Source organism: Novosphingobium rhizosphaerae (assembly GCF_050920675.1).
GTDB classification, from domain to species: Bacteria; Pseudomonadota; Alphaproteobacteria; order Sphingomonadales; family Sphingomonadaceae; genus Novosphingobium; species Novosphingobium rhizosphaerae.
In genome coordinates, this window is record NZ_CP137861.1 from 747,844 (window position 1) to 803,645 (window position 55,802).

Below are 55,802 nucleotides of genomic sequence, written 5' to 3' on the forward strand. Positions count from 1 at the left end.
CGCGACGAAGACGTGATCAAGGCTGCCGACGAAGCCGGCCTGGCCATGGTGTTCACGGGCATGCGCCACTTCCGCCACTGATTGCGGTTTTCGGACGCGAAAAGGGGGCGGTGCCAGCGCGGCACCGCCCCCTTTTTTGTGCCCCCCTCCCGCTTGCGGCAGGTGCAGACCTTACGGCTGCGGCTTGTTCAGCACCGAATCCGGGTTTTCCTGGATGCGGATCTTGCCCATCGGCGGCTTGGGCGGCAGCACGCGGTCGGCGATCTGGGTGATCGCCGGTGCAGGCTTGGCACCCGGCGCCGTCACGCGCCAGATCACGCCGCCGACATCGTCGCTGACCAGGAGCGCGCCATCCTTGGCAAAGGCCACCCAGGTGGGCCGGCCATGCGCCTTGCCATCCTTGTTGAGGAAGCCGGTGAGCACCGGCGCGGGCGGCGCGGGCAGCACGTTGCCGTGGTTGTCAAACCGCACGAAGACCACGTCATAGCCGGCCAGCGGACGACGATTCCACGAACCGTGGCGGGCGATGAAGGCACCACCGGCAAAGCGTTCGCCCAGGGTGTTGCCACCGCGCGCAAAGGCCAGGCCCAGCGGCGCAACGTGGGCGCCCAGGCCGTATTCGGGCTTGCGCACGTATTCCATCAGGTATTCGGGCATCGGCTCGTTCACGCGCCAGTCGATGTTCTTTTTCCAGTATGCCCAGGGCCAGCCATATTGCGCGCCCAGCGGCACATTGGTGAGATAGTCGGGCACCAGATCGGGGCCGAGCATGTCGCGCTCGTTGACCACGGCCCACAGTTCACCGGTGTAGGGGTTGAAATCCATGCCGTTGGGATTGCGCATCCCGCCGGCAAACTGGCGCACGCGGCGCAAGCTGAAATCATATTCGAAAATCGCGGCGCGATCGGCTTCGGCATCGATGCCGTTGTCGGCAATATTGGTGCCCGAGCCCACGGAAACATAGAGCCGCTGGCCATCGGGGCTGAGCGCCAGGTTGCGCGCCCAGTGCATGCCGGCCGGCGGCAGGTCCATCAGCTTTTGCGGCTTGCCCGGGAGGTTGGTCTGCCCCGGCTGGAACGGCCACGACACGACGCCATTGTGGTTGGCCACATAGAGCCGCCCTTCGCGCCAGACCATGCCGAACGGCGAATCGAGCGCGGGGTTTTCCATCACCACGCGCTGCGCCGCCTTGCCCGTGCCGTTGTCGCGCAGCAGCACGATCTTGTTGGGCGAAGGTTCGCCCGCGCCGGCCTGGCTGAACAGGATGCCCGCCACAAAGCCGGTGATCCCCCCGCCGCCATGATCGCCCGCAGGCGCGTTGGTTTCAGCGGTCAGCACGTCGCCATTGGGCAGGACGGCCAAGGTGCGCGGATGGTCAAGCCCATCGGCAAAGCGCGTAACGACCAGACCCTGCGCCGCCACCGGCGTTTCGCCCGCCTGCCATCCCACCGGCTTGGCAATGCCGATGCCGGGGATGATCTGCGGCGAAGGCTCCGCCATCTTGGGATGGGGGCCAGAGGTTTCGTCGGTGGTATATTGCGCGGCGGGGCCACGGATGGCCCATACCAGGAACGCAGCAATCGCGATCAGCAGCAAGCCCAGGGCGATCAGGAACTTCTTGAAGGTGCTCATGGGCTGCAAACTAGGGCGGCCAGCGCTTCGCTGCAATGACAGCTTGCGGGAAATCGGCTAGAGACCAAGGCCATGTACGATTTTCATTTTGATGCCGCCGACAAGCCCACGCTCTATGCCGATCTGGCCGCCGCCGCACGCGGGCTGATCCATGGCGAAAGCGATGGCGTGGCCAACATGGCCAATGTCGCCGCGCTGCTCGCCCTGGCGCTGCCCGATTGCAACTGGACCGGGTTCTATCGCCTGGTGGGCGATACGCTGGTGCTGGGGCCGTTCGCAGGCAAGCCCGCCTGCATCCGCATTCCGCTGGGCCAGGGCGTGTGCGGCGCCGCCGCCGCAACCGGCGAAACGCAGCTGGTGGCCGATGTGCACGCCTTCCCCGGCCACATCGCCTGCGACGCGGCCAGCGCCTCGGAACTGGTCGTGCCGATCAAGCGCGATGGCGCGGTGATCGGGGTGATCGATCTCGACAGCCCGACCATCGCCCGCTTCGACGAGGCGGACGCGCGCGGGATCGAGACGCTGGCAGCGATCCTGGCCGACGCCATCTGATCTCTCAGTGCCCGCCTTCGCGCAAAGTTTGGGCATAGAAGGCCAGCACGGCGGGTGCATCCACGCCCGTGGCCACCTTGATCGCGCCATGCCCGGCAAAGCCGGCATCGGTGCTGCCGGGCGGCTCCATCAGCGTCACACCCGCGCCTGGCCCGCCGCTTGGCTCCACCCGCACCACGCCTTCCACCGTGGTATAGGCAGCCGGGCGCAGGGCATAGAACACCGCGCTGGAATCGTGCACGGGCATGGTGCCCTTGGGGCTGAGATAGGTTTGCCGGGTGATCGCGCGGATCAGCGCGCCGTCCTGGCCCGATAGCGCGTCAAGGTAAGCGCGGTCCATCACGGTGCGGATCGTGACGTCAAGCGGCACCAGCGTGACCGGCCAACCCGCGTTGATCACTTCATCGGCCGCTTCGGGATCGCCGCCGATATTGGCCTCTGCCACCGTGAACGGATTGGCACCCTGCCGCGCGCCCTGGTAATTATAGCCAAAGGCGCCGCCCATGATCACCACGCGCTTGGCCAGGCGCGGCAGATCCGGCGCCATGGCCAGTGCCGCGGCCAGGTTGGTAAGGCGGCCCACCGCCAGGATCGTCACTTCGCCGGGGTGGGACCGCACCACATCGATGATCAGTTGCGGCGCGCTGCGTGGATCGAGCGCAGCATGGGGAGCGGGCATGGCATAGTTGCCCAGGCCATTGGCGCCGTGAATCCAGGCTGGCGGCGGTGGCGTGGGGCCGATCAGCGGCTTGGCAGCGCCCCGCGCGACCGGCGCGGAAAAGCCCAGATAGTCTTTCAGGAACAAGGCATTGCGCGTGGTATCGGCAATCTGGGCATTGCCGAAGACGGTGGTGACGCCCAGCAACTGCACATCCGGCCGCCGCGCCAGCAGGATCAGCGCCATGGCATCGTCGATGCCGAAATCGGCATCCATGATGATCTTTTCGGGGGACGCGGACGATGGCGTTTGTGCCGCCCCCGCATTCCCCGCCAGAGCCAGGCACAAGCCCAACAGAAGGGCAGCACCACGCCGCCCGATGGATGGCCGCAGCAGGCCCATGCAGGATGACCTTCCTGTTCGATGGCAGTTCACCATGCGAACCTGAAGGTTTCATCCTGTGCAATCAAACACAATGAAATCGACGCAGCGTTGCAAAATTCCGCATGACCGCAACGATCACCGCAGGATCAGATCGCCCCGCCGGTCAGCCGCTGGCAGATCAGGTCAAGCTGGTCGAGCGTCTTGTAGCGGATCACCACGCTGCCCGTGCGCGGATCGGTATCGGCGTTGATCGTCACTTTCAGGCCCAGGAATTCCTCAACATGGGCCTGGACCGCGGCGATATCGGCGCTGTCGGAAGGATCGCGTTCGGCGCGGGCGCGGCGGGGGCCTGCCTCGGGCTTTGTCGCGCGCTTGGCCATGCGTTCGGCATCGCGCACCGAAAGGCCCTTCGCCACGATTTCCTGCGCCAGCGGCAGCGGATCGGGCAGCACGGCTAGCGCACGCGCATGGCCCATCGACAGGTCGTCGCGCTGCACCATGTCGAGCACTTCTTCGGGCAGCGACAACAGGCGCATGAGGTTGGCCACATGGCTGCGCGACTTGTCGACGAAGCGGGCGATTTCCTGCTGGGTCAACCCGTCGTTGTCGGACAGGCGCTGATAGGCGCGGGCCTCTTCCACCGGGTTGAGGTCTTCGCGCTGGAGGTTTTCGATGAGAGCCAGCGCGGTCACTTCGCGCTCGTCCAACTGGCGCACGATCGCCGGAATTTCGTGCACGCGGGCACGCTGCGCAGCGCGCCAGCGGCGTTCGCCGGCCACCAGTTGATAGCGCCCCCCGGCAATCGGGCGGACGATCACCGGCTGGATCACCCCGCGCGCGGCAATGGATTGAGCCAGTTCGTCCAGCGCTTCCTCGTCGAAATGGCGGCGCGGCTGATCGGGGTGTGGCTCGATTTCAGCGACTGACAGCAGCGCCACGCCCGTGGTGGCACGAGCCGGTGCCGCAGCGGAAGCCCCTGCCCCGTTGCCGGCCGGTGCCGTCGGACGGACAAGCGACTCCTCGCGCCGGGTCTCGCCCAGCAAGGCGCCCAGCCCCCGGCCAAGTGCGGCGCGCTTCACCGGTGCCTTGACGCCCTCTTCGCCGCTCATGCCGCCTTCCTCCGTTCCGGCAGGCGCCCGATCAGCTCGCGCGCCAGTTTCATGTAAGCCTGCGACCCCGAGCAGGCGTGGTCATAGATCAGCGCCGGCAGCCCATGGCTGGGCGCCTCGGACAGGCGCACGTTGCGGGGGATCACCGATTCGAACACCAGATCGCGCAGGCACGACCGCACGTCGTCGGCCACCTGGTCGGTCAGGCGGTTGCGCCGGTCGTACATGGTGAGCACGATGCCCAGGATGCCCAGATCGGGATTGAAGCGTTCCTGCACGCGCTCCACAGTCTGCAAAAGCTGGCTAAGCCCTTCCAACGCGAAGAATTCGCACTGCAGCGGCACCAGCAGGCTATCGGCCGCAGCCATGGCGTTGAGCGTCAGCAAGCCAAGGCTGGGCGGGCAATCGATCAGGCAGATTTCGTGCTGGGTATCGCGGTAAAGCGCGGCGCGCAGGCGGCCGGTGCGATCGTCCACGCTGACCAGTTCCACTTCCGCGCCCGACAGATCCACCGTGGCAGGAATGATATCCAGCCCGGGAATGCGCGTGGGGACGGCGCACTCGGCCACCCCTGCCCCATCGATCAGCATGTCATAGGAAGACCGCTCCCGATCCGCGGCGTTGAGGCCGATGCCGGTGGAGGCGTTGCCTTGGGGATCGAGATCGACCAGCAGCACTTTCCAGCCCGTAGCAGCCAGGGCCGTGGCGATATTGATAGCAGTGGTGGTCTTGCCCACCCCGCCCTTCTGATTCGCAATGGCGATCGTGATCATCGACGGGAGCCTCGTTGGGAAGCACCACCCGCATGGGCAGGCTTCGGGGGATGGCCACCCAGCAAGCGGCCGGCGATCACACCGGCGGCGGGATCGGTCAGCGATTGTTCCACGTGAAACACATGGCGCCAGGTTTGGGCCAGTATAGCCAATTCTTGCGCGGCCTTCGCCCCTTTTGGCAGCAACCAAACCGTTTCCGGTGTGGAAAAACGCGCGGAAATCGTCAGCAACTTGTCAAGCGGCGCAAATGCCCGCGCGGAAAGCACCGCATGGGCTTGATCGGGCAAGTCTTCCACCCGCGCCAGCACGACCTGCACCCGATTCAGCCCCAAGGCTTGCACCGCGCGCGACAGCCACTCGGTGCGCAGTCGGCGCGAATCGACCAGCGTGACCGGACGTTCGGGCTGCAGCGCAGCGATCACCAGCCCGGGAAAACCCGCACCCGTACCCAGATCCAACCAAGAACCGGCGGGCAATGTTTCACGTGGAACAGCGAGCAGCTGCGCGCTGTCGACAATGTGGCGCTGCCACACCATCGGGATCGTGCCCCGTGCGATCAGGTTCTGGCGCTCGTTCTCTTCCACCAGCAGATCGACCAGCCGCGCCAGGCGCGCCATGGTGGCGTCATTGGCGTCCAGCGTCTGGCGCAGCCAATCCTGCGCCTCGGCCTCGCTCGTGATCGAGGCGGTCATGCCGCCACCATGCGACGGCGCGCGTGGACCAGCAGGCTGGCAAGCGCCGCCGGGGTAATCCCTGCCAGCCGCCCGGCTGCCGCGAGCGTCTCGGGCTGGGCCGCGCTCAGCCGCTCGACCATCTCGGCGGAAAGCCCCGGCACTTGGGCATAGGGGAAGCCCTCCCCCAGCGGCACGTTCTCGTTGGCGCGCAAGTCACGCAGCTCGGCCTCCTGTCGCGCCAGATAGGGGGCATAGGCGGCGTCTTCCTCCACCTCTTCCACCAGCAAGGCATCGGCGGGCATGGCGTCACCTAGCCATGGCGTCAGATCCGCCAGGCTGACTTCGGGGAAGCGCAGCCATTCCATCAGGCTGCGCCGCGCACCATCGGCGCGCACGGCCAGACCAGCCCGCGCCATTTCGCTGGGCGTGGTCTCCTGCGTCAGCGCCGCTTCCAGTTGCCCGCGCGCGTCAAGACGCCGCTCGAACCAGGCGCGGCGCTCCGGTCCAACACAGCCCGCCGCCAGCGCCAATGGCGTCAAACGGGTAGTGGCATTGTTGGCGCGCAGGCGCAGGCGATATTCGGCCCGTGCGGTGAGCATGCGATAGGGCTCGCTGACGCCATGCAGCGTCAGGTCATCGATCATCACCGCCATATAGCTGGACCCGCGATCGAGCGGTGCAGGCGCCGTGCCCAGCACCGCCGCCGCCGCATGCATCCCGGCCACCAGCCCTTGCGCGGCCGCTTCCTCGTAGCCGGTGGTGCCGTTGATCTGCCCTGCGCAATAGAGGCCGGGAATCGCGCGCACTTCCAGGCTGGGCCGCAAGGCGCGCGGATCGATGTGATCGTACTCCACGGCATAGCCGGGCACGACGATCTCCACCTGCTCCAGCCCCTCCATCGAGCGCATCATCGCCAGTTGCACATCGGCCGGCAGCGAAGTGGACAGCCCATTGGGATAGACGAGATGGTCGTCCAGCCCCTCCGGTTCCAGAAACACCTGGTGGCTGTCGCGGTCGGCGAAGCGGTGAATCTTGTCCTCGATCGACGGACAATAGCGCGGGCCACGTGCGCCGATCGCGCCGGTGAACAAAGGCGAGCGATCCAGCCCGCCGCGAATGATATCATGCGTGCCGGCATTGGTGCGGCTGATACCGCAAAAAATCTGCGGCAGCGGGCGCGTTGTGCTGAGCGGCGACATCGTCCAGGGATCGGCGTCACTGTGCTGTTCCTCCAGCCACGACCAATCGATCGTTCGGCCGTCGAGGCGGGGTGGCGTTCCGGTCTTGAGCCGCGCCATCGGCAAGGCGGCATCACGCAATTGTGCGGCCAGCCGATGTGCAGCGTCTTCGCCGATGCGCCCCCCCTCCATCCGTTCCTCGCCGCGAAACAGACGGGCGCCCAGGAACGTGCCTGTGCACAGCACGACGGCCGATCCATCCAAAATGGACCCATTTGATAACGTAACGCCCGTTACGTTACCGCCAACCAGGCGGAGCGCCGCGGCCTCTCCCGCCACGACGGTAAGGCCTTGCTGGTTGTTGACCACGGCCTGGACCGCGGCCTTGAATCGCTTGCGGTCCGCCTGCACGCGCGGCCCCTGCACGGCGCTGCCCTTCGATCGATTGAGCATGCGATAGTGAATCGCCCCGGCATCGGCCGCCCGCGCGATGACGCCATCGAAGGCGTCAACTTCGCGCACTAGGTGCCCTTTGCCCAGCCCGCCGATCGCCGGATTGCAGCTCATCGCCCCGATCTTGTCAGGATCGAAGCTCACCAACGCGGTACGCGCGCCCATCCGGGCAGCCACGCAAGCCGCCTCGACGCCGGCATGACCGCCGCCGACCACGATGATATCGAAGGAATGCATGCCCCTGCCCTAACGCTCTGCGTGGCTGGGGTCAAACTTGTGTTTCACGTGGAACAATGTCGGGCTCGGTCGTGAGCCCTTTCGACAGGCTCAGGCGAACGGATATAAAGGGTAGAATTTCCCCGAACCCCGTTCGGGCTGAGCTTGTCGAAGCCCCTGCGCCACCGCCTCACTTGCCGATGCAGAACCGACCGAACAGCGCATCGAGCATGTCCTCAGTCCCGGCCCGCCCGGTGAGCGCATCGAGCGCGCGGCGGGCCAGGCGCAGTTGCTCTGCCGCGAGGAGAGGATCGCGTTCCTCCCGCGCGGCGGTGAGCGCCGCATGAACTTGCACAAGAAGATCGTGCTGACGCGCGTTCAACGCTGCTTCCCCCGGCGCGGGCAGACTCGCACGCGCGTGGGCGACCAGATCGCGGCGCAGCGCGTCGACGCCTTCGCCGGTGTGGGCGGACAGGCGATGGCGGGGGCTGGCCTTGGCGGAGGCGGCAGGATCGTCGGCGCGGGCGGCCAGCTCCCACAGCGCCAGGCCCTGCGGCCCTTCCCCCTCGGGACCGAGCCACAGGATAAGGTCGGCCTTCGCCGCTTCCGCACGGGCACGCGCGATGCCGATCCGTTCGATCTCACCCGCGCCTTCCTCACGCAGGCCGGCGGTGTCGGCAAACGTAAACGGCACGCCATCGATGGCGACGCTACGGGTCAACACATCGCGCGTGGTGCCGGGCTCGGCCGCGGTGATTGCAGCTTCGGAATCGACCAGCGCGTTGAACAAGGTGGACTTGCCAGCATTGGGCGGCCCGGCCAGCACCACGCGAAAGCCTTCGCGCAGCGGTTCGGCGCGCGGCCGATCAAGCCAGGCTGCGATACGGGTAGCGAGGTCGGCGGTGCGATCGCCGAAGCCCGCCGGCAGTAGCGCGCCCCCTTCCCCCACGTCATCCTCGTCAGAAAAGTCGAGCAGCGCTTCAAGCTGGGCCGACAGCGTGAGCACGCCCTGGCGCCAATCCTCCACCCGACGCGACAGCGCGCCATCGGCCATGGCCAAAGCGCTGCGTCGCTGCAATTCGGTTTCGGCACTGAGCAGGTCGGCCAGGCCCTCGGCCTCGTTCAGGTCGATCCGCCCATTGAGAAACGCGCGCCGGGTGAACTCTCCCGCCTGCGCGCCACGCAACCCCGGCAGGCGGCTCAGCGCTGCAAGCACGGCGCCAACCACAGCCCGCCCGCCGTGGAGGTGAAGCTCGGCACTGTCTTCCCCGGTTGCCGTCTGCGGGCCAGGCAGCCAGAGCACCATGGTCGCATCGAGCAGGCTGCCGTCGATGGGATCGACCAGCCGGCGAAAGGTTGCCCGGCGTGGGCTGGGCAGCTTGCCCGAAAGTGCCGCGAGTGCAGCACCAGCCTGTGCCCCGCTGATCCGCACCACGGCGATGCCAGCCGGCGGTGCCCCGGAACTGAGGGCGAATATGGTAGAGTTCTCGCTCATGCCCCGCCGCTTATCACGCGGCAGAAGGCACGCCTACTTCTTGTCGCCGCTCATGCCCGCCTTGAAACCCGCCATTGCGGCGCCGGCGCCCTGCTCCATGAATTGCTGGAACAGCTTGAGGCCCATTTCGCCCATCGGCGCGAGTTGCTTGGCATAGCCCTGCAACTGGTCAACGCTGCTCACGCCCTGCATCGCCTTGGCCAACGCATCGACATAGACATCGTTCGCGCGCGACACATCGGGCAGGCCCAGAAAGCGCCGGGCTTCCTCCGGGCTGCATTCGATTTCGACATTCACTTTCATGGCTGGGCTCTCCGAACGTGTCACGCTTGTGCGGCAAAGGTGTCATAGTCGCAGCGGCGCGCCAAGCGGGAGATCCACCGAATTGGCAAGCGCATCGATCAACGCCGTTGCGACGGATCAATGCGCCAGCACGGGCGTTGTTTCACGTGGAACACGAAGGGCACGGCGATGACCGCACGATGGCCCTTCTTGCAGGGGAGACAGATCATGCAGCTTGGATTGGCCGCCTGGCACCGCGCGATGCTGGCCGGATGCCCGCAGGACTTGTTGGCCGAACTCGTGGCCGAAGATGCCGTGTTCCATTCTCCGGTGCTGCACACCCCGCAAGTGGGCCACCAGGCGGTGAGCCTGCACCTTTCGGCCGCCTGTGGCGCCTTGTGCCAGGGTGGGCTCGCCTATGTGCGCGAACTGGTCGATGGGCCCGAAGCGGCGCTGGAATTCGAAGCCACGCTGGACGGTGTGGCGGTGAACGGCGTGCACTTGCTGCGCTTCGACCTTGAAGGCCGGATCATCGATTTCAAGGTTCTGGTGCGGCCCTTTGCTGCGGCGGACCTGCTGTGGCGCAAGATGGCCGAGGCGCTGGAAGACGACTGAGGTTGTTATGCGGGCGTTGCGCTCTGGCCCTTCGACAAGCTCAGGGCGAACGGGGAGTTGGGTGAAATGGTCTCGAGGTTCTGTTTGGGCTGAATCTAGATCCCGTTCGGGCTGAGCTTGGCCGAAGCCCGCCGTCCCCAAATGCAAAAAGGCGGGAAGCCTTTGGGGCCTCCCGCCTTTTTGTGCGCAGCAAAGCTTTGGAAAGCTTACTGGTTCATGGTCGCAAAGAAGTCTTCGTTGGTCTTGGAATCCTTCATCTTGTCGAGCAGGAATTCCATCGCGTCGACCGTGCCCATCTGCATGAGGATGCGGCGCAGCACCCACATCTTGCCGAGTTGGTCGCGCGGCACGAGGAGTTCTTCCTTGCGCGTGCCGCTCTTGCCCACGTCGAGCGCGGGGAAGATGCGCTTGTCGGCCACCTTGCGGTCGAGCACGATTTCCGAGTTGCCGGTGCCCTTGAATTCTTCAAAGATCACTTCGTCCATGCGGCTGCCGGTGTCGATCAGCGCGGTGGCGATGATCGAGAGCGAGCCGCCTTCCTCGATGTTGCGCGCGGCGCCGAAGAAGCGCTTGGGGCGCTGCAGGGCGTTGGCGTCCACACCGCCGGTCAGCACCTTGCCCGAGGACGGGACCACGGTGTTGTAGGCGCGGCCGAGACGGGTGATCGAGTCGAGCAGGATGACCACATCGCGCTTGTGTTCGACCAGGCGCTTGGCCTTTTCGATGACCATTTCGGCCACTTGGACGTGGCGCGTGGCGGGTTCGTCGAAGGTGGAGGAGATGACCTCGCCCTTCACCGAACGCTGCATGTCGGTCACTTCTTCGGGGCGTTCGTCGACCAGCAGGACCAGCAGGAACACTTCCGGGTGATTGTCGGTGATCGCCTTGGCCATGTTCTGCAGCAGCACGGTCTTGCCGGTGCGCGGCGGCGCCACGATCAGCGCGCGCTGGCCCTTGCCCTGCGGGCTGACCAGGTCGATCACGCGGGCGGACTTGTCCTTGACCGTGGGATCGAGCGTGTCGAGCTTCAGGCGCTCGTTGGGATAGAGCGGGGTGAGGTTGTCGAAGTTGACGCGGTGGCGCACGGCGTCGGGATCGTCGAAATTGACTTTCATCAGGCGGGTGATGGCAAAGTAGCGCTCGCCGTCCTTGGGCGCGCGGATTTCGCCTTCCACCGTGTCGCCCGTGCGCAGGCCCCACTTGCGGACCTGGTTGGGCGAGACATAGATGTCGTCCGGCCCGGCCAGATAGTTCGCTTCGGGGCTACGCAGGAAGCCGAAGCCGTCGGGCAGCACTTCGATCGTGCCGATGCCGAGGATTTCTTCCCCATCTTCGGCCACTTCCTTGAGGATGGCGAACATGAGGTCCTGGCGGCGCATCGTGCTTGCGCCTTCCACGCCCAGCTCTTCGGCCATTTCGACCAGCTCGGCAGGGGTTTTCTTTTTGAGTTCTTTAAGATGCATTTCGTGTGTTCCGTCAGCGGAATTAGGCTGGAAAATGGCCGGCGGGCCGATGGGCTTGGGGAAAGCAGGCCGTCAATCGCGACGGGCGCGATTGCATGATTTGCCGGTCGACAGCGGCGTTATGCCGGGAATGGGGCCGCGTCAATTGAGGAATGGTGATCTGGGGCCGGGTTGCGGCCAGCGTCAGCGCATGGCGTCGGCCACCCTCAAACCCCCTCCTCTTCAGAGGAGGAGGCTTTCCTGTTTGCTTAGAAAGGCTTGATGATCACCAGGATCACGATGATCGCGCCCAGCACGCCGGGCACTTCGTTGAGCAGGCGCAATTGCTTGCCGGTCAACCGGCGTTCGCCCCGCGCCAGGGCACGGTGATAGCGCGCCAGCCAGATGTGATAGCCGGTGAGCGCCACCACCAGCAGCAGCTTGGCATGCAGCCACCCTTGTGTGAACCAGCCGCCGGTGATGGCCATGGCAAGGCCCAGAATCCACACCACCGCCACGCTGGGTGCCATGATGATCTTCATCAGCTTGCGCTCGCGGTCGGTCCACACCGCGTTGTCGGGCGAATTGACCGGGGTTTCCTGGTGATAGACGAACAGGCGCGGCAGCATGAACAGCCCCGCCATCCAGAAGATCACGAAAATGACGTGGCCGGCCTTGAGCCAGAGATAGAGCATCGAGAGCACCTGGAGCATGAGGGGTCTTTTACCGTCTGCGCAAAGGGACTGGAACGGCCTTTCGACAGGGAACGCAACACGCGCCGAAACGGCCCCATGGCATCTCGGCCTTTGCCGGCCTGATTGCAAGAACCTTGCCCGCTGGGGTATGCAGCACGGCATCGAAGGGGGAAACCAAGCGTGCAGGCCGGCCGGCAATTGCTGATGCGCCATCCGCGCCTGGGCCTGGTGGTCCTGGCGCTGGTGCTGGGCCTGCGCGTGCTGATCCCGCCCGGGATGATGCCGGTGCCCGATGGCGCACGCGGCATCGTGGTGGCGCTGTGCGATGGCAATGGCCCCGCGACGCTCCGCACGGTGTTGCTCAAGCCGGACGCCCGCGCGGCGAACGATCCGCGCAAGACCGACGGCAGCGCCAATCCCGGCCCTTGCGCGTTCGGCGTGCTGGCCGATGCCCTGATCGGTGGCGGGCAGCCTGTGGCCCTGCCCTTGCCGGTCGCAATTGCCACACCGCTGGCACCGCACCGCGCCGAAGCGCTCGCCCTCGCAGCCTTGGCCCATGCGCGGCCGCCGGCAAGGGCCCCGCCGGCCTTGCCGATCGCCTGATCCTTCGCATCCGCGTTTCAGCATGGCCGCCCCCGAGTGTGGGCGCGCCGCCCATCGGGATTTTCCGATCATGTCACGTCATTTTCTGGCAGCCACGGCGGCTGCCCCGCTTGCGCTTGCCGTTCTGCCTACTTCCGCCCTCGCCTGCGCCAGTTGCGGTTGCACGTTTACCTCTGACTGGCTCAACCAAGGCCTGGTGACCCAGCCCGGCCAGGCTGTGACGCTGCGCCTGGACTATGTGCCGCAAAGCCAGTTGCGCACCGGCACGACCAAGGTGGATACCCGCAACATCGACATTCCCAACGAGCGCGAGATCGAGCGCTGGACCGACAATGTCTATGTCACCGCCAGCTACGATCACCAGTTTGCCAACGATTGGGGCTTCAACGTCTCGGTGCCGTTCATCGTCAGGCCCCACGCCACGATTGCCGAGGACACCGATAGCGAAAGCCGGTCCCGCACACACGGGTTGGGCGATATCCGCCTGACGGCGCGGTGGCAGGGCCTGTCCACTGCCAAGGGCGTTACCGGGTTGCAGTTCGGCCTGGTCCTGCCCACCGGGGCCTTTCACCAGACCTTCCGCAGCGGGCCGGCCCAGGGCGAAGAGGTCGACCGCGGGCTTCAGCCTGGCACGGGCACGACCCAGGCGGTGATCGGTGCCTATCACTACCGCCGCCTGGGCCAGGATTTCGCCCTGATGCTCCAGGCCCAGGCGCAGATCGCACTCAATGCCCGGCAGGACTATCGCCCCGGTACGATCGGCGAAGGATCGGTGGCAGTGCAATGGCTTGGCCTGGGCCGCGTGGTGCCCCAGCTGCAGGTCAATGCCCGGATCAACGCGCAGGACAGTGGCTTGAATGCCGATGTGGACAACAGCGGCGGCGAACAGGTCTACCTGGCGCCGGGCCTGACCGCGCCCTTGGCCGCGCGGGTTTCTGCCTTCGCACACGTCCAGCTGCCGCTCTACCAGCGGGTGATCGGCTGGCAGTTGGCGCCACGGGTCAACCTGGCCGCCGGCCTCACCGCGCGGTTCTGACGGGGGGTGGATCGTTGGGATGGAGGGAAGCGCATGGCATTCCCTCCATCCCCGGTCTTATGGCGTGGGCTTGAGCCAGCGGGCCAGCCAGCCAAACACGCTCTGATGCCACTGCAGCGAGTTCTTGGCCTTGAGCACCCAGTGGTTCTCATCAGGGAAGACCAGCAGTTCGGAAGGGATGCCCCGGCGCTGCAAGGCGGTGAAGCTGGCCAGGCCCTGGGTATAGGGAATGCGGAAATCGTTCTCGCTGGTGATCACCAGCATCGGCGTCTTCCACTGCGCCACGTGGTTGACCGGGTTCCACTTTTCAAAGGCTTCGGGCGCCTCGAAATAGGCGTGGCCGCCATGCTCCCATTCGTCGAACCACAGTTCGTCGGTTTCATAGGCCATGGCGCGGGCATCAAACACGCCGTCGTGCTGGATGATGCACTTGAAGCCATCAGGCCACTGCCCTTCGATCCAGTTCATCATGTAGCCGCCATAGCTGCCGCCCGCTGCGCAGGCGTTGGCGGTATCGACCGCACTATCGCGGGCCGCCGCGGCCACCATCCCCAGCTTCAGGTCCTGCAGCGGCTTGCCGCCCCAATCCTGGTTGATGCTGTCGGTGAAGGCCTGACCATAACCGGTGGACCCGTGGAAATCGATGGTGATCGCGGCATAGCCTTGCGCGGCCCAAAGACGCGGGTTCCAGCGCGTGGACCAGCTATCGTTGAACGACCCTTGCGGCCCGCCGTGCACCAGCAGCACCGTGGGCAGCTTGCCCGTGGCGCCCGCCGGCTTGAGGATCTGGCCCCACACGGTATCGCCATTGGCCCCGGCGAACGAAAAGCGCTGGACGGCAACCGGCGCCATGGCGGCAAGCGCGCCGGCGTCAAGGTCGGTCAGGCGCGTTGCCGCCTGGCCAGGCTTGCCGAGGTAAAGCTCGGGCGCGGCATCGATCGAATCGCGTTTGAGCAGGAATGCCCCGCCCTTGAGTTCGGCGATCTGGGCAACGTGGCCTTCGCGGCCCTTCTGGAACGCCAGCCGCGTGGCCTTGCCGCTGGCCAGATCGACGCGGAAGGCCGGGGTATCGAGCACGTCCTGCGCCGTGACGATCAGCGCCTTGCTGTCGGCGGTGAACGCCAGCGAACTGGCGGAACGATCCCAGTCCTGCGTCAGCGGGCGGCTTTGCCCGGTCTTGAGGTCCATCAGTTGCACGACCAGGCGATCGGCTTCGTACCCGGCGCGCGCCATGGCCGCCCAGGCGAGCCAGCGCCCGTCGGGCGAGACGGCCGGCGTGGTATCGGTGCCGCGGTTGCCGGCCGTCAGGTTGCGCGGTGCGCTGCCATCGGCCGGTGCCCACCACAGGTCGAGATTGGTCGAGCGGGGCTCATCACGATCGGCCTGGCGCGCGGCATAGATCACGGCGGTGGAATCCGCGCTCCAGGTCAGTTCGCTGCCGTCGCCGAACGGCTTGCTGGGCGCGTCACCCACCAAGCCGCCCTTGGCAGGATCGCCATCGAGGGCGTGGCCGCTGGCCGGATCGACCTGCCCGGCCTTGAGCGTGAACGCGAAAATGCGGCTATGGATGCCCGGCGTTTCCCAGGCGTCCCAATGGCGCACGAAACCGGCGCCATCGCGATAGAGCCGCCCGGTGCCCGGCCCGGGCAGGCCGGTGTTGCCATCGCCGTGCGGCAGATCGGCGCAACCGCCAAACGTGGCGCAGGCGCGCGCCACATCACCCCACACCGCCAACCGCGTGCCATCGGGCGAAAGCTTGAAACCGGCCACTTCGGCGGCAAGGTCGGTCACCTTGACGGGGCCGCCGGCAGAGCCATCGGCGCCGGTCTGCACCGACCAGACCTGCGCGGTCTTGCCATCCTTGTCCGAAAGGAACCACAGCCGCCCATCGGGGGCAAAGGCCGGATCGCTTACGCTGCCCTGCCAGTCGAGCTTGACCGGCTTGGCCCCCTTCCTGTCCAGCGCCAGCAGCCACAGCGCGGTGCTGCGCTTGTAGCTTTGCGGGTCGGTGGTGGTGACGGTGTAGGCCGCCAGGCGCCCATCGGCGGAAACGGCAAAGCTGCCCAGGCGGGGGAGCGTGACGAGATCCTGCGCGGTCATGGCCGGCGCAGACGGCGCAGGGGCCGCTGCAAAAGCGAAAGGCGCCGTGCCAAGGGCCAGCGCCGCGAGCGAGAGCTTGAACGTGTTCATGGCAGGCATGGGTAGCCTGACCCTCGCCCAGCGCAAGGGGGAATGGCAGGCCGGAACGCATCGCCGCCGGTTGCCGCAAAAGGCGATGGGCAAGAACGCTTTGCCCAGGCCAAGACCGACGGCATCAGCCATGCTGGCCTGGGCCAGCCTACCCCCGCGCCAATGCCCCGGCCAGCGCCTGTTCGAACCGCGCGGCATCGAGCGGGCCAAATCGGGCCAGCACCGCGCCATCGCGGCCATAGATCCGCGTTTCGGGCAGCGCGGTGGGCAAGTCACGCGGGCGCCAGTGGATATCCACGGCACGGACCAGGGCAAAGTGCACGCCCATCCCGCCGGCCAGTATCCGGCTGCGGCTGGCCGCGGTATCGAGCGATATGCCAACCATGCGCAGGCCCTGGTGGCCGTGGCGCGCAAAGGCGGCATCGAGGATCGGCATGTCGGCACGGCACGGGGCGCACCACGTGGCCCAGAAATGCACGACGACGACATCGCGTGCTGCCGGGTTGATGGCAAACGGCGCGCCATCGAGTGTGGTCGTGGCGAGCGGCGGCAGACGGTCGGGCGCGGCTTGGGCCGCCGGGGCAGCCGCCAGGGCGAGCGCGGCCCAAGCCAGCGCAGCAGGCGCCAGCACGGCCCCCTTCACGGACGCTGCCACCCCCGCACGATGGCCAGCAACTGCTCCACATGGGCGATCGGGGTGAACTGGCCGATGCCATGGCCCAGATTGAACACGTGCGGCCGGTCGGCAAAGGCGTCGAGCACGCGCAGCGTCTGGCGCTCCAGTTCGGCCCCGCCGGCCAGCAGCAACAGCGGATCGAGATTGCCCTGCACCGGCAGGCCCGCAGGCAATTCGCGCGCGGCCCACAGCGGATCGATGGTTTCATCCACGCCCACCGCGTTAACGCCGGTTTCGCGGGCATAGGCCACCAGCTTTTCCCCCGCGCCCTTGGGAAACCCGATGACCGGCACATGGGGATAGCGCGCCTGAAGCGCGGCGGCGATGCGGGCGTTGGGCGCAATCACCCAGCGTTCGAATTCCGATGGCGCCAGGCTGCCAGCCCAGCTGTCGAACAGCTGCAGACCTTCCGCGCCCGCGTCCACCTGTCCGGCAAGGTATTCGATGGTCACGTCAACGATGGCGTCGATGATTGCCTGGAACGCGGTGGGATCGCGATAGGCAAGCGCGCGCGTCTCGTGATGATCGCGGCTGCCCTCGCCCGCCACCATGTAGGTCGCCACGGTCCACGGACTGCCCGCAAAGCCCAGCAGGGTGGTCTGTGGGCCCAGGGCGGCCTTTACCCTGCTCACGGTATCATAGATCGGGGCAAGGCGCTGTGGCACCCCCTGGAGGCTCTCCAGCGTGGCATCCACCAGCCGGGGCGACAGGCGCGGGCCTTCGCCGGCGGTGAACGTCAGGTCCTGGCCCATGGCATAGGGCACGATCAGGATGTCGGAAAACAGGATCGCCCCGTCGAAGCCGAACCGGCGGATCGGCTGCAGCGTGATTTCCGCAGCGGCCGGTGCGTCATAGACCAGTTCCAGAAACCCGCCCTTTTCGGCCCGCAGCGCGCGGTATTCCGGCAGATAGCGGCCGGCCTGGCGCATCAGCCAGATCGGCCGGCGGGAAAGGTTCTGGCCGGTGAGCGTTTCGAGAATGGGACCGGGCATCTGTACGTTTTTCCAATCCAATCAAAAAAATAGAATCTTATTAAATGGGATGATGAAGGTAGTTGGCCCTGTGGAAACCGGGGATAGTGAGGCTCTGCCCGATTTGTCCCACATCCTCCACAAAATTCGTGGGGTGCGAATCCGGATGACTCCCGGCGCAAGACAAACTTGTGCCCGTTACCCACAGGCTGTGGGAAAGGCTGTCCCCATGGGGATGAAATGGCCTGGGGATGACTCGCAACGGGGGTGAAATCGCGGGCGAAACTTGTCGTCCGTTTCATCCCGTGGTTTATCCTAGCGCTTTCCACAGGGTTACCCCGGCGGCGCCAGAACAGGGTCTGCCGGCTTCTCGACAAAGGCTATCCATGCAGCGCCTGCACCTTCACCTGCTGTCGGACTCCACAGGTGAAACCCTTGAAATGATTGCAAAAGCGGCTCTCGCTCAGTTCGAGGACGCCGATGTGGTGCGTCATTTCTGGCCGATGGTCCGCTCGCAACAGCATCTAGACCGTATCCTGGGTGAAATTTCCGCCAACCCGGGACTAGTGCTTTTTACGCTGGTCAACACCGAAACGCGTGACCGGCTGGAGCAGCGCTGTGCCACGCTGGGGCTGCCTTGCGTGGCCGCGCTCGATGCCGTGACCAATGCGCTGGAACAGCAATTGGGCCAGGAAGCGCGTGGGCGGCCGGGCCGCCAGCACATGATGGACGAAGCCTATTTCCAGCGGGTGGACGCGATCCAGTTCACCATCGCCCACGACGATGGCGTGGGCTGGGAAAACTGGGAAGAGGCCGACATCCTGCTGGCCGGCGTTTCGCGCAGTTCCAAGACGCCCACGTCGATCTATCTCGCCAACCGTGGCTACAAGGTGGCGAATATCCCGATCGTGGTGGAAAGCCCGCCGCCGCCCACGCTCTACACCGTGCGACGGCCGTTGATCGTGGGGCTGACCACCAGCCCCGAACGGCTGATCGCGGTGCGCCGCAACCGGCTGCTCTCGCTCAACCAGGCGCCAGAGACCGCCTATGTCGATAGCGAGCATGTGGCGCGCGAAGTGCAATATGCCCGGCGGATGTTTGCCGACAACGGCTGGCCGGTCATTGACGTTTCGCGTCGATCCATCGAGGAGACGGCCGCAGCGGTGATCACGCTCTACAACGAGCGCAAGGTTGCCGGTGACGCCAATCCAGGAATGAAGGCCCTATGATCGTGTGTGTTTCATGATAGTGCTGGCTTCGCAAAGCGCCTCGCGCAAGGCCATGCTAGATGCGGCCGGCGTGCCCTATGAAGCGCGCGCTTCGGATGTGGACGAAGGCGAGATCAAGCGCGAGCTGATCGGCGTTCCGGGCTGCCAGGTGGCGCAGATCCTGGCGGAGGCCAAGGCCATGCCGGTTTCGGCGGCGCTGCCCGGCCGGCTGGTGCTGGGCGGGGATTCGCTGGTGGAGGTGTGCGGCCGTTCATTCGACAAGCCGCAGAGCCGGGCCCAGGCGGCCGAGCACCTGCGGTTCTTTTCGGGGCAGACGATGCTGCTGCACAGCGCTGCGGTGCTGCTGCGCGACGGCACAGCCAGCTGGCGCCATTGCGAGACGGCAAAGCTCAAGGTTCGCCGGCTTTCCGACAGCTTTATCGACAGCTATCTCGACAGGGAATGGCCCGCCGTTTCCGGCTGTGTGGGGGTGTTCCGGATCGAGGCGCTTGGTGTGCAGCTGTTCGAAAGCATCGAGGGCAGCCACTTCACCGTGCTGGGCATGCCGCTGATCGCCCTGCTGGCCGCGCTGCGCGAGGCTGGGGAGCTGGCGTCGTGAGCAAGAGCGTGCCTTATGCCGAGGTGATCGGCGATCCTATCGCGCAGTCCAAGTCTCCCGTGATCCACCGCTATTGGCTGGAGCAACTGGGCCTGGCCGGTGATTACTGCCACGCGCACGTGACGGCCCCGGGCCTTGCCGATTACCTTGCCGAGCGCCGCGGCGATCCGGCCTGGCGCGGCTGCAATGTGACCATGCCGCACAAGCAGGCGGTCATCCCCTTGCTTGACCGGCTTGATCCGCTGGCTGCGCGCATCGGCGCGGTCAACACGATCGTGCCCGAAGCCGGCGCGCTGGTGGGTTACAACACCGACGCCCCCGGTTTCATGGAGCCGTTGCAGCCGTGGCTGGACGATGCTCACCTGCTGCGCATGGCGCGCGTGATGGGCACGGGTGGCGCAGCGCGGGCGATCGTGGCCGCGCTTTCGGACGCAGGCTTCATCGTGGTGCTGGCTGGGCGCGATCCGGCCAAGGCACAGGCCCTGCTCGATGAACTGGCGCGCGGCAACAACCACCATGCGGTGGATATCGCCCATTTCGCCGATCCCACCGATTTCGAATTCGATGATCGCCAGGGGCTGTTTGATCTGGTGGTCAACGCGTCGCTGCTCGGCATGGCCGGCCAGCCGGCGCTGGCCTATGACTTGTCGCACACCCCGCCCGGCGCGGTGTTCTATGACATCGTCACCAGCCCGCTGGAAACCGATCTGCTGGCCCGTGCGCGCAGCGCGGGCTTTGCCACGGTGGATGGCCTCGCCATGCTGGTGGGCCAGGCCGACCATGCGTTTCGCCGCTTCTTTGGCGCATTGCCACCGCGCGGCGCGGCCGATGCGGAACTGCGCCGCCGGTTGCTCACGCCCGTTCCGGCATGAGCCGTCCGCCCGTGCGTCCCTTCATCCTGGGCCTGACCGGTTCGATCGGCATGGGCAAGTCTGCCGTGGCGCAGATGCTGCGCGAAGAAGGCGTGCCGGTGTTCGACGCCGATGCGCAAGTGCACCGTCTGCAAGGGCCGGGCGGCGCGCTGCTGCCCGCGATCGAAGCGGCCTTTCCCGGCACCACCGGACCGGCTGGCGTGGATCGCGGCAAGCTGGGCGCGCTGGTCTTCGGTGATCCCGCAGCCCTCGCCCGGCTGGAGCGAATCGTCCACCCGGCGGTGGCTGCGGCACGCGAGTCGTTCCTGATCGAGCACGCCGGGCAGCCCCTGGTGGTGTTCGATATTCCCTTGCTGTTCGAAAAGGGCCATCAGGCGGGGCTGGATGCAGTGGCGGTGGTATCCGCCCCGGCCGATGTGCAGCGCGCCCGCGTGCTTGCACGGCCGGGCATGACCGCCGAAAAATTCGCGCAAATCCTGGCACTTCAGGTGCCTGACGCGGAAAAGCGCGCGCGTGCCGACCATGTCATCGACACGGGCCTGCCGATGGCCCAGACGCGCCGCTTGGTTAACGATCTGGTGCGGCTGCTTGGGGAAAAAAACCCCCGGGGTTGAACCCCGCGCCCCTTGCCAGCCCCCGCCGGCAGGTTCACATATCTTGCATGCGTGAGATCGTCTTCGATACCGAAACGACGGGACTCGATCCGCAGGGCGGTGACCGGCTGGTTGAACTCGGCTGTGTGGAAATGGTCAATCGGGTGCCCACCGGCGCCACGTACCACGCCTATTTCAATCCGGATCGTGATATGCCGGCCGAGGCCGAGGCCGTGCACGGCCTTTCGGCCGCGTTCCTGGCGGACAAGCCCCGTTTTGCCCAATGTGCCGCCGATTTCCTCGAATTCATCGGCGATGCGCCGCTGGTGGCGCACAACGCCGGGTTCGACTTCGGCTTCATCAACGCCGAACTGGCCGCCATCGGCCTGGACCCGGTCAGCCGCGATCGCATGGTCGATACCGTGGCGATCGCCCGGCGCAAGCATCCCGGTGCCAAGCTCAGCCTCGATGCCCTGTGCACGCGCTATGGCATCGATCGCAGCCACCGTACCAAGCACGGCGCGCTGCTCGATGCCGAGCTTCTGGCGCAACTCTATGTCGAATTGATGGGTGGCCGGCAGATCGGCCTGGAACTTGCGGCAGAGGCAAACGTCTCTTCCACAGGCACCGGGGCCGCTGCTGCCGTGGTGGCGGTGGCCCAGGCGGCCGTTGCAACAACCACCCGGATTTTCCGCGAGCCCAGGCCGCATGCGGCCAGCGAAGCGGAATTGGCCCGCCATGCGCAATTCATGGCGGGTATCAGCAACCCGCTCTGGTCGCGCTAAGGCCTGGCTTGCGCCAGCCCGCTTGGCCGGGCCGGCAACCAGGCCCTGCGACCGGATCGGGCCCAAGAAGGAGAGAAGACCCATGGACATTCGCGTTTCGGGACACCAGGTCGATACCGGTGCCGCCTTTGAAGCCCACGCGGCCGATCGGCTTTCCGGCATTGTCGACAAGTACTTCTCCCGCGCGCTTTCCTCGCAGGTCACACTGGGCAAGGCGCCGCACGGAGGATTCCGTTGCGACATCATTACCCATGTGGCGCAAGGGTTGATCCTCAAGGGCAGCGGCGTCGCGCAGGATGCGCACCAGGCGCTGGACCAGTCGGCTGAAAAGATCGACAAGCAGCTGCGCCGCTACAAGCGCCGGATCAAGAACCACTCCGAAGGCTCCGATTTTGCCCGCCGCAGCGAGGAAGCCGCCTATACCGTATTCGTGGTGGAAGAACCCACCGAGGAACACGATGACGCCGAAAGCGCCGATGCGCCCCTGGTGATCGCCGAAACCCGCGTGGACGTGCCCACGGCCACGGTGTCCGATGCGGTGATCATGCTCGATCTGCGCAATACCAATGCCTTGCTGTTCAAGAACGCGGGCACGGGCGTGCACAATATGGTCTATCGCCGCGGCGATGGTTCGATCGGTTGGGTCGAACCGGCCGGCACCTGATATTTTCGGGTTTGCCCGCAAGCTCTACCGGGGCTTGCGGGCCTTGCCGGCAATACCGGCGCATTTCACCCATGATACGATTCGGCGCTTGCATGGGGATCGAATAGAGCGCATGGCGCCGCCAACTTGACTGTGCCTTCACACAGGCTGTGGCGTTTTCCGTTTCATGACCGCACTTTTTTCCATTGATCCTCAAGCTGTCCGCGTGATCCGTGCCGAATCCAAGGCGCAGATTCTGGACACGCTGGCCGATTGCTTTGCCGCGGTGTACCACCTCGATCGCGCGCATGTGCAAGAGCGTATCGAGGAGCGCGAAAACCTGGGCAGCACCGGTTTCGGCCGCGGGGTGGCCATTCCCCATGCGCGGCTTGATGGGCTTGCCCGCCCGGTGGCGGCGTTCCTGCGATTGCAGGAACCGGTCGATTTTGATTCCGCCGACGGCATGCCCGTCGATTGCGTGTTCGGCCTGCTTTCCCCCGAACAGGCCGGTGCCGTGCATCTTCAGGCGCTGGCCGCAATCAGCCGCCTGATGCGCGACGATCGCATGCACCAGCGCCTGAACAGCGCGCCCGATGCCGATGCGCTCTATGCCGTGCTGGTCAACGTGATCGATCGCGACGCGGCCTGAGGCCGGCGGATGTGACGGAGCAGGCCCGCCTTCCCGCCAGGATCGAGGTTTCCGGCTGGATTCGCGCTGCCGAGGCAGCTGGCGGCTTTGCCATGGTGCTGCACAAGGGTGATCCCGACGCGGGCACCATCGCCTTGGTGACATTGGATAATACCACTCCGCAGGGCGGCCTAGCGACCCTGTGGGAGCGCCTGCCACAGCCCGATGGAAGCCGTCCGTGGACCGCCACCAAGGCGCAAGACCCCGAAAGTAAACAAGATTTTAACGACTATATAGGGCGCAGAACCGCGTCTGATCCCGATTTGTGGCTGCTTGAACTGACCATCGCAGACGCACAACAGTTCATCGGGAACTTTGCCGGCCAAGGTTGACTTGGCCCCCTGCGCGGATAGACCACGGCCATCGATTTGCGCAGGCGGCGCCGCTTGGCATGGGGTCTTATGGCGCTGGCACGCAGACGGGGGTTTTCCGTTGTGGCCCATGGGGCAGCGCAACCGGCGTAATCGCCGGAAAAGCGCTGCTGCGCGCCACAAGCGGTCGATCACCGCCCAATGCAGATGGCCGATGACAGATCCTTTCCGCGTTGCCCGCCAGGCCTTTTCCGGCCTGCTCGCTTTGGCAGCGCTGCTTGGCGCCCCCGCAGCCCAGGCCCAGGATTCTGACCATGCCCCTGCCGCCCACCGCGAACTTCAGGTCGTGGTGGCAGAAGGCCCCGCCAACGGGGCCATCACGCTTCCCACCACCGGTCCTGCCACCACCACGCTGCCACCCGCGCGTGGCATGCTGGCCCTGGCCCCGGCACCCTCTGCCGCCAACGCCGCAACGCTGGCTGACCTGGTCGAAGCCACGCCGATGCCGGCCCAGCTTTCTTCCGAGCTGGAATGCCTGGCCGGCGCCGTCTATTTCGAATCCAAGAGCGAAAGCCTGGCGGGCCAACTCGCCGTCGCCCGCGTGATCGTCGCGCGCAGCCAGTCGGGCCGCTATCCGGCTTCGTATTGCGGGGTGGTCTACCAGCCTTCGCAGTTTTCGTTCGTGCGCGGCCACGCCATGCCCATGATCAACCGCACCAGCCGCTTCTGGGCCAATGCCGTGCGCATCGCGGTGATTGCCGATCAGGGCGCCTGGAAAAGCCCGGTGGAAGGCGCGCTGTTCTTCCACGCCGCGCGCGTCTCGCCGGCCTGGGGCAAGACCCGCCTGGCAGCCATCGGCGGGCACATCTTCTACCGCTGATCGTTTCTTAAAGCGCCTTGCCGACGCGGCCGGCCACTTCGTTGACATATTGCCACGCCACGCGGCCGGAACGGCTGCCGCGCCGCTTGGACCATTCCAGCGCATCGGCCGGTTCGAACGGCAGGCCAAGGTCTGCGCAATAGCCGCTGATGATCGCCAGGTAGTCGTCCTGCGTGCAGGCGTGGAAACCCAGCGATAGGCCAAAGCGATCGGCAAGGGCCAGGCGATCGTCCACTGCGTCGCGCGGGTTGATCGGATCGTCCTGCTCGCTCATGTGGCGTTCCACAATCGCGCGCCGGTTCGATGTAACGGCCAGGCGCACGTTGGCCGGGCGTGCTTCCACCCCTCCTTCCAGCCACGAACGTAGCAGGCGCGCGCCTTCGGCGTCACCGGCGTCAAAGCCCAGGTCATCCAGGAACACCAGGAATCGGCGATCCACTTTGCGCAATTGCCCGAACAGCAGCGGCAGGCTGGCATCGGGCATGGCCTGGACCAGGGCGATCGCGCCGGGATGGACGGCATCGGCGGCGTTCACCGCCGCGCGCAACACGGCCGATTTGCCCATGCCGCGCGATCCCCACAGCAGCATGTCATGCGCCGCCGCGCCGCTCGCCAAGCGTGCCACATTGGCGACCACGGCGGCCTTTTGCGCATCGATCCCGCGCATCAGGTCCAGCGCGGGCGCTTCCAGCCTGGCCACGACCCGCCCGGTTTCGCCCAGCCACACATAGGCCGGGTGCGCCAGCCAATCCACCGGGGGCGGCGGCGGCGGGGCAAGGCGTTCCAATGCCTGGGCAATGCGGTCAAGCAGGGGAATGGTCTGGTCGGTCATCACGGGCAACTTTGCTGACAGGGATGCTTTGCAAATACGCGCTGCCGCGATAGCGACGGCAGGCATGACGTCCAACCCCTTTTCCGAACCCGTGTTGCCGCCCGACATGCTTGCCGCCGATGCCGCTGGCGTGGCCGCTGCGGTTGCGGTGCTTGCGCGTGGCGGCACCGTGGCGGTGCCCACCGAGACTGTCTATGGCCTGGCCGCGCGGGCAGACCGCGACGCCGCGGTGGCGGGCATCTATCGCGCCAAGGGACGTCCCGATTTCAACCCGTTGATCGTGCACGTGCCCGATGTGGCCGCTGCCGCGCGCCTGGCCGTGCTGGATGAACGGGCCCTGGCCCTGGCTGACGCGTTCTGGCCGGGCGCCCTCACCCTGGTGGTGCCGCGCCGCGCCGATTGCGGCCTGGCCGCCGCGGTCAGCGCGGGGCTGCCCACTGTGGCCTTGCGCTGCCCGGCCCATCCCGTGATGCAGGCGGTGCTGCGCCAGTCTGGCCTTGCCCTGGCCGCACCCTCTGCCAACCGCAGCGGCGCGATCAGCCCGACCACGGCGGCCCACGTCGCCGCCTCGCTGGGCCGCCGGGTGGACCTGGTGCTGGATGGGGGGGAAACGCGCCAGGGCATCGAATCCACGATCGTTGGCCTGCGGGCCGAAGGTGGCTGGGCCCTGCTGCGCCCTGGCCCGATCACCGGCGAACAGATCGCGGCCGTGCTGGGCGAAGCGGCCGAGCAAGGGGCGGCGCGCGGCATCGAGGCGCCGGGCCAATTGGCAAGCCACTATGCGCCGGGCAAGCCGGTACGTCTGCAAGCGCAGAGCGCGCAAGCCGATGAATTCCTGATCGGTTTCGGGTCCGTTATCGGTGACGTCACGCTTTCCGCTGAGGCAGACCTGGCCGAGGCCGCGGCGCGGCTCTATGCCTGCCTGCACGCGGGCGCGGCCGCACCGCAGCCGCGCATTGCCGTGGCACCCGTCCCCGATGTGGGCATTGGCGCAGCGATCAACGATCGGCTGCGCCGCGCGGCGGCATAGCGCCCGCCACCGGCTCAATGGCTGTTGAGATCGTCCACCACGGCCTGGGCGGCGGTGGCGCGCGAGCAGGCGCGGCGGTTGCCCTTGCGGCAGGCGGCCTGTTCGTTGGCAAGGCGTGCCTGGGCCTTGGCCAGGGCTTGCGCATGCTGCTGGGCCCGCATGGCCTGGGCAGCCGGATCGGGCCGGGTGGGATCGCGCGGGGGCTGGTTCTGCATGGCGCAGCCGGCCATCAAGATCGCCGGGATCGCCAGAAAAATCGCTTTGCGTGTCATATGCCCGCCCGTCATTCTCGTGCCTTTCTCTTGGCCGGCCCCAAGCGATCCGCATTGGTCCTGCCCGCCGCGAAACGAAAAAGGCCGCCGGTGGTTCCGGCGGCCCGTTTCACGTGAAACATCCGAAGGATAAATGCCGATCAGACGGTTTCGTAGTACTTGGGTGCGTGCTCGTTGAGGATCGCCAGGATCTTCTTGAGCGCGGCCGGCTCGTCGGTCTTTTCCATCGCGGCCAGTTCGCGCGCGAGGCGCGAAGACGCGGCTTCGAAGATCTGCCGTTCGGAATAGCTCTGCTCGGGCTGGTCGTCGGCGCGGAACAGGTCGCGCGTCACTTCCGCGATCGAGACGAGATCGCCCGAATTGATCTTGGCTTCATATTCCTGGGCGCGGCGCGACCACATGGTGCGCTTCACCTTGGGCTTGCCCTTGAGCGTGTCGAGCGCTTCGCGCAGCGTCTTGTCCGAAGACAGCTTGCGCATGCCGATCGCTTCGACCTTGTTGACCGGAACGCGAAGCGTCATGCGCTCCTTTTCAAAGCGGAGCACATAGAGCTCCAGCTTCATGCCCGCGATTTCTTCCTGCTGAAGCTCGACCACGCGGCCGACACCATGCTTCGGGTAAACGACGTAATCCCCAACATCGAAGGCAAGAGCCTTGGCTGCCATTTCTTATCCTTTCGACGCCGGCAGACGGGACGGCGGGGGCGGGATGCCCGGCTAGGGAAAAACCATGACGGCGAACCGATATGCCAGCGCCACCCCGCCCTGCCCGGTTTGATGATCCGGCTGCGGGGCTGGTCCCGTGGAGTGCGAACTGGCAAAGAACCGTATGAAGCCCGGCCGGGGCCCTGCGATCGACGAGGCGATCCGATAGCGCGATCCGTCAGCGTTTTCCGTTTGCCGCCTGTTTCTGCCTTCTCGTAACAAAAAGGGCGCCTGGCAAACAATTTGCCCGGCGCTTGATGGCCATATAGCAGCTTTGTGGCAAAATTACCAGACCCGAGCACGCAAAAGGCGCGCGCCGATCGGCCGCACCCGGCAAAACCTGCCGGGGCACCCCTGGTTTTTGGGCCGCCACGGGCCGGATCGGGCCCGTGTGCGGTGGAACGGGGCCCCGATTCCGGCGCCCCGGCGAATCAGTCGCCTTCGCCCGGTTCTGGCGAGAACTGGTTCTCGAACTTGTTGTCCACGCCCTTCCAGGCGTCGGCATCGGCCGGCGCGTCCTTCTTCGTGGTGATGTTCGGCCATTCGGCAGAATACTTGGCATTCAGCTCAAGCCACTGCTCAAGGCCGCTTTCGGTATCGGGCAGAATCGCTTCAGCCGGGCATTCGGGTTCGCACACCCCGCAGTCGATGCACTCGCTGGGGTTGATCACCAGCATGTTGTCGCCTTCATAGAAGCAGTCGACGGGGCACACTTCCACGCAGTCCATGTACTTGCAGCGGATGCAGGCATCGGTGACGACGTAAGTCATGCTGTTGGTATTTCCTCAAGGCTCGATTTGGGGCCGTGCTAGAGGCGTCTGGGGCGCCGCGTCAAGCACCCGATAGCATCCTTGTGCTTCCAGCGCCGGCCCGCGCCGCCCCGGCAGGCTCACGATCTCGATCACGCGCACGGCATTGCGCAGCGGCAGCACCAGCACGTCACCCACTTTAACCCCGGCGCTGCAGCGTTCCACCCGCCGTCCGTTCAAGCGGATATGGCCTTCCTCCACCCAGCCCTGGGCCAGGCTGCGGCTGCCGGCAAAGCGCAGGAACCAAAGCAACTTGTCGATCCGCATCCGTGCTCCCTTGGTGTGATCGGTTCCCTTTATCGCAACAGTGTGGCCAGCGCGGCAAAGGCGCCGGTGGCGGGCGCGGCCGCGGGCGTGCCCGCGCCGCCCTTGCCCCTTGGGGCTGTCTTGGTGCCGGCGCCGCGTGCGCTGGCTTGGGCTGGCGCGCGTGGCGGCCGCCATTCCCACAGCGGCGGTGCGGGCGGCCCGGCCTGGCCTTCGTCCAAGGCGCGGGGCACCTGGGCGCGAAAGCCGGCCTGGCGCAGCAGCGCGGCGTAGGCCGCCGTGGTCAGGCCCATCGAGCGGGCCAGCGCCGGGTCGAGCACGAAGCGGCGGCCGCTGGTGGCCTGGCGCGTGCCATGCGCGGCATGCACCAGGCGCTCTGCCAGATCGACGCGCAGTGCCTGCGGGCCCGCCCGGCGATAGCCCAGTGGCACGGTCTGGCCAGCCAAGACCGGGCCAGCCAAGACCGGGGCCAGGCCCGCCGGTGGCGGTACTGCCGCCAGGCCCCAGACCCGCGCGAGGGCGCACCAGGCCGCAAGCGGCGCAGTGCGCAACGCTGCCGGCACGAAGACATCGAGCGCGCCGACCTGGATCCCGAGCTTGCGCGCCATCGTCCGCTGCGCCGGGGTCAGGTCTTCCAGCCGGGCTGATTCGCGCGGGATCGTTCCCCCCGCTTCGACCAGGTGCAGCGCCAGCGCGCGCAGCGCCGCACCCGCGTCGGGATCGCGCGTGGCATCGGCGAGGCGGCGCAGCGGGCGCAGCGCCGCCGCCATGCTGTGCAAGAGCCAAGCATTGAGCGCGGCCTGCACTCGCTCACGCTCGGCCGGGGGCAGGCGGTCGAGCGCGGGATCGAGCATGAGGCGCGGTTCGAGCAAGCTGCGACCCTTGGCCAACCGCGCCACCGGCATATCGCGCCAGTGGACCTGGCCATCATGCAGCACGAGATCGCGCCCGGCGCGGGCGTCGTCGGCCAGTTCTGCGAGGCGCGCCGCGAGCAGGCCCGGCAGGTGGCGCTCTGCCGCCGCGAGCAGCAACTTGCGATCGGTCGCGCGCGCCAGAGGATCGACCACGAAGCGAAAGCCTTCAAGATGGCCGATCGGCTCGTCATCGACCAGCACGGCGCCGTTTTCGCCCAGCCGCACGGGCAGCAGCGAGGCATCGGCCCCGGCCTTGCGCATCAGCACGGTGGTGCGGCGGTTGACGAAGCGTTCGGTCAGCCGCCCGTGCAGCGCATCGGACAGGCGCGTTTCCACGGCGCGCGCGCGGGCGGCCATCTCGTCGCGCGCCAAGACCCAATCGGGCCGCTGCGCGATGTAGGACCAGCTGCGAATCGCCGAAATGCGCCCTTGCAGCGTGTCGATATCGCCCGATGGATTGTCGAGCTGGGCAATGGCCTGGGCCACGTAATCGGCGCCGAGATAGCCGCCGCGCAGATCCTGCCACAGCCGCGCCACGAAGCGGGCGTGGGTTTCGGCGCCTTGCTGGCGAAAATCGGGCAGCGAGCAGACGTGCCAGAACCGTTCCACGTTGCGCGATCCCCGCACCGTCCCAGCCACGTCCGGCTCCTCCGCCAGGCGGCGCAACACGGCCAAGTCGATCGCCTCGGGTGGCGTGGCCAGTTCGGGCCGGGGCGGCGGGCTTTCCAGATCGGCGATCAGCGTGGCGAGCGTATCGAAGCGCGGCTCCGCCTCGCGCCAGAACAGCCGGGTCAACGGGGGAAAGCGATGCTCTTCGATGGCATAGACTTCCTCGTCGGTGAATTCCGGGTCGCGCCCGCCCGTTCCGGCAAGCGTGCCGAACGTGCCGTCCTTGTGGTGCCGCCCGGCGCGCCCGGCGATCTGGGCCATTTCCGCCGTGGTCAGCCGGCGGTGGCGGTGCCCGTCGTATTTCGACAGGCCGGCAAAGGCGACATGCTCCACATCGAGGTTCAGGCCCATGCCCACGGCATCGGTGGCGACGAGGTAATCGACCTCGCCCGACTGGTACATCGCCACCTGGGCGTTGCGCGTCTGCGGGCTGAGCGCGCCCATCACCACCGCCGCGCCGCCGCGAAAGCGTCGCAGCATCTCGGCCATGACATAGACCTGCTCGGCCGAAAACGCGACGATCGCGCTGCGCGGAGGAATGCGGCTGAGCTTTTTCGCGCCGACATGGCTGAGCGTGGAAAAGCGCGGGCGGGTTACCACTTCGGCCTGCGGCACCAGCGCCTTGACCATGGGTTCGAGCGTCGCCGAACCCAGCAGCATCGTCTCTTCGCGGCCGCGCGCGTGCAGCAGGCGATCGGTGAAGATGTGGCCGCGCTCGGGATCGGCGGAAAGTTGCGCTTCGTCGAGCGCTACGAAGGCCAGGTCGGGCCGCGCGGGCATGGCCTCGGCCGTGCACAGCAGCCAGCGCGCGTCCTTGGGCTCGATTCGCTCCTCGCCGGTGATCAGGGCAACCTGGGCCGGCCCCTTGATCGCGCAGACGCGGTCATAGACCTCGCGCGCCAGCAGCCGCAGCGGAAAGCCGATCGCGCCGGATGAGTGAGCGCAGAGGCGCTCGATCGCCAAGTGCGTCTTGCCGGTGTTGGTGGGGCCAAGCACGGCCTTGACGCTGCCGCTGGAAGGGCGATTCGCCGACGAGGTCACTCGCGGAGAGGCGGGCACGCGGTTGGCCATATCGCCAAATGTGGCGGCGGCATCCCGCCCACGCAAGAAGGCGCGGAGGATTTATCCCCCGCGCCCTTGGTTCCTGTGTTGAAAACCGGACGGAACGCCCGGCATTCAAAGCCGGTCAGGCGTCGTAGTCTGCACCCAGCGAGGTGTTGCGCACCGGCGCTGCGGCCGTGATGCGCAGCGCTTCGGCCGACTGCGAAAGCGAGCCGATTTCATCGACTTCATCATCGTCATCGGGCAGCACGCGCTGCAGCGACTGGATGAGGTTTTCCTTGAGGATGGTGGGCCGCACGGTTTCTTCGGCGATCTCACGCAGGGCCACGACCGGGTTCTTGTCGCGGTCGCGATCGACGGTGAGTTCGGCACCGCCCGAAATCGCGCGGGCGCGCTCGGCGGCCAGCAGGACCAGATCGAAACGGTTGGGAACCTTGTCGACGCAATCTTCGACGGTAACGCGCGCCATGGGCACTCCGAAAAATAGGAATGAGCGGGAAGAGCGTGCAGCTAGGTAGCCGTGGCCGAAAAGTCAAGGAAATTGGCATCCAGCCGCCCGGTGCCCCGGCACGGCGCCCGTCCCGTGGCACGCGCTCGGCGCAAACCGCGAATCGTCATGTCCAAGTGGTGCAATCGCTGCGATGACAAAAGAGTTGTTTGATTTTTGTCGGAACTGCGCAAACAAAGGTAACGTAAAGGCAAGACTTGATAGATAGGTTCGACAATACCGGGATCGTGTGCACCCGGCCAAAAGGGGAACCGCACGCATTGGAGACCAGGGCCGTGGCCCAGCGCAACGATCTGCCCGATCCACCCGGGCATGACATCGCCGCCCCTTCCACCGGTGCCGAGATGCGCGCCGCGCCCCGCTTCACCCTGCTGATCCGTGCCGCCAAGCTGATCGTCGATGGCCGCGAATTCCTGTGTATCCTGCGCGATGCTTCGGCCACCGGCGTCAAGATCCGGCTGTTCACGCCGATTCCCGATCACCAGACCCTGGCGATCGAGCTTGGCAACGGCGATCGCCACGACGCGCGCCTGGTGTGGACCACGGGCGATCATGCCGGCCTGCAATTCCTTGAAGAAGTCGACGTCCAGCGCCTGATCGACGAACACGACGGCCCCTACCCGCGCCGCCAGGTGCGCCTGCGCCTGGTGCTCGATGCGGTGCTGCATTCGGGCGGGGAAAGCGTGCACGTGCAGTTTCACGATATTTCGCAGCAGGGCGCCTGCATCGAATGCGAAAAGTGGCTGATGGTGCACGAACTGGTGCGGCTGGATACCGGCGTGATGCAACCGATCTATGCCAAGGTGCGCTGGCGCAACCACCCGCGCTATGGCCTGGTGTTCGAACAGACTTTCAAGCTGGACGAACTGGCCCGCATTTCCGCTCCGCTGCAATTGAGCCAGGCTTTGGCCGAAGCGGCGCGGCGCAAGGGCCGGCCCGGTTGAGCGCGCGCGCGGGTCTGCCACCCCGCGCCAAATCCGGATGCACCCGGCAAGGACTGCTTAACGTTAACCGTCCTTTATCCATTTTCCGGCATCCCGCTTTCATCAGCGAAACCGCTTGGACGGGGCATGGGATGGTTAACGGTTTGAGCACGGCTGCCGGGGATGGCCGTCAATATGATGTTGATGTGGCGATCATCGGGGCTGGGCCTGCGGGCCTGACGGCGGGCTATCTCCTCACCAAGCAGGGCCTGTCGGTGGCGATCATCGAAAAGGACACGCGTTACGTCGGCGGGATCAGTCGCACGGTGGAACACGATGGCTATCGCTTCGACATTGGCGGGCATCGCTTCTTTTCCAAGTCGCAGGCCGTGGTGGACCTGTGGAACGAGATCCTGCCCGACGATTTCATCCAGCGCCCGCGGATGAGCCGCATCTATTACGAGGGCAAGTTCTATTCCTATCCGCTGCGGGCGTTCGAGGCACTGTTCAACCTGGGGGTGATTCGTTCCACGCTGTGCATGGCCAGCTATGTGAAGGCCAAGGCCTTCCCCAAGAAGACCGTGCGCAGTTTCGAGGACTGGACGACCAATCAGTTCGGGCAGAAACTCTATTCGATCTTCTTCAAGACCTATACTGAAAAGGTCTGGGGCATGCCCTGCAACGAGATGAGCGCCGACTGGGCCGCGCAGCGCATCAAGGGGCTTTCGCTCGGCGCCGCCGTGCTCGACGGGTTCAAGCGCAGCCTGGGCCTCAACAAGAAGCCCAACGACGGCATGGCGACCAAGACTCTGCTGGAAACCTTCCGCTATCCGCGCCTTGGGCCGGGCATGATGTGGGAAGCCGCGCGCGACAAGATTCTCGCCAAGGGCGGCCACATCCTGATGGGCCACGCGATGAAGCAGCTGGCGGCCGATGGCCAGGGCGGCTGGCGCCTGGCGGCGACGCGCGCCGATGGCGGCGAGACGACGATCCGCGCGCGCCACGCCATTTCCTCGGCCCCGATGCGCGAGCTGGCCGCGCGGATGCACCCGCTGCCGCAGACCACGATCGAGGCCAACGAGCTGAAGTACCGCGATTTCCTTACCGTGGCGCTCAAGATCCGCTCGGAAGACCTGTTTCCCGACAACTGGATCTACATCCACGACAGCAAGGTGAAAGTCGGCCGCATCCAGAACTTCCGCTCGTGGTCGCCCGAAATGGTGCCGGACGACAGCGTGGCCTGCGTGGGCCTGGAATACTTCTGCTTCGAAGGCGACGACCTGTGGGCATCGAGCGACGAGGACCTGATTGCCCTCGCCACGCGCGAGATGGACATCCTGGGCCTCGTGCGCCCGGACCAGGTGATCGGCGGCGTGGTGGTACGCCAGGAAAAGGCCTACCCGGTCTATGACGATACTTATGCCGCCAACGTCGCGGCCATGCGCGCCGAACTGGAAGCGGCCTATCCCAGCTTGCACCTGGTGGGCCGCAACGGCATGCACCGCTACAACAACCAGGACCACGCGATGATGACGGCGATGCTCACGGTGGAAAACATCGTGGCCGAACGCCGCGTCTATGACACCTGGTGCGTCAACGAAGACGCCGAATATCACGAAGCCGGTGCCGAAGGCGACGAAAGCGGGTTGCCCACGACACGCCCGGTCACGCCCGACCAGGCCGCCGCGCTGGCATCGGTGCGCGCGGTTCCGGCGCGGATTAATCCGGCTGCCGATCGGCGCGCGGCCTGAACGCTTGTGGGTTCCGCCCGGATACGTGAAGTATCCGGGCGGACTGCCCGTTCGACCAAAGGCGATGGTGATGATGGCAATGGTCATGCCCCTTTTCCAGCGCGTCAGCCAGTACACGCTGGTGCGCTATATCCTGGCCAGCGTCGGGGCGCTGGCGGTGGACATAGGCAGTTTCCTCGCGCTGTTGTCATTCGGCGTGCCGGCCGTGGCGGCTTCGGCGCTAGGCTATGCCCTGGGCATCGCGGCGCATTGGCTGCTGTCGAGCCGGGCGGTGTTCGCCGACAGCGTGGCGCAGACCGGGCCGGCCCGCGTGCGCCAGCAGGCGCTGTTCGTGGGATCGGCGCTGGTCGGCCTGGCCATCACGACCGTGGTGGTCGGCGCCATGGCGCACCTGGGCCTTGATCCGCGCCTGGCCAAGATCCTGGCCATCGTCCTCAGCTTTGCCGCAACCTGGGTCCTGCGCAAGCAGGTGGTGTTCCGCGCATGACCACGCTGGCCGCGTCGCCGAAGGTCGATCTGCGGGCGTCAATGCCGCTGGGGGCCGAAACCGCCCACCCGGCCCCGATCTGGCGTTCGATCCTGCTCTTCTGGGCGCTGATCGTGGCGCTGCAGATGCTGGTGCAGGTGCCCAATATCCTGGCCGTGCGCATGGGCGATCCCGATGACGTGCTGCGCCTGGTCCAGGTGCGCGATTTACTGGCCGGCCAGGGCTGGTTCGACATGCACCAATATCGCGTCATGGCGCCCGAAGGCGTGCTGATGCACTGGTCGCGCCTGGTCGATATCCCGCTTGCTGCCGTCATTGTGTTGTTCCGCCCGCTGATCGGCCAGGCGGGCGCGGAAATGGCCGCGCTGCTGATCGTGCCGGCGCTGACCGTGCTGTGCACCCTGGCGCTCACCATGCACACCGCCAACCGTCTGTTCGGGCGCCATGCCGCGCTGATGGCCGGGGTGGTGGTGGGCCTTTCGGGCACGATGCTGCACCAGATGCAGCCGCTGCGCATCGATCACCATGGCTGGCAGATCGTGGCCGCGCTGGGCGCCATGGCCGGGTTGCACGCGCGCGATCCGCGCCGGGGCGGCTGGGTCATCGGCCTTTCGCTGGCCGCAGGACTGACGATTTCCCTGGAAGGGCTGCCGCTGGCCGCGCTGTTCATCGGCGCCATGGCGCTGCGCGCGATCGTGTCTGCACCGCAATCAGCCGCCTGGCAGCGCCTGGGCCATGCCGCGCTGGCGTTGGCGGTCGGCACCGCCGCTCTGTTCCTGGCGTGCCGGGGGCTGGCCGATCTGGCGCAGCATTGCGATGCGGTTTCACCCATGCACCTGGCCGCGCTGGGCTGGGCCGCGCTGTGGTGCGCTGGCCTTGCCCGCTGGCAGCCGCGTTCGCCGCTGTTGGCGCTGGCCGTGCTGGCCGTGGCGGCCGGTGGCGCCGCCGCGATGATCGCGGGCGCGGCCCCGCAGTGCGTGACCGGCGCGTTTGGCGGCATGGACCCCTTCGTCAAGACACACTGGCTGGACAACGTGCGCGAAGGGCGCCCGGTGTGGGAAAACTCGCTGCAAAGCTTGTTTGCCCTGATCGGCGTGGTGCCGGTGGGGCTGTGGTCGTGCTGGTGCCTGCTCCGGCGCGCAGAAACGCGGGCCGAGCAACTGCGCTGGGCCGAACATGCCCTGATCCTGCTGGGGGCCACGGCAGTGGGCCTGCTCGTCAGCCGGGCGATGATCACCGCCGTGGCGCTGGCCATCGTGCCGGCGGCCTGGCAGGTTTCGCAATGGCGCCAGCGCGCCGTGGCGCAGGCCAGCAATTGGCGCCGCATGGGCTATAACCTGGTGATCCTGGTCACCGTGCTGCCGGTCGTGCTGGTGGCCGTGCCGACGGCGGCACTGGCCGCGATGGGCCATCGCAGCCAGGAACGCGCCAAGAGCCTGGGCACCTTGAGCGGGTGCGATTTCACCACCGGCCTGGCCCCGCTCAACGCCATGCCGGTCACCGATATCTTCGCGGCGGTCGATATCGGCCCCAATATCTTGCAGCGCACGCACCAGCGCGTGGTCGCCACCGGCCATCACCGCGCCGCCGTCGCCATCGGCGATGTCATGCACGCGTTCATGGCCCCGCCCGACCAGGCGCTGGCCTATGTGCACAAGCGCCACGCCACGCTGGTGGTGGCCTGCACGGTGGCGCCCGAACTGCGCATCTACCGCGACTATGCGCCCGATGGCCTGGCCGCGCGGCTCCTGGCCGGCAAGCCCCCGGCGTGGTTGCAGCCGGTGCCCGTGCCGCCGGGAAGCAAGCCCAGCAATATCGCCATCTGGCGGGTTGTGGGCTGAACTTACCCCTCGCGGGCGATTTCGCGCCAGCCGATGTCGCGGCGGCAGAAGCCATCGGCAAATTCGAGCGTATCGACCGCGGCATAGGCGGCATCGCGCGCGGCGCGCACGGTCTTGCCGCGCGCCGTCACGTTGAGCACGCGGCCGCCGCTGGAGATAAGCTGGCCATCGGCGCCCTGCGCGGTGCCGGCGTGGAACACCTTGGCGCCGCTCGCTTCGGCCGCCGCGATGCCGTCGATATGCCCGCCTTTTTTCGGCGTGCCGGGATAGCCCTGCGCGGCCATCACCACGGTCAGCGCGGGATCGCTGCTGAAGCGCGGCGGCTCCACGCTGGACAGGCGGTTTTCCGCGCAGGCCAGCAGCAGTTCCACCAGGTCGGTTTCCAGCCGCAGCATCAGCACCTGGCATTCCGGATCGCCGAAACGCGCATTATATTCGATCAGCTGCGGGCCCTTGGCGGTCAGCATCAGCCCGGCATAGAGCACGCCCGAATAAGGCGTGCCGGCATCCTGCATGGCTTTCACCGTCGGCACGATGATCTGCGCCATGGCCTGGGCTTCCAGCGCCGGGGTCAGCACGCGCGCCGGGCTATAGGCGCCCATACCGCCAGTGTTGGGGCCGGTGTCGCCATCGCCCACGCGCTTGTGATCCTGGGCGGAGGCAAGCGGCAGCACGGTGGCGCCGTCGGTCAGGGCAAAGAAGCTGGCTTCCTCGCCTTCGAGGAATTCTTCGACCACCACTTCGGCCCCGGCTTCGCCAAACTGCCCGTCGAACATGTCGTCCACCGCGGCGCGGGCTTCGTCCATGGTCATCGCCACGACCACGCCCTTGCCGGCAGCCAGGCCATCGGCCTTGATCACCACGGGCGCGCCGAACTGGTCGAGCGCGGCATGCGCATCGCCAGCGCTGGTGGCGCGGACATAGCCGGCGGTGGGAATGTTGGCCTTGGCGCAGAGATCCTTGGTAAAGCCCTTGGACCCTTCGAGCTGGGCTGCGGCCTTGCTTGGCCCGAACACCGGGATGCCTTCGCCGCGCAGCGAATCGGCCAGGCCATCGACCAGCGGCGCTTCCGGCCCGATCACCACCAGCCCGATGCGCTGCTCGGCGCAAAAGGCGATGACGGCGGCATGATCGGTGGCATCGAGCGCCACGAGTTGCGCGTCCTGCGCGATGCCGGGATTGCCGGGTGCCGCATAGAGCTTGCTGCACAGCGGGGATTGGGCCAGTTTCCAGGCCAGGGCATGTTCGCGCCCGCCCGAACCCAACAACAGGATATGCATGCCCTTCCCTTCCGCGCCTTCTGACGACGATGACTTTCGCAAGGACGGGCTCCTAGCGAGCGAACGCGCCGGCGACAACGCCCCGGCCCTGTCGATTTCCGAGATTTCTGCCCAACTCAAGCGCACGGTGGAAGACCGCTTCGGCTTCGTGCGCGTGCGCGGGGAGCTTTCGGGCGTGAAGCGCGCGGCTTCGGGCCACCTCTACATGTCGCTCAAGGATGAAGGTGCGCGGCTCGATGGCGTGATGTGGCGCGGCAATGCCCAGCGCCTGGGCTTTGTGCCCGAAGACGGCGTGGAAGTGATCGCCACGGGCAAACTGACGACCTATCCCGGCCGCTCGAACTACCAGATCGTGGTCGATCGCATGGAGATTGCCGGCGAAGGCGCGCTGCTCGCCCTGCTGGCCAAGACCAAGGCGCGGCTGGAGGCAGAGGGGCTGTTTTCGCCGCAGCGCAAGCGCGCGCTGCCGTTCCTGCCGCGCGTGATCGGGGTGGTCACCTCGCCCACCGGCGCGGTGATCCGCGACATTCTTCACCGCCTGTCCGATCGCTTTCCCAGCCATGTCGTGGTCTGGCCGGTGCTGGTCCAGGGCCAGGGCGCGGCGGCGCAGGTGGCCGCAGCGGTGCGCGGTTTTTCCGATCTGGCGCCGGGCGGCCCGGTGCCGCGCCCCGATGTGGTGATCGTGGCGCGCGGCGGTGGTTCGATCGAAGACTTGTGGAGCTTCAACGAGGAAGAGGTGGTGCGCGCTATCGCCGCCAGCACGATTCCCGTGATCAGCGCCGTGGGCCACGAGACCGACACCACCCTGGCCGATTTCGCGGCGGACCTGCGCGCGCCCACGCCCACGGCGGCGGCGGAGCTGGTCGTGCCGGTGCGCGCCGAATTGGCCGCGCAAGTCCATGAACTGCAGGCCCGGCGCGGCCGGGCGCTGGCCCGCCTGTTGGCCCATGCGCGCGAGCGGCTGGAGGTGCGCAGTCAGCGCCTGCCCAGCCCGCAAGCGCTGCTCAGCCCGCAAAGCCAGCGGCTGGACGACCTGTCGGATCGCCTGCGCCGCGCCCTCGTCCACCGCACCGAAATCGCTGCCGGCGTGCTCGCGCGCCACGGCGGCGCGCTGCGTCCGGCTTTGCTCACCCAGCGGCTGGACCGCGAGCGCGAACGATTGACGGCGCAGCGCCTGCGGCCCGAAGCGCTGTTGCAGCGGATCGAACATGCGCGCGGCCGGGTAGAGGCGCTCGACCGCCTGCGCCGCTCGCTCGATCCCGAGGCGCCGTTGCAGCGCGGCTATGTGCTGGTGACCGATCGCGATGGCCATGTGGTGAAAGACCGCGCCACCGCTGCCGCGCGCGCCGCGCTGACGCTGAAATTCGCCGATGGCATGCTCGATGTGACCACCGGCGATGCGCCGGCGCCGCTCACGGCTGCTGCGCGCTCTGCCAGCCGCCCGCGCAGCACGGCGGAAAGCGTCCAGCCCAAGCTGCTGTGATTTGCCAAGGCCGGTGGCAGCGCGTAAAACGGCGGCCATGTTGATGTCTCCCACTGGCCGCCTCGCCCGCCTGCACTATCTGCCCGGAACCTTTCGCCAGCTTTCGGCCGGTGACCACGTGATCTGCGCGGTCAGCGGCGTGCCGATCCAGCTCGACGCGCTGCGCTATTGGAGCGCCGAGTTGCAGGAAGCCTATGCCACCCCCGAAATAGCCACGCGGCGATTGCTGGGGCAGGCGGGCTGAGATGCCAGGGCTGACCCGCCGCGTGATCATGGCCGGCGGGTTGGGTGTGCTGGCCCTGCCGCGCGCGGGGCTGGCCCAACAAGCCGATGCCCAGGGGCCGCGCTGGCCAGCACGCCTGTCTCAAGGGGGCTGGCTGCGCGGGCAGGCCCCGGCCGGCGTGGTGGCGGTCGAACTGGATGGCACGCCTTTGCCGCTGGCCGAAGATCGCCAATTCTTCGTTGGATTTGACCGCGACGCTCCGGCCCAGGCCATGGTGACGCTGATCGACGCCGGCGGCCGGCGCACCACGGTCCCCTTTGCCATCACGCCGCGCGCCTGGCAGATCGAGCGCGTCGATGCGCCCTTGCGGCCGCCAGGCGTGCCCGATGCCGAATTCCTGGCCCTCCGCACGCAGGAACGCGCACAGATCGATGCCGCGCGGGCGCGGCGCACCTCCGCCCAGGGCTGGCGACAAGCCATGGTGCGTCCTGCACCTGGGCGCTTTTCCGGGCGCTTTGGATCGCAGCGGGTCTATCGCGGACAGCCTGGCGCCTATCACGGCGGGCTGGACATGGCCTCGCCAGCCGGAACGCCATTCGTGGCCCCGGCCGATGGTGTCGTCGTGCTGGCGGCGCAGGTGCCATTCAGCCTGGAAGGGCGGCTCCTGATGCTTGACCATGGCATGGGCCTGGGCAGCGCATTTCTGCATTGCAGCACGCACTTGGTGCGCGAAGGCGATCAGGTTGCGCAGGGCCAGCCGATCGGCACCGTCGGCATGACGGGGCGGGCCACCGGCCCTCACCTGCACTGGGCCCTGGCTTGGCAGGCAGGCAGCCTGCTGCGCCGGCTCGATCCGCTGCTATTCCTCGCCTGACGGGCTGCCAGCAGTTGCGACGGCGCTGATACAGGCGTGCCCAATCGTCTCACCTGAAATCGTCGATGGTTTCATTGGAAAATGACTGTTGCAGATGTGCACGTAATATTTCGACATTAAACTACTAAATTTCATGGGTTTGCAGATACTGTTGTCGCTTTGTCACACAGTGGTAGTCATTTATTTTGGCTCTGCACAATGCGCTTTCAAGGCGGCCCAAATCTCACAAGAAACCGGTCCATCGATCCCGGCACTCGTGGAACTTTGCTGTGGTTTGCCTGTCGCGGGCCATGGCATTGGAGTGTCGGGATTGTCGCTTTCGGCCGCTGCCCATGTGGCATCGGCCCCCAGAAGGGACATAGACCGTGAGCAAGACCACCCCGTCCATCTATTACGCTGGTGCAGCAGGCCTGGCCCTGGCGCTGGCTTCGCTGGCCAACCCGGCCATGGCGCAGGACGCCGCCGCGCCTGCCGCCGTTCCCGCCACTCCGGCTGCCGATACGCCTGCTGCCGACGCCGGCAGCGAGATCGTCGTGACCGGTTCGCGCATCGACCGTACCGACTTGGCCGCCTCCAGCCCGGTTTCGGTGATCAGCGCCGACACGCTCAAGACCGTCAACACCGTCACGGTCGAACAGATCCTGGCCGTGAACCCGCAGTTTGCCGCCGGCCTCAACGGCGCCAGCAACAACCCCGGCGATGGCTCGGCCACGCTCGACCTGCGCGGCCTCGGCTCCAAGCGCACGCTGGTGCTGGTCAACGGCAAGCGCCTGCCGGTCTATGACGCCACGGGTTCGGTCGACGTCAACCAGATCCCCACCGCGCTGATCAAGAACGTCCAGGTCCTCACCGGCGGCGCTTCGGCGGTCTATGGGTCCGACGCCATTTCGGGCGTGGTCAACTTCGTGCTGGACGACAAGTTCACCGGCCTCAAATTCGATGGCGGCGCCCAGGTCACCGGTTATGGCGATGGCGCGCAGTACGACGCCAGCCTGGTGGGCGGCTTCAACATCGGCGATCGCGGCCACCTGGTGCTGTCGGCCAACTATTCCAAGCGCGAAGGCGTGAAGTATTCCGCGCGCAGCTTCAGCAACAAGACGCTCTGCTCCGACGACCTGTCGGAAACCTGCGGCTCGTCGAACACCTCGCCGACCGCGTTCGACATCCCCGGTGCTTCGCGCCAGCAGGTGACGGCCTCGGGCGGCCTGACCAGCGATGTCGCTGGCTACAACTACAACCCGGTCAACTATGCGCAGACCCCGTTCGAGCGCTGGGGCGGCATGGCGCTGTGGAACTATGACGTGAGCGATCATGTCGAACTCTACGGCTGGGGTTCGTATCAGCACATCAAGACGGTGCAGACGCTGGCCCCCACGGCCACGGCGGGCTATTCGTTCAACATCTATTCCGACAACCCCTACCTGTCCGACGCGGAACGCACCGCGTTCTTCGACACGACCGCCAACCCCGATCTCCAGATCAATTCCGATGGCAGCTCCACCATCGGCATCCGCCGCCGCATCACCGAAACCGAAGGGCGCGTGGAACAGCACACCACCACCACCTGGCAGGCGCTGATGGGCCTGCGCGGCGATTTCTTCGACACCGGGTTCAAGTTCGACACCTCGGTGCAGTATGCCCAGGTGCACAAGCACACCCTGCTTGAAAACGATCTGTCCTACACCAAGCTGACCAACGCGATCGACGCCGTGTCCGACGGCAATGGCGGCGTGCAGTGCCGCAGCGCCTCGGCCCGGGCCGCCGGCTGCGTGCCGATCGACGTGTTCTCGGTCAATGGCATCACCAGCGATGCGCTGTCCTATGTGCTGGAAAACGCCACGCAGGATGACCGCACCACGCAGTTCGTGGCCGAAGGCAACCTGTCGGGCGACTTGAAGTTCCTGCAGAGCCCGTTCGCCGCTGCGCCGGCCGCGCTCGCCGTGGGGGCAACCTATCGCCGTGAAACCGCCGATACGCGGGTGAGCGACAACTATGCCTCGGGTGACCTGATCTATTACGGCCAGGGCTTCAACATCCCGAACAAGAGCTACAACGTCAAGGAAGCCTACGCCGAGTTCAAGATGCCGCTGGTGCAGGACAAGCCCGGCATCCAGGCACTCGATATCGAAGCCGGCTACCGCTATGCCGACTATTCGATCGCCGGTGGCGTTTCGGCCTACAAGTTCGGCGGCGACTATGCGCCGGTCGAAGGCCTGCGCTTCCGCGCCAACTTCCAGCGCTCGGTGCGCGCGCCCAACCTCTACGAACTCTACCTGCCGACCACGTCGGGCACCGGCAACCTGCAGACCGATCCCTGCGCGGGGGCCAACGTTGCCGCCTCGATCCAGACGCTGTGCATCGCGCAAGGCGCCACGCAAAGCGAACTGAACAAGGGCAGCATTCCCCAGCCCACCGCGGGCCAGGTCAACGCCTATTACGGCGGCAACGTCGATCTGAAGCCGGAAAAGTCCAACACGATCACGGTCGGCATGGTTGTCGAACCGCGCCGCGTGCCGGGCCTGTCGCTGACGCTGGACTATTACGACATCAAGATCGCCAACGCGATCACCTACACCTCGGCCACCACCGTGGTGAGCAAGTGCTTCGCTTCGGGCGACGTCAACAACGCCTATTGCCAGATGATCCACCGCAGCTCGATCGACGGTTCGCTCAGCGGCGATACCTCGGTGGGCGTGGAAACGCTGTATGACAACGTGGCGGTCATCCGCACGCGTGGCCTCGATTTCGGGCTGAACTTCCGCCGCGGTCGCCAGTCGGCGTTCCACTACGGGTTCAACTTCGCGGGCACCTACGTCATCAAGAACTACTCGGTGATCGACGGCGAAACCTATGAATGCGCGGGCAAGTTCGGCGCGCAGTGCGATACCCCCACGCCCAAGTGGAAGCACGTTGCCTCGCTCAACATTGGTTGGAAGAACCTGGATCTCACCACCCGCTGGCGCCTGATCGGTGCGGTGAAGGAAGACGAATACACCGACATCGAAAAGAGCCACATCCCGGCCTACAACTACTTCGACGAAACCGCGAATATCCGTGTCAACGACAAGTACACCTTCTCGCTCGGCATGCTGAACGTGTTCAACACCAAGCCGCCGATCGTGGGCGACACCAGCGGTGCCACCTCGGTGGCGGGCAGCACGTTCGCGACCGTCTATGACGTGATGGGCCGCACGTTCTTCGCGCGCGTGTCCGCCAACTTCTGACGGCAGCGGGCAAGCGGCCGGGCGCTGCGGCGCCGGGCTGCCGGGCAGCCGTTCGGCAATCAGGGGGCCGGGTCTTTTGACCCGGCCCTTTTTTCGTGCCTGCGGCGCGGGGGTTGTGCCGACCGGTTCGCGCGGCGCGGGTGCTGTCGTTCACGGCACGTCGCAAAGGGGCAAGATTCCGACACAGTTGAAACGAAATGTGGCTTTCAGGCCGCTTTGATTTGCATAAATTTCGCGCAGTTTCCCCTAGGTTGGTACCTATGTTGCTTCGTTGCAACATAGATGAAACGTTTTGAATCCTGCACTCAGAACCTGCTTTCAATTGCGACGAAAAATCTCGCACAAGGCAGCATCGATCCCGGCTTTCGTGGAACGCTGCATCGCCCTGCGCTTATGCCGGGCATGCTTTGGAAAGCCGGGATTGTCGCTCCTGGCAGCCCACCTGGTCGGCTGCCACCAGAAGGGACTGAACAGTGACCAAGCACAAGACCACCGCCTATCGCGCCGGTGCAGCAGGCTTCGCGCTTGCCATCGCCTCCTTGGCCGCACCGGCATTCGCGCAGGACGCCGCCGCTCCCGCCGATGCAGCTACCGCCGACGACTCCACCCCGATCATCGTGACCGGTACGCGCATCGAGCGCCCCGACCTTACCGCGTCGAGCCCCGTTTCGGTGATCAGCTCGGAATCGATCAAGTCGGTCAACACCGTTACGGTCGAACAGATACTGTCGGTCAACCCGCAGTTCGCGGGCGGCAGCACCGGCGCCAGCAACAACCCGGGTGACGGTTCGGCCACGCTCGACCTGCGCGGCCTGGGTTCGCAGCGCACGCTCGTCCTGCTCAATGGCAAGCGCCTGCCGCTCTATGACACGACCGGTTCGGTCGACGTCAACCAGATCCCGACCATCCTGCTCAAGGACGTCCAGGTCCTCACCGGCGGCGCTTCGGCGGTCTACGGTTCGGACGCCATCGCCGGCGTCGTCAACTTCGTGCTCGATGACAAGTTCACCGGCTTCAAGGTCGATGGCGGTTCGCAGATCACCGGCCATGGCGACGGCGCGTTCTACGACGGCAGCATCGCTGCTGGCTTCAACCTGGGCGATCGCGGCCACATCGTGATCGCGGGCAACTATTCGCAGCGCGACGGCGTCAAGTATGGCGCGCGCTCGTTCAGCAACAGCGTGCTTTGCTCGGACGACAACGTGTCGTTCTGCGGCTCGTCCAACACCACCCCGACCGCGTTCGACATTCCCGGCGCTGGTCGTCAGCAGATCACGGCTAACGGCACGCTCACGTCGAACGTCGTGGGCTACAACTACAACCCGGTGAACTATGCCCAGCTGCCCTTCCAGCGCTGGGGCGGCACCGCGCTGTTCAACTACAACATCACCGATGGCGTTGAACTCTATGGCTGGGGTTCGTATCAGCACACCAAGGTGATCACCACCCTGGCGCCCACCGCCACGGCTGGTTTCTCGTTCAACATCGATCCCACCAACCCGCTGCTGACTGCGGCAGAACGCGATGCGTTCTTCAACACGGCCGCAAACCCGGATCTGGTGATCAATTCGGACGGCACCTCCACCGTGGGTATCCGCCGCCGCATCACCGAAACCGGTGGCCGCATCGAGGAACACCGCAGCGACACCTGGCAGGTCCTGGCCGGCCTGCGCGGGGATCTGGGCAGCAGCCTGAAGTGGGATGCTTCGGTCCAGTACGCCGAAGTGCACAAGCACCAGATCCTGCGCAACGACCTTTCCTATACCGCGCTGACCGAAGCACTGGACGTCATCGCCGATGCCAACGGCAACGCCATCTGCCGCAGCGCCAGCGCGCGGGCCAATGGCTGCTTGCCGCTCAACGTGTTCACTGTCGGCACGCTGCCGCAGAACGCGCTGTCGTATGTCCTGCGCAACGCAACCCAGGACAACAAGACCAGCCAGTTCGTGGCCGAAGCCAGCATTTCGGGTGACCTCGGCTTCCTGACCAGCCCGCTGGCCAACAAGCCGGCCGCGTTCTCGATCGGTGCCGACTATCGTCGTGAAACGGCCGATACCGACGTTGACGATGCCTATGCTTCGGGCGACCTGATCTATTACGGTCAGGGTTTCGACATTCGCAACAAGAGCTACAACGTCAAGGAAGCCTACGTCGAATTCAAGATGCCGCTGGTGCAGGAAAAGCCCCTGTTCCAGGCTCTCGACGTCGAAGCCGGCTACCGTATCTCTGACTACTCGACCTCGGGTCGCGTGTCGTCGTACAAGTTCGGCGGTGACTGGGCTCCGGTGCAGGGTCTGAAGTTCCGCGCGAACTTCCAGCACTCCGTGCGCGCGCCGAACCTCTATGAACTGTACCTGCCGATCACGCCGGGCACCGGCAGCCTCGGCACCGATCCCTGCGCTGGCGCCAACGTTGACGCCACCACCGCAGCGATCTGCGTCGCGCAGGGCGCCAAGCAGAGCCAGATCGGCAGCATTCCGCAGCCCATCGCCGGCCAGGTCAACGCGTTCTTCGGCGGCAACCCCGATCTGAAGGCTGAAAAGTCGAACACCTTCACCGTTGGTGCCGTGGTCGAACCGGTCCGTGGCCTTTCGCTGACGGTCGACTACTACAACATCAAGATCAAGGACGCGATCTACACCGCGACGATCTCGCAGATCATCTCGCAGTGCTTCGATACCGATCGCAACGCTTCGTCGGCAGCCTGCTCGAGCATCAAGCGCAACCCGCTTGACGGTTCGCTCAGCGGCAACATCACCTATGGTGTTCCCTCGACCTACGCCAACATCGGTTCGATCGTGGCGCGTGGTATCGACGTTGGCTTTGCCTACGCGCACGGCCCGCGTGCTGGCTTCCACTACAGCTTCACCTTCAACGGCACCTACCAGATCAAGAACAACAACGAGATCAACGGTGTCCTGACGGAATGCGCTGGCAAGTTCGGGGCTGACTGCGACAATCCGACGCCCAAGTGGAAGCATGTTGCGACCCTCGGCTTCGGCTTCCAGAAGGTGGACTTCACCACCCGCTGGCGCCTGATCGGTGCGAGCACCGAAGACGCCTCGACCGACATCCTGACCAGCCGTATCCCGGTGGTGAACTACTTCGATGAAACGGTGAACATCCGCGCCACCGACAAGTTCACCTTCACGCTCGGCGTGCTCAACGTCTTCAACAAGACGCCGCCGATCGTCGGTGACACCAGCGGCGCCACCTCGGTGGCAGGCAGCACGTTCCCGGTTATCTACGATATCCTGGGCCGCAGCTTCTTTGCCCGCGTGACCGCGAACTTCTGATCCGGTCCACCGCAGAAAAATCGGGGGTCAGCCGCAAGGCTGGCCCCCTTTTTTGTGCCGGTGGTTCGTAACCCCGCCAATGCTGCAGAGCCGCACGAGCGGCATTCAGCCTCCACAGCGTGGCACCCCAAGAGGCGGCCACGTTACCGGGCCCAGCGGGCAGGACAGCCCGCCTCCCTGCAAGGCACAAAAAAGGCGCGGCCATTATAGGCCGCGCCCTTTTTGGTTTTTTGCTGCGCTGGATCTCAGCGGTAAAACACGTGCCCTTCGATGCGGCCCACTTTGGTGCGGCCCTTCATCGGGCTGCTGGCGGCATGAAAGAACAGGGCGCCGGGAACCGGATCCTCGGCTTGGCCGTTAAGGACTTGCGTGGCGATGGCCACGGCTTCGCGCCACTGGTCGGTGTCGCGCGGCGGGTTGTAGGCGTCGACGTTGAAGAATTGGCCGGGCTGGCGCACCACGGCGCACGGCTCTGTGGCGAAACGGGCATCGCGCGTACGCGCGCGGATGACCTGGGCCACGGCGGCGCGGCCGCGGCGGGGTTGGTTGCCGGCTTCGTGGACGATGACCTTGGCCATGCATTCGACCTGTCGCGGGTCGGCAGTGGGCTGCAAGGTGGCTTGGTTGTAAACCAAGGGCGAGTCGGTCTGGGCCGACTGGTCTGCACCGGGCAAGGCGGGCAGGACGACTGCGGGTTGCATCGCGGCGGTTTGAAGGTCGGCCGGGTTGGCCGCAACCGCAGGCGCGGAAAACTGCAGCGCAGCCAGGAACGCGGCTGCGGAAAGAACACAAGCTATTTTGCCAAAAGCACTTCTGGACATTCCAAGGCATCACACGGGCGCAAGGTCGCCAAGTCACACGCGCGATAAAAACCCAAATCGAAAAGCGCGTGCGGGCTTCCCCACGTCTCGCCACTGGCCAGGGCCCCGGGCCCGAATTGGCCCCTCCCCCCGACAAGTCGGCTGAACGAAGGCGCCCCCCGTGGCCGCTTGGGGGCGATGTGTCAATCATGTTGCGTTCATGTGGCGGGTGCCTGCGCCCGGTTGCAGCCTTCCGGCCACATCGGGTGTTTCCCCGATAAGGCCCGTCGCTGGTGCACCGCCGCGACGCCGCGCGATCGGACAAACTGCCCCGTTGCTCGCTCGGGTCCTTGGGCCTAGCTAGGGTGGCATGATCGCCAGCTATCCCCAAGCCCGCCTGCGCCGCACCCGTGCCACCGCCTGGAGCCGCGCCCTGCACCGCGAAGTGCTGATCACCCCGGCTGACCTGATCTGGCCGCTGTTCGTCACCGAAGGCAGCGGCGTGGAAGCGCCGATCGCCTCGTTACCGGGCGTGTCGCGCTGGTCGGTCGATGGCATCGTGGCGCGTGCCAGGGAAGCGGTGGACCTTGGTATTCCCTGCCTGGCGCTGTTTCCCAATACCCAGGCCGAGCGGCGCAGCGACGATGGCGCGGAAGCGCTCAACCCCGACAACCTGATGTGCCGCGCGATCCGTGCGATCCGCGATGCCTGTGGCGATACCATCGGCATTCTCACCGACGTGGCGCTCGATCCCTATACCAGCCATGGCCAGGACGGGCTGGTCAACGCCGCCGGCTATGTGGAGAACGATGCCACGGTGGAGGTGCTGGTGGGGCAGAGCCTCAACCAGGCCGCGGCCGGGGCCGATATCATCGCCCCGTCCGACATGATGGACGGGCGCATCGGCGCGATCCGCGATGCGCTGGAAAGCCACGGCTACGTCAACGTGCAGATCATGTCCTACGCGGCCAAGTATGCCTCCGCCTTCTATGGCCCGTTCCGCGATGCGGTGGGGTCGCGCGGGCTGCTCAAGGGCGACAAGAAGACCTACCAGATGGACCCTGGCAATGCCGAGGAAGCGCTGCGCGAAGTGGAGCTGGACCTGGCCGAGGGCGCCGACAGCGTGATGGTCAAGCCTGGGCTGCCCTACCTGGACATTGCGGTGCGGGTGAAGGAAGCCTTCGGCGTGCCGGTCTTCGCCTATCAGGTCAGCGGCGAATACGCGATGATCGAGGCAGCGGTGGCCGCCGGCGCGGGCGAGCGCGACGCGCTCGTGCTGGAAACCCTGCTGGCGTTCAAGCGCGCGGGCTGTTCGGGCGTGCTGACCTATCACGCCGCCCATGCGGCGCGCCTGCTGGGAGCCTGAACGCGCCATGACCTTTCGCCCCGACGTCACGATCCTGCCGCTGCATGGCAAGACGCCGCAGATCCACCCCACGGCGTTCATTGCGCCCGGTTGCCGCATCATCGGCGATGTCACCATCGATGAAGGCGCGTCGATCTGGTACAATTGCGTGATCCGGGCCGACGTCAACCGCGTGGTCATAGGCGCGCGCAGCAATGTGCAGGATGGCACGGTGATCCATTGCGACAGCCCGAAGCCGGGCCGGCCCGAAGGCTTTCCTACCCTGATCGGGGAGGATGTCCTGATCGGCCACCTGGCCATGGTTCACGGCTGCATCCTGCACGATCGGGCTTTCGTGGGGCTGGGCGCCATCGTCATGGACGGCGCGGTGATCGAAAGCGATGGCATGCTGGCCGCCGGCGCCATGCTCACGCCGGGCAAGCGCCTTCCTGCGCGCCAGTTGTGGAGCGGCCGCCCCGCCGCCTTCATGCGCGAATTGAACGATGCCGCCCTGGCCGACATGCAGCGCGGCGTGGCGCACTATGTCGAAAACGGCCAGGCCCATGCCGCTGCCGTGGCGCAGGCTTGCCATGGCGCGGCCGCGGATTGAACTGCCGCCGCCGGCCGCTTTGCGCGCGCTGGCCGATGCGGAAGGGCGCCTGGCGCTGCGCGTCACCCCCGGTGCGCGCGCCGAAAGCCTGGGCATCGAGGATGGGCGCGTGCTGGTCAAAGTGCGGGCCAAACCCGAGGATGGCAAGGCAACCGCCGCGGTGATCGATCTGGTGGCCCAGGCGCTGGGCGTGGCCGCGTCGCGCGTGGAACTGTTGCGCGGCGCAACTTCGCGCGAAAAGCTGGTCAGGCTTCCGCCGGAAGCCTGACTGCCACGGCTGCCATGATCATGGCCCAGGCTGCGCCGATCCACAGGCAGCCCAATGGCAGGCGATCCTGCAGGAACGCTCCCACCACGGCGCCGGCGAGCAATCCGGCCCACAGCAGCGCCCAGGGCCGCCATTCGGCGCGGGTTCCGGCGATCTCGCGCGCCAGGCCCTGGCCCAGCTTGACCAGGGCGCCGGTCATATAGGTCAATCCCACGGCCACTTCGCCATCGCGCAGGAACGTGTTGTTGAGCGCGCCCATGGCCAGCACCAGGCCAGCCAGCATCGCCCCGTGCAGGCCCACCGCACGCGCACCCGCTGCTCCCAGCAGGCAGAGCGCCACGAGTGCCAGCACTGCCAGCTTGCGCCGCGTGCCGGCCTTGAGCGCAGCCAGGGCACCCAGCGTGACGCCTGCGACGAAGCCACCGATCAACAGCGCCGGCATCGCCGCGCGCGGCACATCGGTCCCCAGCGCCACGCCCAGCCGCGTGGTGTTGCCCGACATGAACGAGACGAAATAGCCATCGGCCGACAGAAAGCCCACGGCATCGATGAAGCCGGCCATTGCGGCCAGGGCAATGGCAAAACGGCGGCGGGCACGATCCATGCGGTCCATGGGTTGCAGACTATGGCGTAGCGGCGAAAAGGGAAGGGCGGATCAGTCGCGCGCGCCAGCCGGCGCCTCGCCACGCGCACCATCGGCCCAGCGTTCCACGCCATCGACCACGGTGTTGAGGCCCCAGCGCCCGGCCGTGTCGTGCCAGGTGTCGGCGGCCATCACGATCGGCGCGGTCAGGTCGTTAGGCGGCAGTTGGTTGGCCCAGTTGGCCAGGGCGTGGGAATTGCACAGCACCAGCGCCAGGCTGCTGCTGGCGAGCACGCCCCAGGCCCAGCGCCAGCCAGTCTGCAGCGCGGGATCGGCCTCTTGGTCCAGATCGATGGGCGATTCGCCCCAGGGCAGTCCGTCATCCATGCGCCAACCCCTAGAACTGGAAATAGATGAAAGGCGCGATCCCGCCGCCGCGCAAGCCTTCGACGACCAGCAGCACCAAGGTGCCGACCAGGCCCACGGCCCAGCCGGGCAGCACGGCCAGCGCCTGGGCGGCGCGCTGCACCGCGTGGCGCGGGCCGAAATGGCAGGCCATGCCCAACGCCATCAGGGCCAAGACCCAGGGTGTGGCAAGCGGCGCGCCGCCGCCCGTGCCAGCCACCATGCCGCGCAGGAACGCGATCGCGCCGGAAAACTCGCTGCACCGGAAGAAAATCCAACCCAGCGCCACGATGTGAAAGGTGATCACCGTGCCAGCCCAAGCGGGCAGGATTGGCCAGCCGGCCGGGCGGGCGCGCTGCCACAACCGTTCGGCCACCAGCACCCCACCGTGCAGCGCGCCCCAGATCACGAAGTTCCAGCTCGCCCCGTGCCACAGCCCGCCCAGAACCATCGTGCCGAACAGGGCCAGGCAGGTGCGCCACAGCGCCTGGCGCGATCCACCGAATGCGCCGATATAGAGATAGTCGCGCAGCCAGCTCGACAGGCTGATGTGCCAGCGGCGCCAGAAATCCTGCAAGGATGCAGCGCGATAGGGCTGGTCGAAATTGCGCGGAAAGCGAAAGCCCAGTAGCCCGGCCAAGCCGATCGCCATATCCGTGTAGGCAGAAAAATCACAGTAGATCTGAACCGCATAGCCATAGGCAGCGAGCACCAGCTCCAGCGCCGAATGGCCCGCCGGATCGGCAAACACCGGATCGACCAGATGGACCGAAATGTCGTTGGCGATCACCGCCTTCTTTACCGTGCCCCACAGGATCAGGATGAGGCAGGCCGCCGCTTCCTGCCGCCCCAGGCGGGGCGGATGGCGCAATTGCGGCAGCAGGTGGCTGGGCCGCACGATCGGGCCGGCCACCAGGTGCGGGAAAAAGCTCATCAGCAGCGTCAGGTCGAGCAGGCGCGCCGGCCGCGTGCGGCCGTTGTACACGTCGATCACATAGCTCAGGCCCTGGAACGTGAAGAACGAGATGCCAACCGGCAGGATGATCGCCTGCGCCAGCGACACGCCGGCGAGATCGGCCAGGAATCCGGCATACTTGAACCAGCCCAGCACCGCCAGATTGCCCAGGATCGCCAACCACAGCGCCACGAGGCGCGGCGCCCGGCCCCACCCCTGCGCGTTGCCGCGCGCGATAATTCGCGCAAACAGCCAGTTCCACGCCGAGCTGGCAATCAGCAGGGCAACGAAGCGCGCGTCCCACAGGCCGTAGAACAGCCACGAGGCGAGCAGCAGCATGATCACGCGCCAATCCCGCGTGCGCGCCATCAGGCGGTTGAGGGCAAAGACCGCCAGGAAAAAGACATGGAAGGCCAGCGTGGGAAACAGCACGGGCGGCGGCTCAACGCACCGGCGGCAGGCGGGCGGGTGGCAGGGAGGCGGCCGCTGCAAACAGGTCTGCCGCCAGGCCCGCGCCGATCAGGCGCCCGCCTTCGCGGGTAAAATGCACATGGTCGCCGCGTTGCAGGCCCTGTGCCACCCAGGCCATGGTGGTGCAGGGGCCACCCATCGCCCCTTGCCAGTCCCAGAAGGCCAGGCCCAGCGTGGTGGCCAGCCGCCGCTCCAGCGCGCGCATCTGCGCCAGGTGGCCGGGCACGGACCAGCCACCGCCGCAGACCTGCGTTTCGGGCAGGGCGGGCAGGGCCACGGCCGGGCGATTGCTGGCCGCATCGGGCGGTCCCACCAGCAGGATCGGCACATTGGCCCCGGCCATTGCGCGCACCCGCGCCACGGCGGTGCGCACCACCGCTTCGGTCTCGGCCAGGCCCAGCGCGGGATCGAACCCTTCGTTGGTGCCAAACGCCAGGATCACCAGGTCGGGGCGCGCTGCGGCCAGTTCGGCCCCGGCCACGGCATCGTCTGCCCGCGCCAGATGCATGGCGCGCGCGCCCACCACGCCCAAGTTGGCCACGATCGCGCCGGGCGTGCCGGTGCGGGTTTCCCAGGCGGTGAGGCTGACCGTGCGGGTATCGAGCGTCGCGACCATGGCCTGCGTCACCGGGGTGGGCGATGTGCGCACAAAGCAGGCCGCACCCGGCGTGTGCGCGGAAAAGCTGATCGGTTCGGCCGGCACGCCATCGAACGTGACCGTCACCGCGCCGGCATCGGGGCCGGTCAACCCGCACAAGGTAAAGCGGGTAAACCGCGTGGCGGGCATGTCGGCAGACAGCGTCATCGTGGCGGCCGGCATCGTGGTGGTCTGGGTAAAGCCCGAAAAGCCCAGCAGTGCGCCATCGGCATGGCGCTGTGGCCCGAACAGGCTGTTGCCCTGCCATTCCGCACTTTGTCGCGCGGTCACGCCCCACGACAAATAGCCCTGATAGGGCTTGCCGGCGGGCATCATGCCGCGCCCGGCATTGCCCAGCCGCGCCTGCAACGCGGCGCGCAGGCCCTGGCTGACCATGTCGCCGGCCGTGTGGCTGTCACCGATCTGCACGATCGAAAGCACGCCCGCGCCCGTCGCGCTGGCTGGGGCATTGGGCGCCAGGCGCGCCAGGAACGGAGCAATGGCGGCGGCATTGCCCAGCTGCCCCGGTACGGCGGCGGTGATGACAGCTGCCGTGGGCGCGGCGGCCAGCGGCGGCGTCAGATCGACCGGCGCGTTCTGGGCCAGAACTGGCGGACACGACAGTGCAGACAGGGCCAGCCCGGCGCACAAGGACAGGCGGTGGCTCATCGGCGCGTTCCTCGAGGTGGGGTGGCAGCAGGCTTGCTGTCGGGGCCATTGCTGGGTGCCGTGCTCGGTTTGCTGTCCGGCTTGGCATCGGGCTTGGGATCGGATTTCGCTTCGGCCTTGGCCGCCGGCTTGGCGGGGGCTGTGGATGAATCCGTGGAAGACCCTGTGGGCCGGTGTGTGGGCAAGTGTGTGGGCAAGTCTGTGGGCTTGCCGCCATCATCGGGCTTGGGCGCATCGCTGGCGGGGCGCTTGTGGCGCGGCGGCGTTGCCGGATGGTCTGCTGGTGGCGCCAGGCTGGGCTGCGCCGAAGGGGTGGCCGCCTTGGGCGCGGGCGGGGCCAGCAGGGCCAGGATCGGCTGCACCACCGGCCGGCTGATCACTTCATAGCCATGGAACGTCATGTGCTTGCCATCGTTGGCGCGCGCCAGATAGCTGGTTCCGGTGGCCGGATCGGTCAGCCGCAGGGCAAAGCGGTGCTGGCGATCCTCGCTCACCGGCACGGCATTGGCAAAGGGCACGCCCAGCCGGCAGGTGACCTTGGCGAAAAAGCCGTTCATCGCCTGGATGTCGCGGTCGAATTCGGGGTCGCGCATGCGCGGCAGGCCCACCCAGCCCACCGCGACGCCGCGTTGTTGCAGCATGCGCACCAGCGCGGTCACGCGCCCGTCGATCGTCTCCTGCCAGGCCGCGCTCATGTAAGGCGCGGCATGGCCGCCCACGAACAGGCCCTGGGTGTCGTTGGCGCCGATGCTGATCAGCGCCACGTCGATCGGCTGGGCGGCCACCCGATCCTTGGCGTCCTGCAGCAGGTCGCGGGTGCGATAGCGGGTAAAGCCGGTGCCTTCGTGGCTGAACTGGTGAACCTTGACGTCAGGGAACTTGCGAAACGCCTGGTCGGTGGCGGCCCACAGCCCGTCACCGAACGAATCGCCGAACACGCCGATGTGCAGCGGCCGATGTGCGGCCAGCGCTGCGGCCACGCGCGGCCCCTTGGGAAACAGGCCGCCACAGCCGGGCGCCATGACCGGCGGAGTGGCCGCCGCTGGCGCGTCGTTGGACGTGGCCGGGATTTCCGCGACAGGCCCGGGGGCATCCCAGCCGGGCAGCGCTTGCCAGGGTTTTCCCCCGGTGCGGAATGACAGGCCCAGCACCGCGCCCACGGCAATGCCGATGAACAGGACCGCCCCGCGATCCAGCACCATGATCCACCTGCGCTTACCCAACGAAACCGTCCCGCCTTTCTTCCGCCGCTCCTATGGAGGGCGGGCAGGGGCGTCAACGCCTTCGCGCCAGTTCGACCGGTCGCCAACGACCGGTGCCGGGGGTCAGCGCGCCGGGCCTGGCCGCAGCGCCATGAAGGCGTTGAGGCGGGCGCGATAGGCCGCCAGTTGCGCCGGATCGACGCTGCGCGTGCGGGCGATCATGCTGATCGAGGAGGGATCGACCACCTGCCCACCGCGATAGAGTTCGTAGTGCAGGTGCGGCCCGGTCGAAAGCCCGGTGGAACCGACATAGCCGATCACTTGCCCGCGCACCACGTGGGTGCCCGGTGACACGGCAATGCGGCTCATGTGGCCATAGCCGGTGCCGATGCCCCCGCCGTGGTCCAGCCGCACATATTCGCCATGCCCGCCATGCCAGCCGGCAAAAGTGACGGTGCCATCGCTGACCGCGTGGATCGGTGCGCCCCAGGCCGCGCCGAAATCGATGCCAGCATGCAGGCGCACATAGCCCAGGATGGGATGGCGCCGCCAGCCAAAGCCCGATGTCACGTGCCCGTCCACGGGTGCGGCGAGCAGGCCCGAACCGTCGCCCTGGGTCGTGCCCTTCATCGCTTCGGGGCTCATGAATTCGCCCTGGTTGCCCCAGCGCAGCAATTGCGCGCGCGGCTGCCCGCCGCGCCGCACCCCGGCATAGAGCAAGTCGCCCATCTGCCCTTCGCCGTCGGCGGCGCGCTTGTAGGATACCACCAGGTCGAATTCGTCGGTGGGGGCAATGTCCTCGAACGGCAGCACGGTGTCGATCGTGCGCAGATAGTCCTGCACGGCCTGCGGGCTGGCGCCGGCGGCGCGGGCCGAACGATAGAGGCTGCTGCCGACTATGCCGGTCAGGCGCATCGGCGTGGTATCCACCGGGATCGCGCGCTGGCGCAGGGCAAGGCTGCCGCCCTGGCGCACGATGTCGATCGCCAGGTCGAACCGCGCGCGCACGCTCAGCCGGTCGAGCGGGCGGGGATCGAGCGGCCCGGCATGGGCGCCCAGCGTCATCTGGAAGCGCGTGCCCGGCGCCAGTTGTTCAGGCGGAACGGCGCGGGCGATCAGGCTGGCGGCCTGCGCCGCATCGCTCATCGCCAGGCCGGATCGTTGCAGCATGCGCGCCA

Annotated in this window: 56 protein-coding genes (2 of these 56 only partly in view); 28 read left to right on the top strand and 28 right to left on the bottom strand. The window is 66.7% G+C overall.

Annotated features, from left to right (window positions below; genetic code table 11):
* Positions 1-81, top strand: partial view of a bifunctional phosphoribosylaminoimidazolecarboxamide formyltransferase/IMP cyclohydrolase gene (gene purH, locus R9J51_RS03425; RefSeq protein WP_179505873.1) — the 3' end only. Its footprint begins 1,509 nt before the window's first position; the window shows 81 of its 1,590 coding nt (coding positions 1,510-1,590); its start codon lies beyond the left edge, outside the window; the stop codon is at positions 79-81.
* Positions 82-171: 90 nt separating this feature from the next.
* Here purH and R9J51_RS03430 read toward each other — a convergent pair whose 3' ends face one another.
* Positions 172-1,632: a PQQ-dependent sugar dehydrogenase gene (locus R9J51_RS03430; protein WP_168555716.1), complete on the bottom strand. Its 1,461-nt coding sequence runs from the start codon at positions 1,630-1,632 to the stop codon at positions 172-174.
* Positions 1,633-1,704: 72 nt separating this feature from the next.
* On the opposite strand from R9J51_RS03430, the gene R9J51_RS03435 reads away from it, so the two are divergent.
* Positions 1,705-2,184 carry a GAF domain-containing protein gene (locus R9J51_RS03435; RefSeq protein WP_168555717.1) on the top strand — a complete coding sequence of 160 codons (480 nt, stop codon included), beginning with the start codon at positions 1,705-1,707 and terminating at the stop codon, positions 2,182-2,184.
* Between the two features lie 4 nt (positions 2,185-2,188).
* On the opposite strand, the gene R9J51_RS03440 is transcribed toward R9J51_RS03435, so the two are convergent.
* The 7 genes from R9J51_RS03440 to R9J51_RS03470 all read right to left on the bottom strand — a co-directional run bounded on the left by R9J51_RS03440 (position 2,189) and on the right by R9J51_RS03470 (position 9,427).
* Positions 2,189-3,118, bottom strand: coding sequence for a nucleoside hydrolase (locus tag R9J51_RS03440; RefSeq protein ID WP_179505874.1), 930 nt, complete (start codon positions 3,116-3,118; stop codon positions 2,189-2,191).
* Positions 3,119-3,372: 254 nt separating this feature from the next.
* On the bottom strand, positions 3,373-4,335 hold the full coding sequence (locus tag R9J51_RS03445; protein ID WP_168555719.1) for a ParB/RepB/Spo0J family partition protein: 963 nt from the start codon (positions 4,333-4,335) through the stop codon (positions 3,373-3,375).
* Positions 4,332-5,108, bottom strand: a complete 777-nt coding sequence (locus R9J51_RS03450) for a ParA family protein (RefSeq protein ID WP_168555720.1) — start codon at positions 5,106-5,108, stop codon at positions 4,332-4,334. Before R9J51_RS03450 ends, R9J51_RS03445 begins: the two co-directional genes overlap by 4 nt.
* Positions 5,105-5,800, bottom strand: a complete 696-nt coding sequence (gene rsmG, locus R9J51_RS03455) for a 16S rRNA (guanine(527)-N(7))-methyltransferase RsmG (protein WP_179505875.1) — start codon at positions 5,798-5,800, stop codon at positions 5,105-5,107. The genes R9J51_RS03450 and rsmG overlap by 4 nt, the downstream gene beginning before the upstream one ends.
* Positions 5,797-7,650, bottom strand: a complete 1,854-nt coding sequence (mnmG, locus tag R9J51_RS03460) for a tRNA uridine-5-carboxymethylaminomethyl(34) synthesis enzyme MnmG (RefSeq protein WP_179505876.1) — start codon at positions 7,648-7,650, stop codon at positions 5,797-5,799. The genes rsmG and mnmG overlap by 4 nt, the downstream gene beginning before the upstream one ends.
* Before the next feature lie 169 nt (positions 7,651-7,819).
* A complete protein-coding gene (gene mnmE / locus R9J51_RS03465) occupies positions 7,820-9,124 on the bottom strand; it encodes a tRNA uridine-5-carboxymethylaminomethyl(34) synthesis GTPase MnmE (RefSeq protein WP_179505877.1) in 1,305 nt (434 codons plus the stop codon).
* Positions 9,125-9,157: 33 nt separating this feature from the next.
* Entirely contained in the window at positions 9,158-9,427 is a 270-nt protein-coding gene (locus tag R9J51_RS03470; protein ID WP_179505878.1) for a DUF6489 family protein, read from the bottom strand.
* 207 nt (positions 9,428-9,634) lie between these two features.
* Between R9J51_RS03470 and R9J51_RS03475 the strand changes: the two genes are divergently transcribed.
* Positions 9,635-10,021 carry a nuclear transport factor 2 family protein gene (locus R9J51_RS03475; protein ID WP_179505879.1) on the top strand — a complete coding sequence of 129 codons (387 nt, stop codon included), beginning with the start codon at positions 9,635-9,637 and terminating at the stop codon, positions 10,019-10,021.
* Between the two features lie 206 nt (positions 10,022-10,227).
* On the opposite strand, the gene rho is transcribed toward R9J51_RS03475, so the two are convergent.
* Positions 10,228-11,484, bottom strand: coding sequence for a transcription termination factor Rho (gene rho / locus R9J51_RS03480; protein ID WP_168555725.1), 1,257 nt, complete (start codon positions 11,482-11,484; stop codon positions 10,228-10,230).
* Positions 11,485-11,732: 248 nt separating this feature from the next.
* A complete protein-coding gene (locus R9J51_RS03485) occupies positions 11,733-12,176 on the bottom strand; it encodes a CopD family protein (protein ID WP_169475707.1) in 444 nt (147 codons plus the stop codon).
* A gap of 162 nt (positions 12,177-12,338) precedes the next feature.
* On the opposite strand from R9J51_RS03485, the gene R9J51_RS03490 reads away from it, so the two are divergent.
* Together R9J51_RS03490 and R9J51_RS03495 are read left to right on the top strand one after the other, a co-directional pair.
* A complete protein-coding gene (locus R9J51_RS03490; RefSeq protein WP_179505880.1) occupies positions 12,339-12,761 on the top strand; it encodes a hypothetical protein in 423 nt (140 codons plus the stop codon).
* Positions 12,762-12,831: 70 nt separating this feature from the next.
* On the top strand, positions 12,832-13,797 hold the full coding sequence (locus R9J51_RS03495; protein ID WP_179505881.1) for a hypothetical protein: 966 nt from the start codon (positions 12,832-12,834) through the stop codon (positions 13,795-13,797).
* Positions 13,798-13,854: 57 nt separating this feature from the next.
* Here R9J51_RS03495 and R9J51_RS03500 read toward each other — a convergent pair whose 3' ends face one another.
* From R9J51_RS03500 to hemE, 3 genes are all read right to left on the bottom strand, one after another.
* Positions 13,855-15,996, bottom strand: coding sequence for an LpqB family beta-propeller domain-containing protein (locus tag R9J51_RS03500; protein WP_432787809.1), 2,142 nt, complete (start codon positions 15,994-15,996; stop codon positions 13,855-13,857).
* 139 nt (positions 15,997-16,135) lie between these two features.
* Entirely contained in the window at positions 16,136-16,618 is a 483-nt protein-coding gene (locus tag R9J51_RS03505; RefSeq protein ID WP_432787810.1) for a TlpA family protein disulfide reductase, read from the bottom strand.
* Between the two features lie 8 nt (positions 16,619-16,626).
* The gene (gene hemE / locus R9J51_RS03510; RefSeq protein WP_179505884.1) at positions 16,627-17,655 is read right to left on the bottom strand and encodes a uroporphyrinogen decarboxylase; all 1,029 of its coding nucleotides are present in this window, start codon (positions 17,653-17,655) and stop codon (positions 16,627-16,629) included.
* A 365-nt stretch (positions 17,656-18,020) separates the two neighbouring features.
* Here hemE and R9J51_RS03515 point away from each other — a divergent pair, with 365 nt between their 5' ends.
* From R9J51_RS03515 to R9J51_RS03555, 9 genes are all read left to right on the top strand, one after another.
* Positions 18,021-18,863 (top strand): pyruvate, water dikinase regulatory protein, encoded by an 843-nt coding sequence (locus R9J51_RS03515; protein WP_168555731.1) that lies wholly within the window; start codon positions 18,021-18,023, stop codon positions 18,861-18,863.
* Positions 18,864-18,876: 13 nt separating this feature from the next.
* On the top strand, positions 18,877-19,461 hold the full coding sequence (locus R9J51_RS03520) for a Maf family protein (RefSeq protein WP_169475701.1): 585 nt from the start codon (positions 18,877-18,879) through the stop codon (positions 19,459-19,461).
* Positions 19,458-20,333 carry a shikimate dehydrogenase gene (locus tag R9J51_RS03525; protein WP_179505885.1) on the top strand — a complete coding sequence of 292 codons (876 nt, stop codon included), beginning with the start codon at positions 19,458-19,460 and terminating at the stop codon, positions 20,331-20,333. Before R9J51_RS03520 ends, R9J51_RS03525 begins: the two co-directional genes overlap by 4 nt.
* Positions 20,330-20,947: a dephospho-CoA kinase gene (coaE, locus tag R9J51_RS03530; RefSeq protein WP_179505886.1), complete on the top strand. Its 618-nt coding sequence runs from the start codon at positions 20,330-20,332 to the stop codon at positions 20,945-20,947. The genes R9J51_RS03525 and coaE overlap by 4 nt, the downstream gene beginning before the upstream one ends.
* Before the next feature lie 47 nt (positions 20,948-20,994).
* Entirely contained in the window at positions 20,995-21,711 is a 717-nt protein-coding gene (dnaQ, locus tag R9J51_RS03535; protein ID WP_168555735.1) for a DNA polymerase III subunit epsilon, read from the top strand.
* An 82-nt stretch (positions 21,712-21,793) separates the two neighbouring features.
* Positions 21,794-22,375 (top strand): ribosome hibernation-promoting factor, HPF/YfiA family, encoded by a 582-nt coding sequence (gene hpf / locus R9J51_RS03540; protein ID WP_169475698.1) that lies wholly within the window; start codon positions 21,794-21,796, stop codon positions 22,373-22,375.
* Between the two features lie 166 nt (positions 22,376-22,541).
* Complete coding sequence (locus R9J51_RS03545; RefSeq protein WP_168555737.1) at positions 22,542-23,003, top strand: PTS sugar transporter subunit IIA; 462 nt, start codon at positions 22,542-22,544, stop codon at positions 23,001-23,003.
* Between the two features lie 11 nt (positions 23,004-23,014).
* The gene (locus tag R9J51_RS03550) at positions 23,015-23,374 is read left to right on the top strand and encodes a DUF1491 family protein (RefSeq protein WP_168555738.1); all 360 of its coding nucleotides are present in this window, start codon (positions 23,015-23,017) and stop codon (positions 23,372-23,374) included.
* Positions 23,375-23,567: 193 nt separating this feature from the next.
* Positions 23,568-24,233, top strand: a complete 666-nt coding sequence (locus R9J51_RS03555) for a cell wall hydrolase (protein WP_179505887.1) — start codon at positions 23,568-23,570, stop codon at positions 24,231-24,233.
* A 7-nt stretch (positions 24,234-24,240) separates the two neighbouring features.
* Here the strand turns inward: R9J51_RS03555 and R9J51_RS03560 are convergent, their stop codons facing one another.
* Entirely contained in the window at positions 24,241-25,065 is an 825-nt protein-coding gene (locus tag R9J51_RS03560; protein ID WP_179505888.1) for an ATP-binding protein, read from the bottom strand.
* Between the two features lie 64 nt (positions 25,066-25,129).
* On the opposite strand from R9J51_RS03560, the gene R9J51_RS03565 reads away from it, so the two are divergent.
* Positions 25,130-26,095, top strand: a complete 966-nt coding sequence (locus tag R9J51_RS03565; RefSeq protein ID WP_169475694.1) for an L-threonylcarbamoyladenylate synthase — start codon at positions 25,130-25,132, stop codon at positions 26,093-26,095.
* Between the two features lie 14 nt (positions 26,096-26,109).
* On the opposite strand, the gene R9J51_RS03570 is transcribed toward R9J51_RS03565, so the two are convergent.
* From R9J51_RS03570 to rpoZ, 6 genes are all read right to left on the bottom strand, one after another.
* A complete protein-coding gene (locus R9J51_RS03570) occupies positions 26,110-26,367 on the bottom strand; it encodes a hypothetical protein (protein ID WP_168555742.1) in 258 nt (85 codons plus the stop codon).
* Positions 26,368-26,507: 140 nt separating this feature from the next.
* Positions 26,508-27,032, bottom strand: coding sequence for a CarD family transcriptional regulator (locus tag R9J51_RS03575; RefSeq protein ID WP_022675317.1), 525 nt, complete (start codon positions 27,030-27,032; stop codon positions 26,508-26,510).
* 470 nt (positions 27,033-27,502) lie between these two features.
* On the bottom strand, positions 27,503-27,841 hold the full coding sequence (gene fdxA, locus R9J51_RS03580) for a ferredoxin FdxA (RefSeq protein ID WP_168555743.1): 339 nt from the start codon (positions 27,839-27,841) through the stop codon (positions 27,503-27,505).
* Positions 27,842-27,856: 15 nt separating this feature from the next.
* The gene (locus R9J51_RS03585; RefSeq protein ID WP_168555744.1) at positions 27,857-28,147 is read right to left on the bottom strand and encodes an RNA-binding S4 domain-containing protein; all 291 of its coding nucleotides are present in this window, start codon (positions 28,145-28,147) and stop codon (positions 27,857-27,859) included.
* Positions 28,148-28,176: 29 nt separating this feature from the next.
* The gene (locus R9J51_RS03590; RefSeq protein ID WP_179505889.1) at positions 28,177-30,798 is read right to left on the bottom strand and encodes a helicase-related protein; all 2,622 of its coding nucleotides are present in this window, start codon (positions 30,796-30,798) and stop codon (positions 28,177-28,179) included.
* 115 nt (positions 30,799-30,913) lie between these two features.
* Positions 30,914-31,258 (bottom strand): DNA-directed RNA polymerase subunit omega, encoded by a 345-nt coding sequence (rpoZ, locus tag R9J51_RS03595; RefSeq protein WP_168555746.1) that lies wholly within the window; start codon positions 31,256-31,258, stop codon positions 30,914-30,916.
* Between the two features lie 314 nt (positions 31,259-31,572).
* On the opposite strand from rpoZ, the gene R9J51_RS03600 reads away from it, so the two are divergent.
* The 4 genes from R9J51_RS03600 (at position 31,573) to R9J51_RS03615 (ending at position 36,299) form a co-directional block, all read left to right on the top strand.
* Positions 31,573-32,241 (top strand): PilZ domain-containing protein, encoded by a 669-nt coding sequence (locus R9J51_RS03600; protein WP_248290481.1) that lies wholly within the window; start codon positions 31,573-31,575, stop codon positions 32,239-32,241.
* A gap of 131 nt (positions 32,242-32,372) precedes the next feature.
* Positions 32,373-33,971, top strand: a complete 1,599-nt coding sequence (locus tag R9J51_RS03605; RefSeq protein WP_179505890.1) for an NAD(P)/FAD-dependent oxidoreductase — start codon at positions 32,373-32,375, stop codon at positions 33,969-33,971.
* Between the two features lie 85 nt (positions 33,972-34,056).
* Positions 34,057-34,458 (top strand): GtrA family protein, encoded by a 402-nt coding sequence (locus R9J51_RS03610; RefSeq protein ID WP_432787813.1) that lies wholly within the window; start codon positions 34,057-34,059, stop codon positions 34,456-34,458.
* On the top strand, positions 34,455-36,299 hold the full coding sequence (locus R9J51_RS03615; RefSeq protein WP_179505892.1) for a hypothetical protein: 1,845 nt from the start codon (positions 34,455-34,457) through the stop codon (positions 36,297-36,299). Before R9J51_RS03610 ends, R9J51_RS03615 begins: the two co-directional genes overlap by 4 nt.
* Positions 36,300-36,301: 2 nt before the next feature.
* On the opposite strand, the gene purD is transcribed toward R9J51_RS03615, so the two are convergent.
* Positions 36,302-37,579 (bottom strand): phosphoribosylamine--glycine ligase, encoded by a 1,278-nt coding sequence (gene purD, locus R9J51_RS03620; RefSeq protein ID WP_179505893.1) that lies wholly within the window; start codon positions 37,577-37,579, stop codon positions 36,302-36,304.
* Between purD and xseA the strand changes: the two genes are divergently transcribed.
* From xseA to R9J51_RS03650, 6 genes are all read left to right on the top strand, one after another.
* Entirely contained in the window at positions 37,578-39,062 is a 1,485-nt protein-coding gene (xseA, locus tag R9J51_RS03625; RefSeq protein WP_179505894.1) for an exodeoxyribonuclease VII large subunit, read from the top strand. The genes purD and xseA overlap by 2 nt on opposite strands.
* A gap of 37 nt (positions 39,063-39,099) precedes the next feature.
* On the top strand, positions 39,100-39,306 hold the full coding sequence (locus R9J51_RS03630) for a DUF2093 domain-containing protein (RefSeq protein WP_179505895.1): 207 nt from the start codon (positions 39,100-39,102) through the stop codon (positions 39,304-39,306).
* A gap of 1 nt (position 39,307) precedes the next feature.
* Positions 39,308-40,159: a M23 family metallopeptidase gene (locus R9J51_RS03635; RefSeq protein ID WP_432787814.1), complete on the top strand. Its 852-nt coding sequence runs from the start codon at positions 39,308-39,310 to the stop codon at positions 40,157-40,159.
* Positions 40,160-40,524: 365 nt separating this feature from the next.
* On the top strand, positions 40,525-43,383 hold the full coding sequence (locus R9J51_RS03640) for a TonB-dependent receptor domain-containing protein (protein ID WP_432787815.1): 2,859 nt from the start codon (positions 40,525-40,527) through the stop codon (positions 43,381-43,383).
* A 282-nt stretch (positions 43,384-43,665) separates the two neighbouring features.
* Entirely contained in the window at positions 43,666-43,860 is a 195-nt protein-coding gene (locus R9J51_RS03645) for a hypothetical protein (RefSeq protein WP_168555753.1), read from the top strand.
* Entirely contained in the window at positions 43,857-46,679 is a 2,823-nt protein-coding gene (locus R9J51_RS03650; protein ID WP_169475685.1) for a TonB-dependent receptor domain-containing protein, read from the top strand. The genes R9J51_RS03645 and R9J51_RS03650 overlap by 4 nt, the downstream gene beginning before the upstream one ends.
* A 245-nt stretch (positions 46,680-46,924) precedes the next feature.
* Here the strand turns inward: R9J51_RS03650 and R9J51_RS03655 are convergent, their stop codons facing one another.
* Positions 46,925-47,380, bottom strand: a complete 456-nt coding sequence (locus R9J51_RS03655; protein WP_179505896.1) for a cell wall hydrolase — start codon at positions 47,378-47,380, stop codon at positions 46,925-46,927.
* Between the two features lie 469 nt (positions 47,381-47,849).
* On the opposite strand from R9J51_RS03655, the gene hemB reads away from it, so the two are divergent.
* Genes hemB through R9J51_RS03670 form a run of 3 tightly spaced genes read left to right on the top strand, consistent with a single transcriptional unit; the run spans position 47,850 to position 49,702 of the window.
* Positions 47,850-48,845, top strand: coding sequence for a porphobilinogen synthase (hemB, locus tag R9J51_RS03660; protein WP_179505897.1), 996 nt, complete (start codon positions 47,850-47,852; stop codon positions 48,843-48,845).
* A 7-nt stretch (positions 48,846-48,852) separates the two neighbouring features.
* Positions 48,853-49,434, top strand: coding sequence for a gamma carbonic anhydrase family protein (locus R9J51_RS03665; RefSeq protein WP_179505898.1), 582 nt, complete (start codon positions 48,853-48,855; stop codon positions 49,432-49,434).
* The gene (locus R9J51_RS03670) at positions 49,415-49,702 is read left to right on the top strand and encodes a DUF167 domain-containing protein (RefSeq protein ID WP_169475681.1); all 288 of its coding nucleotides are present in this window, start codon (positions 49,415-49,417) and stop codon (positions 49,700-49,702) included. Before R9J51_RS03665 ends, R9J51_RS03670 begins: the two co-directional genes overlap by 20 nt.
* On the opposite strand, the gene R9J51_RS03675 is transcribed toward R9J51_RS03670, so the two are convergent.
* From R9J51_RS03675 to R9J51_RS03700, 6 genes are all read right to left on the bottom strand, one after another.
* Positions 49,680-50,306, bottom strand: coding sequence for a YoaK family protein (locus tag R9J51_RS03675; RefSeq protein WP_432787816.1), 627 nt, complete (start codon positions 50,304-50,306; stop codon positions 49,680-49,682). The genes R9J51_RS03670 and R9J51_RS03675 overlap by 23 nt on opposite strands.
* 51 nt (positions 50,307-50,357) lie before the next feature.
* On the bottom strand, positions 50,358-50,672 hold the full coding sequence (locus tag R9J51_RS03680) for a hypothetical protein (RefSeq protein WP_169475679.1): 315 nt from the start codon (positions 50,670-50,672) through the stop codon (positions 50,358-50,360).
* Between the two features lie 10 nt (positions 50,673-50,682).
* Entirely contained in the window at positions 50,683-52,077 is a 1,395-nt protein-coding gene (locus R9J51_RS03685; RefSeq protein WP_179505899.1) for an MBOAT family protein, read from the bottom strand.
* A gap of 10 nt (positions 52,078-52,087) precedes the next feature.
* Positions 52,088-53,422: a GDSL-type esterase/lipase family protein gene (locus R9J51_RS03690; protein WP_179505900.1), complete on the bottom strand. Its 1,335-nt coding sequence runs from the start codon at positions 53,420-53,422 to the stop codon at positions 52,088-52,090.
* Positions 53,419-54,645, bottom strand: coding sequence for a GDSL-type esterase/lipase family protein (locus tag R9J51_RS03695; protein ID WP_179505901.1), 1,227 nt, complete (start codon positions 54,643-54,645; stop codon positions 53,419-53,421). The genes R9J51_RS03690 and R9J51_RS03695 overlap by 4 nt, the downstream gene beginning before the upstream one ends.
* A gap of 102 nt (positions 54,646-54,747) precedes the next feature.
* Positions 54,748-55,802, bottom strand: the 3' portion of a protein-coding gene (locus R9J51_RS03700; RefSeq protein ID WP_432787817.1) for a M23 family metallopeptidase. The gene runs 529 nt beyond the window's last position; the window shows 1,055 of its 1,584 coding nt (coding positions 530-1,584); the start codon falls outside the window, past its right edge — the gene reads right to left on this strand; its stop codon occupies positions 54,748-54,750.

Bases quoted from the DNA above. Each gene is read 5' to 3' on its own strand.
- R9J51_RS03445 (WP_168555719.1), bottom strand. From the start codon at position 4,335: ATGAGCGGCGAAGAGGGCGTCAAGGCACCGGTGAAGCGCGCCGCACTT.
- R9J51_RS03590 (WP_179505889.1), bottom strand. From the start codon at position 30,798: ATGGCCAACCGCGTGCCCGCCTCTCCGCGAGTGACCTCGTCGGCGAAT.
- rpoZ (WP_168555746.1), bottom strand. From the start codon at position 31,258: ATGGCGCGCGTTACCGTCGAAGATTGCGTCGACAAGGTTCCCAACCGT.
- R9J51_RS03630 (WP_179505895.1), top strand. From the start codon at position 39,100: ATGTTGATGTCTCCCACTGGCCGCCTCGCCCGCCTGCACTATCTGCCC.
- R9J51_RS03635 (WP_432787814.1), top strand. From the start codon at position 39,308: ATGCCAGGGCTGACCCGCCGCGTGATCATGGCCGGCGGGTTGGGTGTG.
- R9J51_RS03430 (WP_168555716.1), bottom strand. From the start codon at position 1,632: ATGAGCACCTTCAAGAAGTTCCTGATCGCCCTGGGCTTGCTGCTGATC.
- coaE (WP_179505886.1), top strand. From the start codon at position 20,330: ATGAGCCGTCCGCCCGTGCGTCCCTTCATCCTGGGCCTGACCGGTTCG.
- R9J51_RS03655 (WP_179505896.1), bottom strand. From the start codon at position 47,380: ATGCAACCCGCAGTCGTCCTGCCCGCCTTGCCCGGTGCAGACCAGTCG.
- R9J51_RS03680 (WP_169475679.1), bottom strand. From the start codon at position 50,672: ATGGATGACGGACTGCCCTGGGGCGAATCGCCCATCGATCTGGACCAA.
- purD (WP_179505893.1), bottom strand. From the start codon at position 37,579: ATGCATATCCTGTTGTTGGGTTCGGGCGGGCGCGAACATGCCCTGGCC.
- R9J51_RS03605 (WP_179505890.1), top strand. From the start codon at position 32,373: ATGGTTAACGGTTTGAGCACGGCTGCCGGGGATGGCCGTCAATATGAT.
- R9J51_RS03645 (WP_168555753.1), top strand. From the start codon at position 43,666: ATGAAACGTTTTGAATCCTGCACTCAGAACCTGCTTTCAATTGCGACG.
- R9J51_RS03555 (WP_179505887.1), top strand. From the start codon at position 23,568: ATGACAGATCCTTTCCGCGTTGCCCGCCAGGCCTTTTCCGGCCTGCTC.
- R9J51_RS03545 (WP_168555737.1), top strand. From the start codon at position 22,542: ATGACCGCACTTTTTTCCATTGATCCTCAAGCTGTCCGCGTGATCCGT.
- R9J51_RS03585 (WP_168555744.1), bottom strand. From the start codon at position 28,147: ATGCGGATCGACAAGTTGCTTTGGTTCCTGCGCTTTGCCGGCAGCCGC.
- R9J51_RS03610 (WP_432787813.1), top strand. From the start codon at position 34,057: ATGCCCCTTTTCCAGCGCGTCAGCCAGTACACGCTGGTGCGCTATATC.
- mnmE (WP_179505877.1), bottom strand. From the start codon at position 9,124: ATGAGCGAGAACTCTACCATATTCGCCCTCAGTTCCGGGGCACCGCCG.
- R9J51_RS03570 (WP_168555742.1), bottom strand. From the start codon at position 26,367: ATGACACGCAAAGCGATTTTTCTGGCGATCCCGGCGATCTTGATGGCC.
- R9J51_RS03665 (WP_179505898.1), top strand. From the start codon at position 48,853: ATGACCTTTCGCCCCGACGTCACGATCCTGCCGCTGCATGGCAAGACG.
- hemB (WP_179505897.1), top strand. From the start codon at position 47,850: ATGATCGCCAGCTATCCCCAAGCCCGCCTGCGCCGCACCCGTGCCACC.
- R9J51_RS03470 (WP_179505878.1), bottom strand. From the start codon at position 9,427: ATGAAAGTGAATGTCGAAATCGAATGCAGCCCGGAGGAAGCCCGGCGC.
- R9J51_RS03485 (WP_169475707.1), bottom strand. From the start codon at position 12,176: ATGCTCCAGGTGCTCTCGATGCTCTATCTCTGGCTCAAGGCCGGCCAC.
- fdxA (WP_168555743.1), bottom strand. From the start codon at position 27,841: ATGACTTACGTCGTCACCGATGCCTGCATCCGCTGCAAGTACATGGAC.
- R9J51_RS03515 (WP_168555731.1), top strand. From the start codon at position 18,021: ATGCAGCGCCTGCACCTTCACCTGCTGTCGGACTCCACAGGTGAAACC.
- dnaQ (WP_168555735.1), top strand. From the start codon at position 20,995: ATGCGTGAGATCGTCTTCGATACCGAAACGACGGGACTCGATCCGCAG.
- rsmG (WP_179505875.1), bottom strand. From the start codon at position 5,800: ATGACCGCCTCGATCACGAGCGAGGCCGAGGCGCAGGATTGGCTGCGC.
- R9J51_RS03690 (WP_179505900.1), bottom strand. From the start codon at position 53,422: ATGAGCCACCGCCTGTCCTTGTGCGCCGGGCTGGCCCTGTCTGCACTG.
- R9J51_RS03475 (WP_179505879.1), top strand. From the start codon at position 9,635: ATGCAGCTTGGATTGGCCGCCTGGCACCGCGCGATGCTGGCCGGATGC.
- R9J51_RS03675 (WP_432787816.1), bottom strand. From the start codon at position 50,306: ATGGATCGTGCCCGCCGCCGTTTTGCCATTGCCCTGGCCGCAATGGCC.
- R9J51_RS03440 (WP_179505874.1), bottom strand. From the start codon at position 3,118: ATGGATGCCGATTTCGGCATCGACGATGCCATGGCGCTGATCCTGCTG.
- R9J51_RS03495 (WP_179505881.1), top strand. From the start codon at position 12,832: ATGTCACGTCATTTTCTGGCAGCCACGGCGGCTGCCCCGCTTGCGCTT.
- R9J51_RS03565 (WP_169475694.1), top strand. From the start codon at position 25,130: ATGACGTCCAACCCCTTTTCCGAACCCGTGTTGCCGCCCGACATGCTT.
- hpf (WP_169475698.1), top strand. From the start codon at position 21,794: ATGGACATTCGCGTTTCGGGACACCAGGTCGATACCGGTGCCGCCTTT.
- R9J51_RS03450 (WP_168555720.1), bottom strand. From the start codon at position 5,108: ATGATCACGATCGCCATTGCGAATCAGAAGGGCGGGGTGGGCAAGACC.
- R9J51_RS03500 (WP_432787809.1), bottom strand. From the start codon at position 15,996: ATGCCTGCCATGAACACGTTCAAGCTCTCGCTCGCGGCGCTGGCCCTT.
- mnmG (WP_179505876.1), bottom strand. From the start codon at position 7,650: ATGCATTCCTTCGATATCATCGTGGTCGGCGGCGGTCATGCCGGCGTC.
- xseA (WP_179505894.1), top strand. From the start codon at position 37,578: ATGCCCTTCCCTTCCGCGCCTTCTGACGACGATGACTTTCGCAAGGAC.
- R9J51_RS03670 (WP_169475681.1), top strand. From the start codon at position 49,415: ATGGCGCGGCCGCGGATTGAACTGCCGCCGCCGGCCGCTTTGCGCGCG.
- rho (WP_168555725.1), bottom strand. From the start codon at position 11,484: ATGCATCTTAAAGAACTCAAAAAGAAAACCCCTGCCGAGCTGGTCGAA.
- R9J51_RS03560 (WP_179505888.1), bottom strand. From the start codon at position 25,065: ATGACCGACCAGACCATTCCCCTGCTTGACCGCATTGCCCAGGCATTG.
- R9J51_RS03435 (WP_168555717.1), top strand. From the start codon at position 1,705: ATGTACGATTTTCATTTTGATGCCGCCGACAAGCCCACGCTCTATGCC.
- R9J51_RS03615 (WP_179505892.1), top strand. From the start codon at position 34,455: ATGACCACGCTGGCCGCGTCGCCGAAGGTCGATCTGCGGGCGTCAATG.
- R9J51_RS03520 (WP_169475701.1), top strand. From the start codon at position 18,877: ATGATAGTGCTGGCTTCGCAAAGCGCCTCGCGCAAGGCCATGCTAGAT.
- hemE (WP_179505884.1), bottom strand. From the start codon at position 17,655: ATGCCCGGTCCCATTCTCGAAACGCTCACCGGCCAGAACCTTTCCCGC.
- R9J51_RS03575 (WP_022675317.1), bottom strand. From the start codon at position 27,032: ATGGCAGCCAAGGCTCTTGCCTTCGATGTTGGGGATTACGTCGTTTAC.